45 protein-coding genes (1 of these 45 running past the window's edge) are annotated in these 57,671 nt (G+C 51.6%); 32 read left to right on the forward strand and 13 right to left on the reverse strand.

Features of this window, described 5'->3' with window-relative positions; all coding sequences use genetic code 11:
* Nucleotides 1-960 (forward strand): glycoside hydrolase family 38 C-terminal domain-containing protein (locus HW115_RS17160; RefSeq protein ID WP_178934274.1); only part of this gene is annotated, 960 nt, incomplete at its 5' end.
* Between the two features lie 148 nt (nucleotides 961-1,108).
* On the opposite strand, the gene HW115_RS17165 is transcribed toward HW115_RS17160, so the two are convergent.
* Nucleotides 1,109-1,690, reverse strand: coding sequence for an EF-hand domain-containing protein (locus tag HW115_RS17165; protein ID WP_178934279.1), 582 nt, complete (start codon nucleotides 1,688-1,690; stop codon nucleotides 1,109-1,111).
* 237 nt (nucleotides 1,691-1,927) lie between these two features.
* On the opposite strand from HW115_RS17165, the gene HW115_RS17170 reads away from it, so the two are divergent.
* The 21 genes from HW115_RS17170 to HW115_RS17275 all read left to right on the forward strand — a co-directional run bounded on the left by HW115_RS17170 (nucleotide 1,928) and on the right by HW115_RS17275 (nucleotide 23,996).
* Complete coding sequence (locus tag HW115_RS17170) at nucleotides 1,928-2,644, forward strand: TPM domain-containing protein (protein ID WP_178934284.1); 717 nt, start codon at nucleotides 1,928-1,930, stop codon at nucleotides 2,642-2,644.
* An 80-nt stretch (nucleotides 2,645-2,724) separates the two neighbouring features.
* A complete protein-coding gene (locus tag HW115_RS17175) occupies nucleotides 2,725-3,726 on the forward strand; it encodes a hypothetical protein (RefSeq protein ID WP_178934289.1) in 1,002 nt (333 codons plus the stop codon).
* A 457-nt stretch (nucleotides 3,727-4,183) separates the two neighbouring features.
* Entirely contained in the window at nucleotides 4,184-5,194 is a 1,011-nt protein-coding gene (locus tag HW115_RS17180) for a S1C family serine protease (protein ID WP_178934290.1), read from the forward strand.
* Nucleotides 5,195-5,265: 71 nt separating this feature from the next.
* Complete coding sequence (locus HW115_RS17185) at nucleotides 5,266-6,303, forward strand: S1C family serine protease (protein WP_227021623.1); 1,038 nt, start codon at nucleotides 5,266-5,268, stop codon at nucleotides 6,301-6,303.
* Between the two features lie 138 nt (nucleotides 6,304-6,441).
* Entirely contained in the window at nucleotides 6,442-7,212 is a 771-nt protein-coding gene (gene ccsA, locus HW115_RS17190; protein WP_178934300.1) for a cytochrome c biogenesis protein CcsA, read from the forward strand.
* Nucleotides 7,213-8,196 carry a glutamyl-tRNA reductase gene (gene hemA, locus HW115_RS17195; protein ID WP_178934306.1) on the forward strand — a complete coding sequence of 328 codons (984 nt, stop codon included), beginning with the start codon at nucleotides 7,213-7,215 and terminating at the stop codon, nucleotides 8,194-8,196.
* A gap of 1 nt (nucleotide 8,197) precedes the next feature.
* Complete coding sequence (hemC, locus tag HW115_RS17200; RefSeq protein WP_178934312.1) at nucleotides 8,198-9,133, forward strand: hydroxymethylbilane synthase; 936 nt, start codon at nucleotides 8,198-8,200, stop codon at nucleotides 9,131-9,133.
* A complete protein-coding gene (gene cobA / locus HW115_RS17205) occupies nucleotides 9,130-10,632 on the forward strand; it encodes a uroporphyrinogen-III C-methyltransferase (RefSeq protein WP_178934327.1) in 1,503 nt (500 codons plus the stop codon). The genes hemC and cobA overlap by 4 nt, the downstream gene beginning before the upstream one ends.
* Nucleotides 10,633-10,895: 263 nt before the next feature.
* Nucleotides 10,896-12,686, forward strand: a complete 1,791-nt coding sequence (locus tag HW115_RS17210) for an assimilatory sulfite reductase (NADPH) flavoprotein subunit (protein WP_178934339.1) — start codon at nucleotides 10,896-10,898, stop codon at nucleotides 12,684-12,686.
* 110 nt (nucleotides 12,687-12,796) lie between these two features.
* Nucleotides 12,797-14,503 (forward strand): NADPH-dependent assimilatory sulfite reductase hemoprotein subunit, encoded by a 1,707-nt coding sequence (locus HW115_RS17215; RefSeq protein WP_178934353.1) that lies wholly within the window; start codon nucleotides 12,797-12,799, stop codon nucleotides 14,501-14,503.
* Between the two features lie 70 nt (nucleotides 14,504-14,573).
* Nucleotides 14,574-15,311, forward strand: a complete 738-nt coding sequence (locus HW115_RS17220; RefSeq protein WP_178934355.1) for a phosphoadenylyl-sulfate reductase — start codon at nucleotides 14,574-14,576, stop codon at nucleotides 15,309-15,311.
* A gap of 65 nt (nucleotides 15,312-15,376) precedes the next feature.
* Entirely contained in the window at nucleotides 15,377-16,162 is a 786-nt protein-coding gene (locus HW115_RS17225; protein ID WP_178934357.1) for a CbiX/SirB N-terminal domain-containing protein, read from the forward strand.
* A 322-nt stretch (nucleotides 16,163-16,484) separates the two neighbouring features.
* Nucleotides 16,485-17,741 (forward strand): RHS repeat-associated core domain-containing protein, encoded by a 1,257-nt coding sequence (locus HW115_RS20120; protein WP_319609413.1) that lies wholly within the window; start codon nucleotides 16,485-16,487, stop codon nucleotides 17,739-17,741.
* On the forward strand, nucleotides 17,731-18,141 hold the full coding sequence (locus tag HW115_RS17235) for a hypothetical protein (protein ID WP_178934359.1): 411 nt from the start codon (nucleotides 17,731-17,733) through the stop codon (nucleotides 18,139-18,141). Before HW115_RS20120 ends, HW115_RS17235 begins: the two co-directional genes overlap by 11 nt.
* A gap of 12 nt (nucleotides 18,142-18,153) precedes the next feature.
* Nucleotides 18,154-18,879 (forward strand): RHS repeat domain-containing protein, encoded by a 726-nt coding sequence (locus HW115_RS17240; protein WP_178934361.1) that lies wholly within the window; start codon nucleotides 18,154-18,156, stop codon nucleotides 18,877-18,879.
* Nucleotides 18,876-19,328 carry a hypothetical protein gene (locus HW115_RS17245; protein WP_178934363.1) on the forward strand — a complete coding sequence of 151 codons (453 nt, stop codon included), beginning with the start codon at nucleotides 18,876-18,878 and terminating at the stop codon, nucleotides 19,326-19,328. Before HW115_RS17240 ends, HW115_RS17245 begins: the two co-directional genes overlap by 4 nt.
* A gap of 372 nt (nucleotides 19,329-19,700) precedes the next feature.
* Complete coding sequence (locus HW115_RS17255; RefSeq protein ID WP_178934375.1) at nucleotides 19,701-20,699, forward strand: transposase; 999 nt, start codon at nucleotides 19,701-19,703, stop codon at nucleotides 20,697-20,699.
* 202 nt (nucleotides 20,700-20,901) lie between these two features.
* Complete coding sequence (gene aat, locus HW115_RS17260) at nucleotides 20,902-21,474, forward strand: leucyl/phenylalanyl-tRNA--protein transferase (RefSeq protein ID WP_178934377.1); 573 nt, start codon at nucleotides 20,902-20,904, stop codon at nucleotides 21,472-21,474.
* A gap of 182 nt (nucleotides 21,475-21,656) precedes the next feature.
* Nucleotides 21,657-22,430 (forward strand): phosphoribosylformimino-5-aminoimidazole carboxamide ribotide isomerase, encoded by a 774-nt coding sequence (gene hisA, locus HW115_RS17265; RefSeq protein ID WP_178934378.1) that lies wholly within the window; start codon nucleotides 21,657-21,659, stop codon nucleotides 22,428-22,430.
* Nucleotides 22,427-23,260 carry a M90 family metallopeptidase gene (locus HW115_RS17270; RefSeq protein WP_178934380.1) on the forward strand — a complete coding sequence of 278 codons (834 nt, stop codon included), beginning with the start codon at nucleotides 22,427-22,429 and terminating at the stop codon, nucleotides 23,258-23,260. Before hisA ends, HW115_RS17270 begins: the two co-directional genes overlap by 4 nt.
* Nucleotides 23,261-23,264: 4 nt before the next feature.
* Nucleotides 23,265-23,996, forward strand: coding sequence for an NlpC/P60 family protein (locus HW115_RS17275; protein WP_178934382.1), 732 nt, complete (start codon nucleotides 23,265-23,267; stop codon nucleotides 23,994-23,996).
* A gap of 10 nt (nucleotides 23,997-24,006) precedes the next feature.
* On the opposite strand, the gene priA is transcribed toward HW115_RS17275, so the two are convergent.
* Nucleotides 24,007-26,214, reverse strand: a complete 2,208-nt coding sequence (gene priA, locus HW115_RS17280) for a replication restart helicase PriA (protein ID WP_178934384.1) — start codon at nucleotides 26,212-26,214, stop codon at nucleotides 24,007-24,009.
* Nucleotides 26,215-26,405: 191 nt separating this feature from the next.
* Nucleotides 26,406-27,416 (reverse strand): helix-turn-helix domain-containing protein, encoded by a 1,011-nt coding sequence (locus HW115_RS17285; protein WP_178934386.1) that lies wholly within the window; start codon nucleotides 27,414-27,416, stop codon nucleotides 26,406-26,408.
* Between the two features lie 176 nt (nucleotides 27,417-27,592).
* Here HW115_RS17285 and HW115_RS17290 point away from each other — a divergent pair, with 176 nt between their 5' ends.
* From HW115_RS17290 to HW115_RS17300, 3 genes are read left to right on the forward strand one after another with little or no spacing between them, the layout of a single operon-like run.
* Complete coding sequence (locus tag HW115_RS17290) at nucleotides 27,593-28,435, forward strand: sugar phosphate isomerase/epimerase family protein (RefSeq protein WP_178934390.1); 843 nt, start codon at nucleotides 27,593-27,595, stop codon at nucleotides 28,433-28,435.
* 20 nt (nucleotides 28,436-28,455) lie between these two features.
* Nucleotides 28,456-29,199, forward strand: coding sequence for a ThuA domain-containing protein (locus HW115_RS17295; RefSeq protein ID WP_178934392.1), 744 nt, complete (start codon nucleotides 28,456-28,458; stop codon nucleotides 29,197-29,199).
* A 48-nt stretch (nucleotides 29,200-29,247) separates the two neighbouring features.
* Complete coding sequence (locus tag HW115_RS17300) at nucleotides 29,248-30,624, forward strand: Gfo/Idh/MocA family protein (protein ID WP_227021624.1); 1,377 nt, start codon at nucleotides 29,248-29,250, stop codon at nucleotides 30,622-30,624.
* A gap of 435 nt (nucleotides 30,625-31,059) precedes the next feature.
* Here the strand turns inward: HW115_RS17300 and HW115_RS17305 are convergent, their stop codons facing one another.
* A complete protein-coding gene (locus HW115_RS17305) occupies nucleotides 31,060-32,529 on the reverse strand; it encodes a sulfatase (RefSeq protein WP_227021625.1) in 1,470 nt (489 codons plus the stop codon).
* A 311-nt stretch (nucleotides 32,530-32,840) separates the two neighbouring features.
* On the opposite strand from HW115_RS17305, the gene HW115_RS17310 reads away from it, so the two are divergent.
* Nucleotides 32,841-37,442, forward strand: a complete 4,602-nt coding sequence (locus tag HW115_RS17310) for a LamG-like jellyroll fold domain-containing protein (RefSeq protein WP_178934394.1) — start codon at nucleotides 32,841-32,843, stop codon at nucleotides 37,440-37,442.
* Nucleotides 37,443-37,495: 53 nt separating this feature from the next.
* Nucleotides 37,496-38,710 carry an outer membrane protein assembly factor BamB family protein gene (locus HW115_RS17315; RefSeq protein ID WP_178934396.1) on the forward strand — a complete coding sequence of 405 codons (1,215 nt, stop codon included), beginning with the start codon at nucleotides 37,496-37,498 and terminating at the stop codon, nucleotides 38,708-38,710.
* Between the two features lie 202 nt (nucleotides 38,711-38,912).
* On the opposite strand, the gene HW115_RS17320 is transcribed toward HW115_RS17315, so the two are convergent.
* From HW115_RS17320 to HW115_RS19840, 6 genes are all read right to left on the reverse strand, one after another.
* Nucleotides 38,913-40,172: an MFS transporter gene (locus HW115_RS17320; RefSeq protein ID WP_178934398.1), complete on the reverse strand. Its 1,260-nt coding sequence runs from the start codon at nucleotides 40,170-40,172 to the stop codon at nucleotides 38,913-38,915.
* A gap of 36 nt (nucleotides 40,173-40,208) precedes the next feature.
* Nucleotides 40,209-41,342, reverse strand: coding sequence for a 2-aminoethylphosphonate--pyruvate transaminase (gene phnW / locus HW115_RS17325; protein WP_178934400.1), 1,134 nt, complete (start codon nucleotides 41,340-41,342; stop codon nucleotides 40,209-40,211).
* Between the two features lie 55 nt (nucleotides 41,343-41,397).
* The gene (locus tag HW115_RS17330; protein ID WP_178934402.1) at nucleotides 41,398-42,822 is read right to left on the reverse strand and encodes an aldehyde dehydrogenase family protein; all 1,425 of its coding nucleotides are present in this window, start codon (nucleotides 42,820-42,822) and stop codon (nucleotides 41,398-41,400) included.
* 24 nt (nucleotides 42,823-42,846) lie between these two features.
* Nucleotides 42,847-44,097 (reverse strand): phosphonoacetate hydrolase, encoded by a 1,251-nt coding sequence (gene phnA, locus HW115_RS17335; RefSeq protein WP_178934404.1) that lies wholly within the window; start codon nucleotides 44,095-44,097, stop codon nucleotides 42,847-42,849.
* Between the two features lie 141 nt (nucleotides 44,098-44,238).
* A complete protein-coding gene (locus HW115_RS17340; RefSeq protein WP_178934406.1) occupies nucleotides 44,239-45,786 on the reverse strand; it encodes a tetratricopeptide repeat-containing sulfotransferase family protein in 1,548 nt (515 codons plus the stop codon).
* Nucleotides 45,787-45,858: 72 nt separating this feature from the next.
* Nucleotides 45,859-46,620 (reverse strand): PEP-CTERM sorting domain-containing protein, encoded by a 762-nt coding sequence (locus HW115_RS19840; RefSeq protein WP_227021626.1) that lies wholly within the window; start codon nucleotides 46,618-46,620, stop codon nucleotides 45,859-45,861.
* A gap of 207 nt (nucleotides 46,621-46,827) precedes the next feature.
* On the opposite strand from HW115_RS19840, the gene HW115_RS17350 reads away from it, so the two are divergent.
* The gene (locus HW115_RS17350; RefSeq protein ID WP_227021627.1) at nucleotides 46,828-48,492 is read left to right on the forward strand and encodes a DUF4091 domain-containing protein; all 1,665 of its coding nucleotides are present in this window, start codon (nucleotides 46,828-46,830) and stop codon (nucleotides 48,490-48,492) included.
* Nucleotides 48,493-48,556: 64 nt separating this feature from the next.
* Here the strand turns inward: HW115_RS17350 and HW115_RS17355 are convergent, their stop codons facing one another.
* A complete protein-coding gene (locus tag HW115_RS17355) occupies nucleotides 48,557-49,735 on the reverse strand; it encodes a XylR family transcriptional regulator (protein WP_178934410.1) in 1,179 nt (392 codons plus the stop codon).
* A 498-nt stretch (nucleotides 49,736-50,233) separates the two neighbouring features.
* Here HW115_RS17355 and HW115_RS17360 point away from each other — a divergent pair, with 498 nt between their 5' ends.
* The 4 genes from HW115_RS17360 (at nucleotide 50,234) to HW115_RS17375 (ending at nucleotide 56,040) form a co-directional block, all read left to right on the forward strand.
* Nucleotides 50,234-51,175, forward strand: a complete 942-nt coding sequence (locus HW115_RS17360) for a dihydrodipicolinate synthase family protein (protein ID WP_227021628.1) — start codon at nucleotides 50,234-50,236, stop codon at nucleotides 51,173-51,175.
* Between the two features lie 418 nt (nucleotides 51,176-51,593).
* Nucleotides 51,594-53,210 carry a Na+/H+ antiporter NhaC family protein gene (locus HW115_RS17365; protein ID WP_178934412.1) on the forward strand — a complete coding sequence of 539 codons (1,617 nt, stop codon included), beginning with the start codon at nucleotides 51,594-51,596 and terminating at the stop codon, nucleotides 53,208-53,210.
* A 52-nt stretch (nucleotides 53,211-53,262) separates the two neighbouring features.
* Nucleotides 53,263-55,341: a hypothetical protein gene (locus HW115_RS17370; protein ID WP_178934414.1), complete on the forward strand. Its 2,079-nt coding sequence runs from the start codon at nucleotides 53,263-53,265 to the stop codon at nucleotides 55,339-55,341.
* Nucleotides 55,342-55,365: 24 nt separating this feature from the next.
* On the forward strand, nucleotides 55,366-56,040 hold the full coding sequence (locus HW115_RS17375) for a DUF3109 family protein (protein ID WP_178934416.1): 675 nt from the start codon (nucleotides 55,366-55,368) through the stop codon (nucleotides 56,038-56,040).
* A gap of 100 nt (nucleotides 56,041-56,140) precedes the next feature.
* Here HW115_RS17375 and HW115_RS17380 read toward each other — a convergent pair whose 3' ends face one another.
* Both HW115_RS17380 and HW115_RS17385 read right to left on the reverse strand, forming a co-directional pair.
* Nucleotides 56,141-57,325 (reverse strand): Gfo/Idh/MocA family protein, encoded by a 1,185-nt coding sequence (locus HW115_RS17380; protein WP_178934418.1) that lies wholly within the window; start codon nucleotides 57,323-57,325, stop codon nucleotides 56,141-56,143.
* Nucleotides 57,326-57,467: 142 nt separating this feature from the next.
* Nucleotides 57,468-57,671 carry the 3' portion of a sugar phosphate isomerase/epimerase family protein gene (locus HW115_RS17385; protein ID WP_178934420.1) on the reverse strand. The gene runs 843 nt beyond the window's last position, so 204 of the gene's 1,047 nt are visible here — the last part of the coding sequence; its start codon lies beyond the right edge, outside the window — the gene reads right to left on this strand; it ends in the stop codon at nucleotides 57,468-57,470.

Here is a 57,671-nt window from a genome sequence, read left to right on the forward strand (position 1 = left end):
CGTCAGGTCATTGCCGATGGCGGGCAGGGGAACCTGCTGCAGATTCACAAGGATTACCCGAACCGTTGGAACGCCTGGGACGTGGATGTATTTTACAAAGATCAGGTGGAAAACCTGGATGGACCGGCGGAGGTGGAAGTGCTCGAAGACGGACCACTTCGTTCGGTGTTGCGCGTGACCCGTAAGTTCGGCCACTCCTGCATGGTGCAGCGCATCGTGCTGAATGCCGGCAGCCGCCGCCTCGACTTCCATTGCGAAGCCGACTGGCAGGAACACGACCGCCTGCTCAAGGTGGCCTTCCCGGTGGGTGTCAGCAGCCTGCGGGCGAGCTACGAAATCCAGTATGGCCACGTCGAACGCTCGACCCACGACAATACCAGTTGGGATGTTGCCAAGTTCGAGGTGCCGGTGCACAAGTGGGCGGACCTTTCCGAGGGAGATTACGGAGTGGCGATGATCAACGACTGCAAGTATGCGGCGGATATCAGCGGAAATGTGATGCGCCTGACTCTGCTCAAGGCCGCGAATGCGCCTGACCCGACAGCTGACCGCGGCAAGCACAGCTTCAGTTATGCCATCCTGCCTCACGCGGGAAGCTTGCAGGAAGGAGGCGTGATCGAAGAAGCTTATGCTTTCAACGTGCCGATGCTGGCGGTGGATGCCGCGGCATCAGCCGGGGAGCTTCCCACGGAGAAATCCTTCATCAGCGTGGATCGTCCGGGAGTGATTCTCGAGGCGGTGAAACCTGCCGAGAAATCGGATGCGGCCGTGGTTCGCTTCTACGAAGCCTACAACACCCGCGGACCGGTGACGTTGAGCACGGATGTGCTGGAGGGCAAGGTAGGCGAGGTTGATTTGTTGGAAAATGCTTACACGGGTGAAAGCCCGGTGGAGGTGTTCGACGGGGATGTGACCTTGCAGGTCAAGCCGTTTGAGATCCGCACGCTGGCGTGGAAATAATACCGGTCGGCCGAACGGCTGAAACCGGTAACGGATATTTGATAAGCTGCACCTGCTTCGGGAGGTGCAGCAAAAAAAATGCGGAAGAGGCTAGCTCTTCCGCATTTTGTATAATGTCTTGTTGGGTGTGGTTCACCCGGGCTTGGGATTAGACATCGGTGCTTGGTCCGTCACCTCCGCCACCGCGAGGTCCGCCTTTGCCACCCCCTTTACCTCCTTTACCACCTTTACGGGGGCCGCCTTTGCCTTTCTGGCCGCCGCGGTGAGGCATGTGGATAGCGTCAGGGTAGTTTTCCCGGACCCACTCCCGAACACCTTCGCGTTCGTCTTCATCGAGTTTGCCATTACCATTGGCATCAAATTGCTTGAGCACGGCTTCGTGGATTTCCTTGCGTTGGGCCTCCATGGCTTCACGGGCTGCTTTGCGTTCTTCTTCACTCAGCTTGCCGTCGCCATCGGTGTCGAAGCGCTCGAGCATTTTTGCTTTGGCTTCAGCGCGGCGTTTTTCCATGGCCTCTCGTGCAGCTTTGCGCTCTTCTTCATTGAGTTTGCCATCTCCGTCGGTGTCAAACTTTTTGATCATTTCAGCGTGGCCAGGGCCTTTGCGGCCTTCTCCTGGTTTGCCTCCTTTGCCTGGACCTCCCTTACCTTGGGGGCCTTGAGCGCTTGCTACCATTGAGCAGGCGATCAGGCTGGTGAGGGACGTGACGATTATTTTGGTCGTTTTCATCGGTTTGTTTTTGTCTTGGTTAGTGGGTCATCCCTTGGAGCGGTTTCTCCTTTGGGTTGTGCCAGTGAAACCCTCGAATCCGGAAGAGGTTGCAAAAAAAGCTGATTAAAAAATGAGAAGCTCGTCACAAGGCGTTATGAATAAGTGCGTTCCAACTACTTAACTTTCATTGATTTTTTCTAATTCTTGATTTATGCACTTGGATGCTGCTCGGCTTTCCCATATGATCTTCCGGGTATGAAGTGTCCACGTTGTGTGCAGAGAATCCACCGGGGAGCGGAGCAATGTCCGCACTGTGGATTTGCTTTGTCGGATTTGGATGCTGTTTTTGGTGCGGGTGAGGTGAGGATGAGGCGTTTGAGTGACGCAGCCGGGGTGTTGCGTTTATCGGAGAGGAAGCGGGCCGAGAAGTGGTTTGACCGATTTGAGCAGCAGTTTCCGCAGTTGTTTTTCAGTGTGTATTACGGAGCCTTGGATGAGGTTTCGAATATGAGACAGTTTGGGATATGGTTGTTGAACCGCGGGGCATTTGAGGATGTGGATTTGAGTCGGCCGAATGAGGGGGGGGTTCTGTTATTGGTGGATGTCAATTCGAAGACCGCGTTCATGGCACATGGCTACTTACTGGATTTTTATTTACGTGAAAAAGATAGCTTCAAGGTGCTTTCCAAGGCGCACCCTCATTTGTTGAAGGAAGATCATTGTAAGGCCTTGAAGGTGGTTATTTCAGAGTTGTCAGCGGTGTTGCGGCAGCGGTCTCGATCCGCACGCCGGAGGCCGCGAAAATATCAAAAGTTGGCGGGTTGCCTGCCGGCGGATCCAAGCCCGTTGTTGGAGCCTTTACGCGCGACTGGAGTTGATGAGCATGAGAGGAATGGGGGCGGGGCTGAAGTTCGTTTGGCGGATTCGCTTGCGTGTGAGCCGTCAGCGCATGGAGAGGAGCGGGGAGCATGAAGGGGGGGGTGAACGGGCTGAGAAGTTTCTGTTTTGGTTTCTGTTTTGTGTTCGGCACATCCTGTTTATGGGCTCAATCGTTGCCTCAGTGGTCTGAGGAGGATCGTCAGCTGCTGGAGAAGGGGGAGCTTGTAGTTGGTGGCGTGCTTTTGGTCGAAGATCCTGCTGCCGGGGCGTCGATCAGGCAGGAGACGGAAACTTCAGCAGAGCAGGGGGGCGCCCCGGTTGATTTAGTGGAATCCTCCGGAGTGTTGGAGGTAGATGTTCCCGAGGCCAGGGTGCGGTTGGAGCCTGTGCCCGATCAGTTTTTATCGTCTTATTTTTCTGCAGCTCCTGAAAGTTATTTGATCGATCCTCAACGATTGTTCAGCAATCAGGAAACACTGGATCGGGAAGGGTACCTGAAGTATTACGCTGATGAGTCAGAGATTGATGTTCGGGTCTATATGTTTGATGCGCATCAGGAGATTCCAGCCCCATACACCTTGGGGCGCCTGGTTGAGGGCACCTTTGTCGATGGGCCTTTGACGGCAGTGGTTTTTTATTATCTGGGGCAACCGGAGCGCAGTGAGTTGCTGTTTGGCGGAGAGGGGGCCGCTGAAGTCAGCAATGAAGAGTTATGCAAAATTCTTGAATCGGCAAAAATCAAAGCTCTGGAGAAATCCGATGCGTCGACGCAAATGGAGTCTTTTCTTATTCAATTGTCGATTTCAACCTATTGGATGGAGCAGGATATTCTCGAGCGAACAAAGCAAGTAGCTGAAGCCCGTGGAGCTCTCGATGAATCGAAGGGCGATACGGAAGAAGCGGGTGAAACCGAAGGGACCTTCGAGCTGATTCAACCCTATCTGTGGTATGGAATAATGGGGCTGGGGGGCGTTGCTTTAACCTTGGTTTCTTTGCTTCTGATTGTCAGGCTTTGGTTGCGGAGTCGGCGCTATCACTTCCCGGTGCTGGACATCCCCAAACGTCTTGGCGCGGATTACGCCGCAGGTGTCGGATCGGTGATTGGTTTTCACAATAAAACCGATTCCCCATCGTCTCAGAGGGACCAGATTCCAGATTATTTGACCAGATTATAGTGCTAGATGCGTAGTAATTTAAAAAGTAAACACTCGTTTTTCGAAATAGCGCATATTTTGCATAAAATTTCTTTACCTGACTCTGGATTTTGATATTCTACAGCCGTCCTCGCAAGGGGGCGAGACAGTCCGATTGGCACCGTTCATACAGGTTAGGGGGTTTCCTGGTGATCATCGCCGATCGGACTGTTTAATTTTGTACGGGGTGTGTGATTTTGTGGGGGTGATGCGAGTCTGATTGGGATTGTGTCAAGGTGGGGATTTCAGTTGAAAATCAGAGGTTTATGGTGCATCCTAATTGGTGAGTCAGAGGATGGCTTACCTATTTGGCCCTTTCCGGTTTTGTGCTGTTGAGTGATTTTAGCTCATCTTGACGATGTATCGGAAGGTGCTCGATAGCTAATTGATAGTGATTCTTGAACGAAATTTTAGCTGATTAGCGTTATATTCGATACATATGTTGCGACAATCTATTCAAAGAATGGGCCGAATGTTTGCCATGGGGGGGCTCTTGATGAGTTCTTCTCTGGTTTTTGGTCAAGTGTTGCCGTTTAATGAGAAAAAGGTGCCTGAGAGCAAGGATGATTTATTATCGATTCAGCAGGCGTTGATGGAGCATCAGGATCAGGCACGTATGGCCACGGTGAGTGTGAAGTTGGAGCAGGGTTTTGGCAGTGGCGTCATCGTTTCGCCTGAGGGCTTGGTTTTGACGGCGGCCCATGTTTCGGGAGGTGTGGGTAAGGAACTGACGATTGTGATGAACGACGGTTCGGAGTACAAGGCGGTTTCCATGGGCTTGGTATCGACAACGGATGCGGCGATGGTCCGGATCGTGGATAAGGGACCGGAAGGTGGTTCTTTTCCTCATGTGGAGATCAACAAGGAAAACGATTATATGTTGGGGCACTGGGTTTTTGCGCTAGGGCATTCAGGAGGTTTTGATCAGGACCGGGGGCCGGTGCTGAGACTGGGGAGAATTGTTCAGGTGAAAGAGTCCACCTTGCAGAGTGATTGTAAGGTGATTGGCGGTGATTCAGGTGGTCCTTTGTTTGATATGGCGGGCCGACTGATTGGTATTCACAGTCGGGTTGGTCGGGAAACTGTGGTTGAAAACATGCATGTGCCGATGCGTGAGTATCTCAAACACTGGGACGCAATGGAGAAAAATGAATTTCTTGGTGACGGTCCCTTTGCCCAGCGCCCGGTCAAGGGATCTGGTTTTCTAGGTATGGGAACCAAAGATAGTGACGATGGCCTGATGGTTAGTAAGGTGGGTAAGGGAATGGCTGCGGAAAAAGCCGGAGTCAAAGTGGGCGATATTATTTTGGAAATGGACGGGGAAGTCATTGAGAACAAGACGTCATTGAAGACCTTTCTTGCTGAGAAAGCCGCTGGGGATTCGATTCAGATCAAGCTGTCTCGTGGTGGAGAGGAGCAGCTTATTAAAGTGAAGCTTGAAAAGAGATAAGGAATTTTGCGTGAGCGGTGCTCAATGAAGCGCTTGATGTCGTGTTGAATATCAGAGGAAAAATACAGGAAATGAAAACAAGGGAGAGATATCGCAATGGATCGGGTCGCTGTCGACTGGCGGTTGCCGTCTTACTGCTGATGGGGTCGTTCTGGCTACATGCCCAGAATGTGCTTCCAGCGGATATCAGGATTAATGGCAAGGTGATGTGGGAGGCTTTTGAGTCCCAGCGACAGGTTTTGCAGCAGAGCAGTGCTGTGGTTTATACGGATGGAAAATCCCATGTGAAATCGGTTTACGGTGTGGTTGTCAGCGCTGATGGTTACGTGCTGACCAAGGCGAGCGAGATTGAAGGTAAAAAGAGTATTTCAATGCGCATTGGTCGTGACCTTTACACGAATGTTGAAGTGGTCAACGTGGATCCCAGGTGGGATGTGGCGATGTTGAAAGTGGCTGCAGACCATCCTTTGGTTCCCGTGGACTTAAGTGAAGATGATGATGTGGTGCAGGGGCACTGGGTGGTATCCAATGGATCGGCCTCGCGAAGCACACGCCGGGTGCGAGTCGGGGTGGTGAGTGCCATGACTCGTGAGATTAAGAGTTCGGCGAGTGATGTGATTCTCGGGGTTATGCTGAGTGCTGATGATGCGCTTAAGGTGGAGAAAGTGACGCCAAAGTCAGGAGCCGAAAAGGCCGGCCTCAAACCGGGGGACGTGCTTAAACGATCGGGGGATGTGGAATTGAAGGAGCGAGCCGATTTGCTGAAGTCGATGAAAGGAAAAAAGCCGGGTGATACGCTTGAAATCGAATTGTTACGGGAGAAAAAAACGATGCTTTTGGAAGTGGAGTTGATGGCTCGTCCGGGGAAGCAAATGATGTCGCGGAATGACCAGATGAGTGGTGGCGAGGATTCCCTGTCAAAGCGGAGGGATGGGTTTCCCCGGGTGATTCACCATGATACACCTCTGATTAAATCTTCAGTCGGGGGGCCATTGCTGGATCTCAACGGCCTCTGTATTGGTATGAATATCGCCCGGGCCAGCCGGGTGGCCACCTTTGCGATTCCGGCACGTGAACTTCGTGGCATCATTGAGAACATGATCCCCTGATTTTGGGGAACCGTTTTGGCGAACCGTTTTGGGGAATCGTTTTGGTTTTTATCAATGTCCGCGGATTTGAGAATCCACGGCATACCCTTCATATCGGCTTGAAATTTTCAGGATGCGTGTGCATGAGCTTTGGCCGCCATGGATAAAGCGATACTGATTGCCGCCTTGTTGCTGGCCGTGATAGCGGCTGTGCAGGGGGCGAACTGCGTTCACCGCGGGGTTCGTTCCCGCTGGACAGTGGTGTGGCTTTTATTGTCCTTTGTGGCCCAATTGGCGGTGTTGTCCATGCGCAGCCAGTTACGAGGTGCCTGTCCACTGGGTGATACCGGTGAGGTTTTGTTGTTTTCTGCATGGTCTTTGACGATGTGTTACCTCTTGGTGGGCTCGGTGTATCGTTTGTCATTACTCGGGGTGTTCACGGCTCCCTTGGTGAGTTTTTTGCTTGGGGTGGCACTTGTTCCGGGGATGATGGAACCCAATCCAGAGCATGCAGTCAGTTCGGATGTATGGAGGGGCTTACACGCGGCTTTTTCTGTCCTGGCCTACGGGGCCTTGGGTTTGTCTGCTGTGGCGGCGATGATGTTTCTGGTGTTGAACCAGCAACTCAAGGATGCGCATTTGACCACTGGTTTGTTTCAGAAGCTGCCGCCGGCCCGGGAGTTGATCTTTGTGGTTCGACGTCTGCTGATTCTAGGTTTTGCGGTATTAACCATGGGGGTGGGTTGTGGGGTTCTGATGAAAACGAGTTCAGAGGTCGTGAACAAGCATTTACTCGTCGCCTTCGGCGTGTGGGGCTGTTACGGATTGTTGTTACTTGTGACTTGGTTGCGGGGCGTGCCTCCCAAAACGTTGGCGATTTCGGTGATGGTTTTGTTTGCGCTCTCACTGATGGTTTTTGTTTTGCTGTAAATGGAGTTGATTTGCATAGGGTTGAATCATGAAACCGCACCCGTTGAGGTGAGGGAACATTTTGCCGTGCCTGCGGAGAGCCAGGGCGAGCGTGCCCGGCAGCTGATTGAATTGGATTCCATTGGTGAAAGCGTGGTCTTATCCACCTGCAACCGTATGGAGGTGTATGTGGTGGTTGAGGATGGCCGGCAAGGTGCTGAGTCACTGAAACATCATTTGGCTTGCGGTCGGGAGGAAGAAGCCCGGCAGCATTTGTATCTGAAAGAAGGTGATGATGCCCGGAGGCATTTGTTCCGCTTGGTTTGCGGCTTGGATTCCATGGTGCTTGGTGAGACGGAGATTTTTGGCCAAGTCAAACAGGCATACAAGCAGTCTCACGAGGCGGGCGCAACCAAAGGAACGCTCAACAAGCTGTTTCAAAAATCCTTTGCCGTAGGAAAAAAAGTCCGAACCCATACCCGGATTCAGGTTGGACCGACGTCGGTGGGCAGTGTGGCCGTGGATCTCGCTGAAAAAATCTTCGGGGCTCTGAAGGGCTGTCATGTGATGATTATTGGTGCGGGGGAGACCAGCCGGAAAGTGGCGATGAGTATGCTGTCCCGAGGGGCGAAGGATCTCACGGTGACCAACCGTTCCGAGCAACGGGCGATCGATCTGGCCGCCGAGTTGAATGGGAAATCGGTTCCTTTTACCGATTGGGAAAACACCCTGATCGATGCCGATGTCGTGGTTTCATCCACGGGTGCCACCGAACCTGTATTGCGTGCTTCCCAGATTGAAGCGGTAAGGAAGAAGCGGAAATACAAGCCCCTGTTTTTGATTGATATTGCTGTGCCTCGAGACATTGAGTCCGCGGCGGGAGAAATAGAAGAGGTATACCTTTACGATATGGATATGTTGCAAAAATTGGCTGGAGATGCCAGAGCGTCCCGTCAGCAGCAGGTTCAGGTATGTGAGCAAATGATTGAGCAGGAAATGCAATAAGATGATGAAACCATTGGTGATAGGAACTCGGGGTAGTGCGCTGGCGTTGGTTCAGGCGGAAATGACAGAGGCTGTATTGGCTCAGGTCTTCCCTGACCGCGAGGTGATCCGCAAGGTGATTCAAACAACCGGGGATCGGCGGACGGATGTTCCTTTATCCGAAGTTGCGAAGGTGGAGGGGGTTTTGGATAAAGGCGTGTTTACCAAGGAGTTGGAGGTGGCGCTTGAGGCTGGAGAGATTGATCTAGCCGTGCACAGCATGAAGGATGTGCCGACGGTGCTGGCGGATTGCTTTGAGATTGCCGGTGTGTTGGAGCGGGCACCGGTGCGGGATGTGTTGATTTCCTGTCATGATGGAGGTTTGCAAGGTCTGCCAGAAGGCGCGACCGTCGCAACAAGTAGTGTGCGTCGTCAGCGTCAGTTACTGTTTTTACGTCCCGATTTGAAGCTGGTGGATATCCGTGGCAATGTTCCTACTCGATTGCGTAAATTGGCAGAGCAGGATGAGCTCGATGCCATCATGTTGGCGGAGGCTGGTTTGATTCGTTTGAATTATGATTTGTCGCAACCACTGGATGGTGGGCTGTGGGCGACGCCGCTTGATGCCGGGCAATGTCTGCCGGCAGCGAGTCAGGGGATTGTCGGCTTTGAAATACGAAAATCCGACGTTGAGGTCCGGGAGGTTGTCGAGAGCATTACCCATGCCTCATCCATGGTTCAGTGTCGGGCGGAGAGGGAGTTTTTACGCCTCTTGGATGCCGGCTGTCACACTCCGGTGGGCGTGCGCTCATGGATCGTGGACGGGACGTTGCATATGGACGGGCGTGTGTTTTATGAGGAGGAAAAGGCTGACCTGCCGCCGCGCGAGGCGCAGGCTCAAGGGGATGCCGGGGCTCCGGAACAAGTGGCCTCCCAACTGTATGCTTCGTTGACATGAGTGGTATCTGTTATCTCGCTGGAGCCGGCCCGGGAGACCCAGGCTTGGTTACCCTGAAAACGCGCCAATGCATTGAGCAAGCGGATGTGTTGGTATATGATGCTTTGAGCAGTGCCGAACTCTTGAATTGGGCCTCACCCGACTGTGAAAAAATTGATGTCGGTAAAAGGGCCGCCAATCACAAGCTTCCGCAGGAGGAAATCAATGCCCTGTTGGTAGAGAAAGTCAGCCAGGGCAAGGTCGTTGTCCGACTGAAGGGCGGAGATCCGATGATTTTTGGTCGGGGTGGGGAAGAGGCGGCGGTGCTGGCTGATGCTGGTTTGCGTTTTGAAATTGTGCCCGGTATTTCGTCGGCTTTTGCCGGGCCTGTGTATGCCGGTATTCCTCTGACCCATCGTGAATACGGGCCCCAGCTGACCTTGTTTTCCGGTCATGAGTCGAGTAGTAAAACCGAAACTGAGCTCGATTATGCACAGCTGGCCAAGGCCCCGGGGACGAAAATTTTTCTGATGGGGGTGTCCCGGTTGCGTTCGATTACGGAGCGCCTGATCGAACACGGCGCTGCCCCTGACACGCCGATGGCGCTGACCCGCTGGGCGACCACCGGACGACAGAAAACAATCACTGGCACGATTGCCACCATGGCTGACATTGCCGAAGCTGAACAATTCAAAGCCCCAGCTGTGGGCGTTATAGGAGATATTATCAAAGAAATGGACAAGATTAACTGGTATGAAGATCGCCCGCTGAAGGGGAAACGTATTGTGGTGACCCGGAGCCGAGCCCAAGCGAGTGGATTGGTGCGGGAGCTGAGTGCCCTCGGCGCCGATGTGCTCGAGCTTCCCGTGTTGCGGATCGCTGATCCGGAAGACAAAGCCGCTTTTGCCGAGAGTGTGGCCAATGCCCATACCTATGATTGGTTGGTATTCAGTAGCACCAATGGGGTGCGGCGCTTTTTTGACGCCTTTTATGCCATTTACGATGATGCCCGTAGTCTGGGGGGCGTTCGGATTGCCGCAGTAGGTCCGGGCACCGAAAAGGAGATCAAGCAGTACCGTTTTTCGGTTGATCTTGTCCCGGACAATCACATTGCCGAAGGTATGCTTGAGGCATTCAAGCAGGATCATTGCATTGACAGTCAGACGATGCTCTGGATACGGCCGGAAAATGCCCGTCCTGTGCTTGCTGACGGGCTGAGTGCCATGCAGGCGATCGTCGATGAGTGCGTTGCTTATCGGATCGAAGCGGAAACCGAAGACCCCACGGGGGCTGCCGCTCGATTTGCCGAGGGCGGGGCGGATATGGTTACCTTTACCTCCTCGTCCACCGCCAAGTATTTCCATGAACTTGGCTTGCCGTGGCCCGAGGGGTGCAAGGCTGCGAGTATCGGACCGATTACCTCAGCCAAACTCCATGATCTCCATTGCGGACCTGTCGTGGAAGCAGAGGATCACAACCTCGAAGGGCTCGTGAAAGCGATAGTCTCGGAGTTGGCTTGAGGTCATAGAAATCGTGCATTGATCAGCGCCCTTTCCGATGGGGAGGGCGGTGAACTTGGTTACAGTGCTGGATTTTGATTATGGGATTGCACCTGTAAAATTCAGGTGAATAGTGTGGTCTTGTTCCCTTTTCAGCCTGGGCTTTGCCGTCCACCTGGAAATGTCACAAATGCAGATGAATTTAGCTTGCAAGTTTTGCACGGTTGGGCAAAGTTGCCGCGCGAAAAGAAGTAACTTTATCAACAAAGTAAGGATTAAAGAGAATGATTGAATTTCCGATACATGCGCCACTGGATGAGGTGCAGAAGCAGCAGTTGGGAGTGGCGTTAGCGACCTTGTCTCCCGAACAGGTGGCCTGGGTCAGTGGATACATGGCAGGTTTGCAGGCTTCGCCACAAGCAGCGACGGCACTGACGGCTCCTGTTGCTCCGGCAGCGGACAGGTTGTTGACCGTGCTTTATGGGACGGAGTCCGGCAATTCCGAAGAGTTGGCTGAGCAGTTGTTGAAAGCGGCGAAGCAAAAAGGCTTCAAGGCGAAGGTCACGAATATGGCCGATGCTTCGCCATCGGATCTGGAAGGGTTGGAGAACCTGCTGGTTGTGGTCAGCACCTGGGGTGATGGTGAACCTCCTGAGGCTGCTGAGGAGTTCTACAATGACCTAATGAACGGAAGTGTCGATCTTTCCGGCGTCAAATTCTCGGTGTGTGCCCTTGGAGACACCAGCTATGATCAATTTTGTCAGACCGGCAAGGAGGTAGATGCGCGGCTCGAAAAGTTGGGAGCTTCCCGACTGCTTGATCGTGTGGATTGTGATGTGGACTTTGAGGATCGCTTTGCATCCTGGGCCACAGAGGTATGGTCAACCTTGGGAGATGCAGTAAGTGCCCCGGCATCCGTTGGAGCCCCGGCGATTGCTGTAGCGGCGCCAGTGTATGATAAAAAGAACCCATTCCCTTCTGAGATTTTGGAGAACCAATTGCTCAGTGGTGATCGATCCCTCAAAGAGACGATTCATGTGGAACTCTCGCTTGAGGGCTCCGGTCTTTCATATCAGCCGGGAGATGTTTTGGCAGTCTTGCCCCGCAATGCTGACGATGTTGTTTCCGGTGTGCTCCGGGCCTCAGGCTTGAACCCTGACGCCAAAGTGGTAGTTAAGGACATCGGAGAGAAGTCGCTCGAACATGCACTGACGGTGGATTATGACATCACCGGACTGTCCCGTAAAATCGCCGCATCCTGGCAGGAGCTGGTGAAGCATGAGGAACTAGGCGCGTTGTTGGCTGAAGATGCCAAAGAGAACTTTAAAACCTGGGTGGACGGCCGTCAGATTGTGGATTTGCTTGAAGCTTATCCGGCAAATGATCTGGATCCACAGGCATTTGTTGATTTGCTGAGAAAGTTGCCGCCACGCTTGTATTCGATTGCTTCCAGCCCGAAAGCCCATCCTGGCGAGGTTCATTTGACGGTCGCCGCGGTGCGCTATGAGAGCTATGACAAGGAGCGTAAAGGGGTGGCATCAACGTTTCTTGCCGATGATGCACCCGTGGGAACGAAGGTGTCGGTTTATATGCACCACAATAAGAACTTTCGCTTGCCTGAGAATGGAGACACTCCGATCATCATGGTTGGCCCCGGCACGGGTGTCGCACCTTTCCGTGCCTTTGTTGAAGAGCGTTCGGAGGACGGCTCCAAGGGCGATTCCTGGCTGTTTTTCGGTGACCAGTGTTACAACGAGGATTTCCTCTATCAGCTTGAGTGGCAGGACCATCTGAAACAAGGTTCGTTGACCCGTTTGGATGTGGCGTTCTCCCGTGACCAGCCCGAGAAGGTGTATGTGCAGCATAAGATGCTGGAACGTGCTGCTGAACTATGGCTGTGGCTCGAGCGTGGTGCCCATTTCTACGTCTGTGGTGATGCTTCCCGCATGGCCAAAGATGTGCACGCTGCCTTGTTGCAGATTGTGCAAGAGGAAGGTGGAAAGTCCGAAGCTGAAGCCGAGGCCTATCTGGCAGCATTGAAAAAAGACAAACGTTACCAGCGCGACGTGTATTAAGCCAAGCGTATAGTGTATGGCGAATGGAGAATAAGGAGAAGGGCGACCTTCGTTTGGAGGTCGCAGCGTGGAGAGAAAAAATAAAATCATTGAGTTAGGAATCAAGAACGATGAGCGAAGAACAAAAACTTTCGGCCAATGAGCCGTTGAAACTGAACAGTAACTTTTTGCGGGGGACCTTGGCCGAGGATTTTGCCGATGTGAGTACCGGCAATATTTCTGCAGATAACCAGCAGCTGAGTAAGTTTCATGGAATGTACGTCCAGGACGATCGTGACGTGCGTGCAGGGCGACGTAAGAAAAAGTTGGAAAAAGCCTACAGCTTTTTGATCCGGGTGCGGATGCCCGGTGGAGTGGTCACGCCCGGGCAGTGGTTGAAAATGGACTGGCTGGCTGATGAATACGCCAACGGAACCTTGAAACTCACAACCCGGCAGGCGTTTCAGCTGCACGGCGTGATCAAGCGTAATCTGGTGCAGACAATTCGGGAAATGGATAGTGTGGTGCTCGATACGATTGCCGCATGTGGAGACGTGAACCGGAATGTCATGTGCAATCCGAATCCGCACCAGAGTGAAGCCCATGCGGAAGCTCTGAAGCTGGCCACGGAGATCAGCGAACATTTGCTTCCTCGAACCGGTGCCTATCGTGAGATTTTTCTCGATGGAGATAAGGTTGCCAGTAATGAAGAGGAAGAAGAACCGATTTACGGGAAAACCTACTTGCCTCGCAAATTTAAGATCACGGTGGCTGTTCCACCATCCAACGATGTGGATATTTACGCCCACTGCCTGTCGTTTATTGCGATTCTCGAAGGAGGCAAGGTGGTGGGATACAACGTATCCGTCGGTGGGGGGATGGGGATGACCCATGGTCAGGAAGACACGTTCCCACGGACAGCGGATGTCATTGGATTCTGCACCCCTGAGCAGGCGGTGGATGTCGCAGAGAAGGTGGTTCTGGTTCAACGTGATTTTGGTGACCGCTGCAACCGCAAGCATGCACGCTTAAAGTACACGGTCGAACGGATGGGTGCCGACGGGTTCAAGGACAAGCTTGAGGAATACCTTGGCTATGCTTTGCAAGAGACACGGCCTTTTGAATTTACGAGCAACGGAGATCGTTATGGTTGGACTGAGGATGCCAACGGCAACAGTCACCTGAATCTCTTCATTCCCGGTGGCCGGGTCGTGGACACTCCGGCATTTCCTACCAAGACTGGCTTGCGTGAGATTGCCAAAATCCACGACGGCGACTTCCGCTTGTCGGCAAACCAGAACCTGGTGATCGCCAATATTTCACCTGAAAAACGAGAGCAGATCGAAGCCTTGCTGGAGCAATACAAACTGAGCGATACGCATGTGAAGAGTGCCTTGCGCTTGAACTCCATCGCGTGCGTTGCTCTGCCTACCTGCGGACTTGCTTTAGCAGAGTCCGAGCGCTATCTGCCGGATTTGATCACAGAGCTAGAGGAAACCATTGAGTCGGCTGGGTTACGCCACGATGCCATCACGATCCGGATGACGGGTTGTCCGAACGGTTGTGGTCGCCCATTTCTTGGTGAGATTGCTTTTGTCGGTCGGGCCCCTGGAAAATACAACGTTTATCTCGGAGGTGGGTTCCACGGTGAGCGCTTGAATAAGCTCTATCGGGAATCGGTTCCCGGGGGTGAAATCAAGGCCTTGCTTTCTCCTCTTATCGAGGATTATGCAAAGCAGCGTCAGGATGGCGAACACTTCGGGGATTTTGTTGTACGTGCCGGCTATGTCGCGGAAACGACAGCAGGTAATAATTTTCACCTCAACGTAGCGCAGTAAACGACGATCATCTACCGGCTGTTCGTGGCGGTTCATGTCAATGAGCCTCCCCGATGCCGGGGTATTCACTATGAACTCTATCGCAAACGCAATGACTCCCCAATCTGATGTCGACTTGGTCAATGAGGCGTTTCCTTCCATGAAGGCAGCGGAACGCGTCGCATGGCTTCACGAAACCTTCGGCTCCCGTCTGGTGCTTAGCAGCAGCTTTGGTCTGCAGGCTGCGATCATGCTTCACCTGATCAGTAAACACGCACCACAAATCCCCGTTGTTTGGCTGGATACCGGATACCTGTTTCCCGAGACCTATCGCTATGCCGAGAAATTGATCGAATCGCTCGGCTTGGATGTGCACGTCTATCAGCCGAAGTTGTCAGCAGCTCGCCAAGAGGCACTCTATGGTAAACTCTGGGAAAAGGGTGAAGAAGGAAATACCAAGTATGGATTGATCAATAAAGTGGAACCGATGAACCGGGCCTTACTCGATTTGGGTGCCGATATATGGATCAGTGGTTTACGCCGGTCTCATTCCAGCACGCGTGCAGATCGTACCTTTGGTGAACAACAGAAAAAAACACTGAAGGTGTATCCTATTCTGGACTGGGCGGATGCGCAGGTTTCGGCCTACTTTTATGAGAATGCGATCCCCCCACACCCGCTGGAATCCCAGGGATACCAGACGATGGGTGACTGGCATTCGACGAGCCCTGTTGAAGAGGGAGGTACGGCCGAATCTTCACGCTTCGGTGGTGAAAAATACGAGTGTGGATTGCATTTGGATTCCGGCGCTGCCGATTTCCAGATTTAATCTGTAGCCAGCTTTGCCTGTTCCGGGTTGCGGAAGGAATGGAAAAAATAAACATTTAGTTAGATATGTTGGAGCCTCCGACACAGCCATCATTGCTGCTTCTTGGGCATGGGTCCTCGAAGCACCCCGAATCGTCTCAATCCGTCCGAATGCATGCGGACTTGCTTAGAGAACGAGGGAACTTTCAATCTGTCGATGTCGCTTTTCTGAAGGAAGAACCCCGTCTCGAAAATGTTGCAGCCCAACTGACATGTTTGCCGGATGAGGAAGTGGGAAACCTGACCATTGTTCCGGACTTTCTCGCCGAGGGGTATTTTACCTTGCAGGTCATTCCCAGCATGTTGCGAATGGATACCTTGCCTGATTCCGTTCGGTATATTTCCCCGGTCGGGACTCACGCCATGATGCAGGATTTGATCTATCAAGCCGCCAAAGACGTTTTGGGGGATTGGTGCGAAAGGGATGTTACTTTGTTATTGGTAGGGCACGGGTCCACCAAAAACCCACGCTCGAAGGAGACTCTGATGCAACACATTGAGGGGCTGAAAACATCCAGTGCCTACGGTCAGATTTGCGATCTATGGTTGGAGGAATCTCCGTTTGTCAACGAGTGGCGGGATGTGGCAAATCACGACAAGGTTTTGGTGGTTCCATTTTTGTTGAATGATGGCCAACACGGAGGATGGGATATCCCTGAAATGTTGGGCCTGCCGGAAGGTGATCCAGTGCATGGCCATACGCATGAGTTAGGTGGACGTCATGTCCGTGTGGCTCCCGCGCTCGGGACGAGCCATCGTTTTGCCGACGTGATTGAGGAAGTGGCTTTGCTTGACCGTGCACTTCGGTCTTGATCGATGGCTGGGACACCAGGAGCTGGGGAAAAAGACAAAAATGCCGGCACTTCGATCGTTACGCGATTCATTTTTTCGGACCTCAATATGGAGCAAACGAGGACTTCCCAGTCCTCGTCTTCCTGTCGGGCACCATGCTTGGTTTCTCTCTCTGTGAAGCTCAGGGTATGATGGGGCAGCCCCGACTGGATCATCTGCAGAGAATCTACCGTCACCACATCAGGTCCAAGAGACGCATCCGGTTTGAAACCTTCCGACTTTCACCAAAGAATCTTTCGAAAATAATCCTTTTTTCTCTCTGCTTGCTTGCTAGATTGGCTTCGTGTCAGGAGCACAAGCCAGCACATCCAATCAAAGCACAGCCCCAAGCCATGAGGCATCGGGTGAATCCTGTATTGCCGTAGCACAAATGGCTCAACGGCTTCCAGCGCAGGATTCTCACAGATCAGGCTTTTGTTTGTTGCGATCATTGTCAGTCATCTTTTTTGTGTTTATCCCGCTTGTCTTATTCTTCCAAAAATCTACGGATGCCGGAGCTATCTACAACTACGCTACCCCTGAAAAATCAGCCCCAGGAGAACAGATGACTTCGTTTCTCTGGTATCAAATCCATGCCTATGATGACCTGATTAGCCGACCGCTCAGGCTCTCATCAAAGCTGCACACTACCACTACGATGATGCGACCTGAAGCAGCATCGGGTATGGGTTCAAGTCGCCACCAACCCTTTACCTGCATAGCATTGATCGGCCTTACTGCATGTATCACCCGCACTAAAAATAGTGCTTCTATGCCTACGCATGAAGCTAAGAACCGATTCAACCAACGTGCAGCATTAGCAAACAAATACACCTGTCATTTTCACCCGCGAGAATCATTATCTCAAGCCATCAATACACCTCAAGCTACCTTTACGTCTGATTATGTAATAAACTATTACGGTTACAGATATCTGGATCCAGTGACAGGGGGATGGCTGAGTAGGGATCCGATTGAGGAAGAAGGAGGAATGAATCTTTATGGATTTGTTTATAATGAGCCTGTTGAATGGCTTGATATTCTTGGTGGGAAGCCACGCAAGGGAGGAGGCGGTGGAGTGAAGGGTAAAGGTTGGGGGAGAAACGGTAATGGTAAGAATTTACGCTATCCAGATCCCCAGCCTCGACGTAAAAGAGGTCGACAGTTGCAAAAAAGGCTGGATGAGATTGCAAAAGGGATTGAAACAGGAAAAGGTGCAGCTATTGCTGAATTTGTCGGAGAAATTTTAGAGCAGGCTGCTACCTCGGGTTCAAGAAGTTACGGCCTTGCTAAGGCTCTTGGAGAAGCCGAGTGTGAAGTTAAATACATAAAAGCTGTGAATGCAGGAAAACAGTCGAGAGTGTGCCGTGCCTGCTGTGTTGCCGGCGTTTGGGAATATGCTAACCCTCATACAGATTCTTATTATGTTAAGGGGGCTGTAGCTCTAATACTTAATACATCTTGTAAAAAGCATCAGGAATATTTAATGCAGACTGGTTCGACATGGGGCGACCATTTAGATCAGAGCAAACAATTACACGATTATTACTATGAATACTAAATTTCTGCTATTATTTTTTACTGTGTTTTGTTGTTTTGGAGTGCAGGCTGACCCTATTGTCAGTTTTAGGAATGGGGATGAACGGGTAGATGTTGTGATTCCTTCTGAAGTATCTTTGTCTCAGGGTTTAGTGCGAGGTGTTACGGGGGTGGATGACGTTAGTTATAGATCGTTTCTTGAGATAAAAGTTTTTGAAGAGGTTTTAGAATTGAAGAATTTCATTAGGCGGAATCAAGGCAAGCGAATAGATATATATCTGTATGGAGAGAAAGTGGTTAGCCCTGTTGTTAATGGAAAACTCGAAAGAGGTGCCATACTGATTCATTTGCCTAAAGATGATCAAATTGGTCGCATAGCTAAAATTCTCCGTAAAAATCTCTTGCTAAAAGATAAAAAGTAAATTGCAAGGAGAATGGTGAAAACTTCCCAACCTAGGCTCAACTACTACGGTTACAGATACTACGATCCGGTGACCGGGAGGTGGATAAAGAGGGATCCGATTGAAGAGGAAGGAGGATTGAACGTCTATGGGTTTATTGAGAATGGTGGGGTTAATTCTTATGATTTTCTGGGCTTAATTGAACGACCAAGTCCTCCTGTTGATCCTATGCCGATTTTTGGCCCGCCTGATGATTCGGGAAATGAACCAATTTTCCACCCTAGCCCTACAAGATTCGTCAAAAGCATTAGTGTTACAATTGAGTGGGTTTGTGAATCTGAGCCATGGTACTGTTGCGATACCAGCACGGAAAAAGAGCCTACAATCTATTCGGAGTTCACTATTACAAGCCATCGTGAACGGGTACTTTCCCGTGGGGAAAAACCACATATGTTTATCAACACAGGCTATGAAGGAATTTATGGAGGCCTATCACGTCACGAGAAAGATTTAGTTAAATTTGAAGCTCCAAACGTTCTTGCAGTCGCGCTTGGAAAGCATGATGTCGAGGTATCTAAATTTCTAGAACCTTACTATAAGCGTGGATGTATTGTGCGTAAACCGGCGGTGCAATGTGCTGGCTCTATTCATATTGTGATGATTTCAGGCTATCCCTTTAAACTAGAGTCACAGAAAATGAAAATCGACTCTGAGAATGACGTGTTTCCTCCTGATCCAGTCCCACCATTAACAATATGAATCAAAACACGATGAGAACTGGTATTTGCAAGGCTTTTGCTGTAGTAGCTTTTTCCATATTATCGCCTTTTTACAGCCAGGCTGCCAATGCCAATGCCCCCTTTAGGGAGCATTTAGTTTCCATGGATCCAGTCTTTGTAGGACTGTATACATATGATGGGAAAAAAATGGTCAAAAAAAAGGTTTGGGTTGGAGGAACCTCCGAATGGAGATACGCTGGGATGATCAACACAAAAGAATCCCTTCATTTGGCTTCTATGACCAAACAAGACGGTGTTTTGGTGTTCGTTTGTAAGTCTAGTGCTTGGTTTATACCAATCTACAAAAAGCAAGTTGGGCTTGTCGCTTCATTGGACTTGGAAGATAAATTTTCTAATAAGATCTTCAAATTAGATGACTTGATCAAATTATTCGATTCCGCATGGCCTGAGCAAAAGCGGCAAAAATGAGATAGGCCAGAGAGGAGTCCGGAAAGGGGTCAGTCCGTGGATTGTGGATTGACTGATAAGCAAAGCCCTGATTGATTGTTGTGCATGGCACGGCCAATACGGATTGAATTCAAAGGAGCGATGTATCATGTGATGTGTCGAGGCGACAACGGGCGGGATATTNGAAACCATTACCACATGCTACTCGAAACCCCCGAAGGTAATCTTGTCGATGGTATGAAGTGGTTTCAAGGAACCTACACACAGAGGATCAATGCATGGCAAGGAAGGAGAGGTCACCTGTTTCAAGGGCGATACAAAGCTCAAGCAGAAAGGGGTCAGTCCGTGGATTGTGGATTGACTGATAAGCAAAGCCCTGATTGATTGTTGTGCATGGCACGGCCAATACGGATTGAATTCAAAGGAGCGATGTATCATGTGATGTGTCGAGGCGACAACGGGCGGGATATTTTTTTTGGAGATAAGGGTTGCGAGAGGTTTCTCGATACACTTGACGAGGCTTGTATTCGTGCTGGCTGGTATGTTCATGCCTATGTGTTAATGGGAAACCATTACCACATGCTACTCGAAACCCCCGAAGGTAATCTTGTCGATGGTATGAAGTGGTTTCAAGGAACCTACACACAGAGGATCAATGCATGGCAAGGAAGGAGAGGTCACCTGTTTCAAGGGCGATACAAAGCTCAAGTAGTCAACGGTGAGCAACGGGATCACAACTATTTTCAGACTGTATCAGATTACATTCACCTTAACCCAGCCCGTGCGATAATGACAGGCAAGGGCAAGCGATGGGAGCGGTTGCGAGATTATCCATGGAGCAGTCTTCAGTCGTATTGCAGCTGGAGGCGCAAACGTCCGAGCTGGCTCATGGTCGATAAAGTTCTGGAAAGTTACACCTTCAAAGACAATACAGCAGGGCGCGAAGCATATGCCAAATACATGGATAAACGCGGAGAAGAAGTGCAGGGCGGTGAACCTGGCATCGGCTATGAAGAATTGCGACGCGGGTGGTGTCTAGGTGATGGCGAATTTCGTCAGCGTATGTTGGATAAGGCTGAAAAGGCACTGCAAAGCACAAAACGAGAAAGCTTGACGGGAGCGGCCGTCAAGGAGCATGGGGAGGCCCAAGCTGTCAAGCTACTGAACGAGGGGATGGAAAAACTTGACTTAGTCCCCAAACAATTGGAAGGCATGTTAAAGCTAGCACCCGAAAAACAGGTGTTGGCAGCGTGGCTTTCATCACAAACACTGGTAGGTACCAAATGGATAGCAGAAATGCTCCATATGGGGCATCGGAGCAATGTTAGTGCATCCAAAAAATGGGCGCGTGAAACGAAGGAAGGTAGCAAGTGGTTGTGTAAGTTGAAATAGCAGGTGAAACGACGAACACTCACTTTACCCGCAATCCACGGACTGACCCCGTGTTGCGAACACTCACTTCATCCACAATCCACGGACTGACCCCATGTTGATGGCGCCATGTTGACCCTGTCTTTATTCTTCGGTCATTCAGCGTAGCGAGTGCCGGGCTTCGACTCGACACCTGCTGGTGAGTTCGCTAGGCTCTCTGAGCATGATGGAGTCTATTTCGGCTGAGGTGTTGCTTGGTGCATACAGCAAGGGCGTTTTTCCCATGGCGGAGGACGGGGAGATTTGTTGGTATTCGCCAGAAAAGCGGGGAGTGATTCCTTTGGATGAACGCTTTCACGTCAGTAAAAATTTACAACGGACGCTCAAGAAGGGCGTCTTCCGCGTGAGCATGAACAAAGCCTTTCGCGAAGTGATGCTCGCCTGTGCAGATCGAGAAGAGACCTGGATTGACGAGGTGATCCTGGAGAGTTATTGCGAACTTCACGAATTGGGCTTTGGGGTGTCCGTCGAGTCTTGGGACCAGGATGGCTTGCAGGGGGGATTGTATGGAGTAGCTCTTGGACGTGCCTTTTTTGGTGAAAGCATGTTTTCGCGTAAAACCGATGCCAGCAAAGTAGCCTTGGTTTATCTTGTCGAATGGCTCAGGCAGAAAGATTTTATCCTGCTCGACACCCAGTGGATGACGGATCACCTCAGGCAGTTTGGAGGGTATGAGCTCGCGCGGGATGCGTATCACTGCCAACTGGCGGATGCGTTGGAGTGTCTTCGGGGGTAATCGACTGACTATTTGGTTTCGATATCGGTTCTGGCATTCGGGATGTTTTGTTGTTATATCGTTCTCGGCGGCTGATTGGACCAATCAGCCCAACCGATTTCCATCGTGTGGTCTGACATTTGTTGAACAGGTGACATGCCCCCTCGATATTAATTAGCATTTTCAAAAAACTGTTCTTCACGATGACTAAATTCAGACCCTGTATCGACCTGCACGACGGCAAAGTAAAACAAATCGTTGGAGGCACGCTGCGCGATGAGGGAGCGGGACCGAAAGAGAACTTTGTATCTGATCGGGATCCTGCCTGGTTTTCCGACCTTTACCGGCAGTCTGATCTTCGGGGTGGGCATATCATCCAACTGGGGGCGGGCAATCAGGAAGCTGCCCGCGATGCTTTGGGGGCCTGGCCCGGAGGAATGCAACTAGGTGGCGGAGTGAACTTGCGCAATGCCGTTGAGTGGATTGAGTCCGGAGCTTCCCAAGTGATTGTCACATCCTGGCTGTTTGATCAGGATGGCAGATTCCGGGAAGACCGACTGAAGGAATTGGCCCGCGAAATCGGGCGGGAACGCCTCGTGGTGGACCTGAGTTGCCGTAAGACGAAATCCGGGTGGACGGTAGCCATGAACCGCTGGCAGACTTTGACCAGTATCGATGTCACCCATGCGACTTTGGACGCCTTGGCTGAATGGTGTGCGGAATATCTCATTCACGCCGCCGATGTCGAGGGACTCTGTGGTGGAGTTGATGCCGAGCTGATTGATCTGCTTGGTGCCTGGGGAGGGGTGCCGATGACTTATGCCGGTGGGGTTGCCCATATGGATGACTTGAATGTGGTTGCAGAGCGAAGCGGAGGCAACATCGACGTCACGGTGGGAAGTGCCTTGGATCTTTTTGGTGGTTCGGGAGTGAGATACGAGGAATTATTAGCCTGGAATGAACGGAGTAAGGTATGACGGGAATTGAGATTACAGCCATCGTGCTCGGACCGGTGGTGGCCATTGCCGGGGTCGTTTCCGGCAGGGCTGCCTTGCGGCGTTCTCGAAGACGTGCGTGGATGGCCATGCGTCTGGACGAGGATGCTCGCCGACAGGTAGCTGAAGACTTTCCTTTGTTTGCCCGCTTGCCTGATATGGTTCGTGATGAACTGGAAGGTCTGATGCATGTGTTTATGGAGGAAAAGAACTTCGAGGCCTGTGGTGGGCTCGAAGAAGTGAGTGGGCATATGCAGCGGGTGATAGCAGCTCAGGCATGTTTGCTTCTGGTGAATCGGAAGCATGATTTTTACCGGAATTTGCGCAGCATTTTGCTCTACCCCTCCGCTTACAAAGCCAGAGGCGAGCATGGTGATGAAGATGTGCGCCTTGGGGAAAGCTGGCACTCTGGGAGTGTGGTTCTTGCTTGGGACAGTGTGGTTTCGGGTGGACGTAATGAAGAGGATGGGCATCACGTGACCCTCCATGAATTTGCCCATCAGCTCGATCAAGTGGACGGGGCCGCAGATGGAGTCCCGGAATTGTCAACGGTCGGTTGTTATCGAGAGTGGGCGAGTGTTTTTAGCTCGGCGTTTGAACGATTCCAGACAAAGTTGGAAAAAGGGAAACGTACTGTGATTGATCCCTACGGTGCGACCAATCCGGCGGAGTTTTTTGCTGTATTGACAGAGACGTTTTATGAAAAGCCAAGACAGCTGAAAGAGCACTACCCCAAGGTGTATGATCAATTGCGCCGCTATTATCGAGTGGATCCGTTGGAGTGGTTAGAGGATCGTGAACAGAAGATCTAGGATTATGAAGTTGTTGATACGGATACAATCTTCCAAGAGGCTGTTGTTCTTTATTTTGTTAGGGGTGTGCTGTGGCTTGGGTTTGTTGTATTGGAATCCGGTCAATGCAACATCTTACCGATTAGGGTTCTTGTTGTCTCTCGGGGTTCTTTGGCTGACCCTGTTGGCATTGATGTGGAAAAAGCACCTCATTCGCTATCTGCTTATTTCGGTTCCCTTCTTGTGCGCTATTCCATTTCTCCTGCCAGCGAAACGTCTGAAACAAGAAGCCATACGGGTGTCTTATTTACAGAGAATGAGAGCCCTGGAGGGGGTGACCTACCATTGGGGTGGCGAAAGTGCACGTGGAATCGACTGTTCCGGCTTGCCTCGCAAGGCTCTGCGGGACGCTTTGTTGGCATATGGACTGCAGCATGGCAATGGTCGGGCGTGTCGGATGTTTCTCGAGCAATGGTGGTATGATACCAGTGCCAAGGCTTTGTCTGAGGATTATCGCGGGTTTACCCGAGCCCTTTCAATTCGTGGGAAAATTAACAGCATGTCGTATGATGGACTGTTGCCCGGAGATCTTGCCGTGACGCAAAGCAAGGTGCATACCTTGGTCTATCTGGGTGATGGATACTGGATTCAAGCGGACCCCGGAATTGGAGCGGTTGCCATCTTGCATGGCCGCAAGGATCAGAACCCTTGGTTCTCTCAAGAAGTGACGATGCACCGATGGCAGGTGTTGGAGTAGTAACTTCCGGTTAGAATCCCATCGCATCCATATCAAAGACGAGGGTGACATCGTCCGGCGGAGGTGTTTGGTTGAGGATGTTGCTGATATGGCGGGATAGCTGTCGGGCCGAAGATCCCAGGAGCATCAGCTGGTAGCGGAATTGACCATGGGCCCGGACAAGCGGCGAGGGCAGAGGCTCCCCGAGCACCATTCCCTGAGGGAGATCTTTTTTCAGCCGCTGATGGATGTTTTGTAGGGTGAATTCAGCGCGGCGTTGGTGGGTGGAGCGCGTGCCAATCACGGCACAGTGCGTGTAAGGGGGGTAGCCAAATTGACGGCGGAACTCGAGCTCCTGATCGGCGTAACCGCCAAAGTCATGATGACGGGCAAATTGAATGGAGGGAGAATGTGGCGTGTAAGTTTGCACGATCACTTCACCTTCGAGTTCTCCTCGACCGGCTCGTCCTGCGACCTGGGTGAGCAGTTGGAAGGTGCGTTCTCCGGCCCGGAAGTCGGGAACGTGCAGACCGAGGTCGGCATTGAGCACTCCGACCAAGGTGACATTGGGGAAATGCAGACCTTTGGCGATCATCTGGGTGCCGATGATGATGTCAATCTTGCGCTGACGGAATGCCTTCAGCGTGTCCCGCAAGGCATGCTTGCGTCGCATGGTATCGGTATCGATGCGGGCGAGTTTGGCGGTGGGGAAAACTTTTTGTAACACCCCCTCCACTTGCTCGGTGCCGTAGCCTTGGAACCGGATTCCCGGGTCGTGGCATTCCGGGCATTTCCGTGGGGTGATCGCCTGATGGCCACAGATGTGACAGATCAGCCGTTCTTCGGATTTATGATAGGTTAGCGGAATGGAGCAATGCCGGCATTCGATGACCAGTCCGCAGGCCGGACATTGCAGGGATCGGGCAAACCCGCGCCTGTTCAGAAAAAGGATGACCTGCTCACCTTCGGCGAGTTTTTTTTCCATGTTGGCCCGTAGGGGATCGGATAGAATGGCCGGGCCGGCGCCCTTGTACTTGCGGCCTTCAATCTTCATGTCGACAATCCGGATAATCGGCATGGATTGTCCATCGGCACGTTGTTCGAGTTTGAGCAGTTGATACTTGCCAGTTTCCGTATTGTGAAAGGATTCGAGTGAAGGGGTTGCCGACCCTAACAGAATAGCTGAATTTTCGATATGGGCTCGGAGAACGGCGAGGTCCCTGCCGTGATAGCGGGGGGAGGTATCTTGTTTGTAGGAGTTTTCATGTTCTTCATCGACAATGATGATGCCAAGGTTCGTTAGTGGGGCAAACACAGCGCTGCGGGCTCCAATAACGATTTTTGCTTCGCCGTTGCGGATGCGGTGCCATTCGTCGAAGCGTTCACCTTGTGAAAGGTTGGAGTGCATCACGGCGACCTGATCCTGGATGGATGCAAAGCGGGATTTGAAGCGTTGCACGGTTTGTGGCGCCAGAGCAATTTCCGGCAGTAGGACGAGGACCGATTTGCCGGCATCGAGGCAGCGTTGGGCCGCTTGGAGGTAGATTTCGGTTTTTCCCGACCCGGTCACACCGTGAAGCAGCATGGGCTTATCCGGGGTTTCGATTTCCTTGAACACCTGTTCGATGGCGCCTTGTTGTTCGCTGTTGAGCGATAGAGGAGAGTCCTCGAGGAAGGCTTCTCCTGCATCGGGATCACGTCGGACGGGTTCATCTTTGATTTCTACCCAGCCGTGTTTGGCTACGGCTTTGATGGATGCCGAGGCTCCGGCCCCGAGGTCGGATAGAGGCATTTTACCTCCCGCCGCTTGGAGTAAAGTGAGAATCAGGTGTTGTCGGCTGGCTCGTTTGGAGAGCTTGGTCATGGCCTCCTCATCGGGAGTTTCGAGCAGGTGGACCATTTTTCGCGTTTTCTCGGAATGGTTTTCCTGCCGAACGGCTTCCGGTAGTAAAGCTCGCATCACCAACTCCATGGGGGCGCCATAGTAGTCGGCCATCCAATGCCCCATTTGCATGAGCTTTGGCGTGATCAGGGGGTCGGGATCGATGAGTTCCAGGACTTCCCTGAGTTCAAATTCGGACGCCTGTTCTTTGGCGAGAGCGAGGATGGTACCTGTGGATGCTCGATTGCGGAGGGGTATTTTTACCCGACAGCCGGGCCGGGCGTCCATTCCTTCAGGAATGGCGTAGTCAAAGACCAATTCATTGGGTCCGTCGATGAGCACTCGGGCGGCTGGCATGCAGAGCTTTTACCTTTATTTGTCAGGTCTCGGAATAGCAAAATGCAAAATATCGAGACTGCGAGGTGCTGTCATCAGGCGATGACTTGTTTAAGGACGATATCATGCGGTGACCCGGTGGACAGTCACGTACGTTTCGAATGGGTGGGGGGGCTATCCGATGGGGCGGGGGAGAATTTTTTTTGGGGGGCTCAATCCTCTGAAGTGCCGTGGCGGTAGTTTTTGGGTGAACAGCCGCGAAGCTTTTGGAATCGGGCAGAGAAATAGGCGAGGGACTTGAATCCACAGGCGTTTGCAATTTCGCCGATGTTCATTTCCGGTTGTTCGACGAGCATCTTGGTGGCGGTTTGAAACCGACAATGGTTGAGGTATTGGACGGGCGTCATGTTTGTGATGACTTTGCAGTAAGATGCGAACTGGCTGCGGGATAATCCACATTGTTTAGCCATGTTCTCAAGCGTCCAATCTTCATCAATATGATCTTTGAGTGCATCTAAAAACATTTCTACCACTCGCTCTGAGGTTGACAGGTGGCTGTCGATGCTGGGTTTTTTACTGATGAGTAAATGGAGCAAGGCCAAGAGCAGTTCGTTGCTGTAGAGTTTTAGTTTTGTTTGGTTATTTTCCGGTTGCTCATTTTCGATGAGGTCGGTGAATTTTTTTAGGATGCCGAATACTTCGGAATTGGTATCCCAGATCGCTTGTTCGTTATGTCTCAGAAGGCTTGTCAATTGATTGAGCTCTTGCGGGCTAAGGAGGACCCAGTCAGGCCATTGCCATGCTTGGTTTGGTCGGCGAACTTTGACATCGAGGATTAGCCAGAATAGTTTTGAGGGCGATAAATCAGGATTGCCAATTTGATGAAATTGCCAGGGGCGGGTGATTGCGACTTGTCCGCTTTTTAATTCTTGGATGTGTTGGCTGACTCCAAATTCGACTTTCCCCCCCAGTAGAAAGGAAAATTCGATACCTTCATTGCAATGAGAGCCAAGTCCCCAGGTTTGTGATTTGGTGATGTCCCAAAAGCCAAGTGACCTTATCTCAGGAAGGTAATCTGGGTCTACTTGTTCTCCAGGATAGGGCGGGTGAGACCATGCATGGACGTTGACATGCTCATTTTCAGACGCTTTTTTGAGTTCTTCACAAGAGTCGGCAATACGGATTTGGTCGATATCCTGAAAGATGGCGCTGGTGTGTTTCATCGGTGGTGGCTTGGCGATGTGGGGTTTTTGTGAAACTTTATATATTTACCAGTGAAGAAAAATGAAAGCTTTTTGTGTCGCCTCTGAGTGATTGTAATTCATGATGTCCTTAAGTTTGCGCGTTGAAGTGGAAGCGATTTTTATAGAATAGTAATCCCAGCATTAGAGTCGAAATTATGATCATAGGATGTTTTGCATTGGTTGAGCCGTTTACGTCTTTCGAGAGACAGCTAGAAGCAATTAAAGCCATGGGGATTGATTATGTGGATCTCACGGATTCCCATGAAGGTGGATCTTTGGGGGTGGAGTATGGGTTTTCGGCATCCATGAGCTTGGATTCTCATCCGGCAAACATACGAGAAATGCTTGCCAGCCATGGATTAACCGCGACGAGTGTTTGCGCGCATGCGAACCTGCTTGACCCAGAGAGCCCTGATCGTTTCGGGACATGTCAGATTATTAAAGCCATTCGCTTGGCTCACTTGCTTGGGATTAAGCAGGTGATCACTACGGAAGGGGACCCCAAAACGGATTTTGGCAAAGGTCTCGATGAGGAGCAAATGTTGCTGATGTGTGCTTCCAAATTGTATGAACCGATTCGTTGGGCTCGTGAATTGGGCGTCGAACTCTTGCTGGAGCCACATGGGATATTGACCGATAGGCTTGAAACCATGGTTCGTTTGCTGGATGTGCTTGGGAACGAAGATGTGGTGGGAGTGAATCTGGACACTGGTAATTCCTGGCTTGGAGGTGGGGATCCTTTATGCTTTGTCAAAACCTTGGGAGATCGGATCAAGCATGTGCATTGGAAAGACATGGGGTCGGAGTGGTTAGCCCAGCGTGGGGCTGTGTATGGATGTGGTATGGGGAATATCCCACTGGGGGATGGCATTGTCGGTATTCCGTCAATCGTCGAGGAATTAGATCGGATTGGCTTTGATGGACCTACCACCTTGGAGGTTGCCGGGACTGAGAACATCCTTGAATCTGTTCAAAGGCTTCAATCCTGGAGTTCATAACAATTTCGCTGCAAAGAATCATGGGATCGATCAAAAACATTCTGCAGTGGATGCTCGCGATTGGATTGTGTCTTGGCGGAGCCCAAGCTGAGCCGATCCGGGTCATGTTGCTTTCAGGGCAAAACAATCATGATTGGAAAAAGACAAGCCCCTTGCTGAAAAACATCTTTGAGAAAGCTGGAAACGTAGAGCTCAGTGTAACGGAGCGCCCTGATTTGCTTGTTGCTGAAGATTTTCAGAATATTGACGTGATTGTTTCGAATTGGAATACCGTTCCCAAAAATTCGAAAGTCAAGGAATGGCCGGCTCCCCTGAAAAAAGCATATGTCGAATTCGTAAAGAATGGAGGGGGCCATCTATGTGTTCATGCCGGATCCTCATCATTCTACGATTGGAAAGAATATCATGAAATCAGCCTGATGACCTGGAAGCATAAAAGAACCACACACGGGAGACAACATGTGTTTCCGATTCGTGTGGATGATGAAGCTCACCCGGTATGCAAAGGTTGGAACCCAGGCCAGATCAGAGGGGAGCTATGGAGAAATATTGAAGTTCATCCGAAAGCCAAGGTGTTGGCTTCATCTTTTTCCGCCGAACACGATGGAGGTTCGGAGACTTGGGAACCCTGTGTTTTTGTGGGACAATTTGGCAAGGGCCGTTGCTTTGCAACATCTCTCGGTCATGACGTAAGGTCTCTGAGCCAGCCCAAAGTTGAAGAGATTTTTATCCGCGCTTTGCAGTGGGTCAGTCACAAACGATAGAACAAGAAACAATCATAGAATTTTAATCAAAACCAAACGATGAGTGAAATGGATAATCAAATCAAATCGAAAGCTGGCATGAAGCGGCGTCAATTTCTCAAAACCTCACTCGGTACTGCTGGCTTATTGGGGTTCCCCACCATTATTCCGGCTACGGCACTGGGAAAAGGAGGGAAGTCAGCTCCAAGCGAGCGAGTTAGAATAGGCATGATTGCCTGTGGGAACCGGGGGAGAGTGGCATATGAATATGCGCAGATGCCGGACGTAGAGGTGGTGGCTCTAGCTGACGCCAATCTGGCAAAAATAAGCCAGCTGAAGAAGCACAGAACATTGTCCGGCAAAACCTTCCAGGAAACGGATGACTTTCGAACGATGCTTCAGGATGATATTGATGCTGTTCATATCTCCACGGCGGATCATTGGCATGTTCCCTCGATGCTGTTGGCTGCTCGCGCAGGCAAACATGTGTACGTGGAAAAGCCGTTGGGCGTGAGTATTGAGCAGTGCCTTGCATGTAATGAGGTGGTGAAGGAGCATCCCGAACTGCAGGTTCAGTACGGGACTCAGAATAGGTCAACTGCTTATGTGCGTCCGATCATGGAATTGGTTTTGAATGGACACATCGGAGAGGTGAAACAAGTTTATGTTTGGGCTCCAAGAGGTAAAGCTGGCGGTGTGCATGTTCCGAAGCCTGTTCCTGCAGGATTCAATCTGGACATGTGGTATGGTCCGGCTCCGGTCAAACCATTCTCAGACGACCGGTGTCTGAAGAAGACGGGTATTTATTACATTTATGATTATGCCATTGGCTTCATCGCTGGTTGGGGGGCTCATCCCATGGATCAACTGCAGTGGTGGTTGGATGAAACGGGCATGGATATCCCTGAAAAGGTAAAAGCATCAGGTGTGATACCGACGACGGGATTACATGACACTGTGACCGAATGGGATGCTGAATTGAGTTATTCCAATGGAATGCAAATTCGATTCTCAGACGACAAGGCCATTCAAAAATATCTGCCGAAACTTGACGGCTTCAGGCCACAGAGTCACGGAACCTTGTTTGTGGGCAGTGAGGGGTGGGTCTGTTGTTCACGTAACCGTTTCCAAGCATCCTCACGCGAATTGTTGGATAAACGTAAAGATCCGGGTGAAAAGTGTTTGGTTCACTCCAAGGGGGGGCATGCAAGGAATTTTATTGATGCCATTCAAGGGCGTAACCAAACAGTTACGAATTTGTCATCCGCTATTCGCTCTGACATCGCCTGTCACCTCGTGGATCTGGCGATACGGAATGGAGGCCAAGTCGAATGGGATGGAAAGAAACAGACCGTCGTTGGGAATGAAACGGCGATCGCGGGGATGCACAGGTCGATGCGTAAACCATGGAATGTGCTGGATCCCAAATACGCCCCAGGAAAATGATTTTCAGTCGTGGCGCTGTGGTACCATTCAGCCAATTTAACTGATCAAATGGTATGACTTCTATAGCATAGTTGACTTTGACTGTGTGTGCCCAAGCTCTGTCGTGGTTTGTGAATCACGACGGAGCTTTTTCATGTGAGGCCGAGCTGCGGTGTCCGGGGCTGGGCATTCATGTTGAGGCAACATGCCAATCAAGCAGGACAAGACCTCTCAGGGCTCTTACATTAGGGAGAGTCTGTCGGTGATGCCTGCGGCGCTGACAGGATGGTCAGGATTTTTTCAAGATTTTTAATCTTCAAAGATCAAGGTTTGGCCACAACCTATCGCTTACTTCTAAAAAGAATCCTGTCAATTCTCTTCAATCAGGTGAATCTTGTTAGCTCCGCAGCTTGTTAGCCCTTAGGGGGATGCGCTCTGCCAGGCCTCTCATTTGATTTACTTGATTAATATTGGGGCGTCTGCGTCCAGTAGTTTGAGCAAACGTTCAGCGACCTCTGGTTTTTTTGAGATGAGGTTATGGGTTTCTTCGGGATCTTGGCTGTGGTCGTAGAGTTCCCGTTTGGTCCATCCATTTTTCCCCTGTCTTGTGGCAATCAGACGGTATTGGCCGCTGCGCACGGACCTGCTTTTCCCCCAGTAACTGATGGCTGCATTTTTTCCAGCGTGCTCCGGTTTGTCGAGCACTGGAGTCAGGCTTGATCCTCCGAGAGGAAAGGCGGTTTGAGTATCCGAGAGTTGGCAGAGGTCCAGGAGGGTGGGGTAAACGTCCAGAGTTTCAACGACGGCCGAAGTCATGCCCCCCGCTTTACCTGGGACGCGGATCATCAAGGGGCTTTGCACACTACGCTCCAGCGGGGAGTGCTTGCCCCAGATCGCGTGCTCACCGAGGAACCACCCGTGGTCGCTCCAAAGTACGACAATGGTGTTCTTTTCCAAATCGAGCTCTTTCAGCTTGTCGAGTAGGCGACCGACGAGGGCGTCGGTGTAACTGACGCAGGCGTAATAGGCTTTTTTTGTTTGGATCCGGTCTTCTGCGGTAAGTGGTTTGTTAGGCATGTGGTAACCATAAAATTCTCCACTGCGATGGGCATAGGCTGTGTTGCCCCGTTTCACAACGGCACTGTCTTTGACATCGACATCGTTGTAGATGTCCCGGTATTTCTTAGGAGCAACAAAGGGGAGGTGAGGTTTATAGAATCCAACTGCTAGGAAGAATGGTTTTTTCTGTTTTTTGAGCTGCTCGAGTTTTTTTAATGCGTGTTCGCAGTTTTGGCCGTCGGGCAGTTCGTTGTCCTTGACGTCGGGGAATTCCATGACCGGGCGGTAGCCGCTTTTATCTTCGCGGTGTTTACCTTTGTCGTAGGCGAAAAAACATCCCCATCCGTATTTCCAAGGGCCATAGGGCATATCCATCTCGGTCCAGGCATTGGGGATCTCCGGGGTGCCGGGGCCACTGCCGTTGTAACGATAGTTTTTGGAGTCCGGTGTATGGGAAACTTTGCCGATGGTGACCGTGGTGTAATCGCTGCGTTTGAAATTTTCCGGTAAGCTCAGAGAGAGGTCCTTGCTTTTTCCTTTTCCCAGGTTGTGGAACGCGTTGTTACTCATTCCTTTAGAACTCGATGGACGACGTCCAGTGAGCAAGGCGTAGCGTGAAGCTCCGCAGGTGGGCACCTGGACGTAGTGGTTGCTGAACGTGATACTGGAATCGGCCAAGCGATCGATGTTCGGACTACTCACCTCCTCCACACCGTAGCACCCGAGCTCGTTGCGCAGGTCATCGATACAAATCATCAGAACATTGTAGCGGTTTTGTTCGGCTAGCGGGGATTCCTCAGCAGCAGCGGTGTGGAATGGGACGGTGCAGACAAGTGCCAATCCTAGGATGGAAAGCATGGTTTTCATGGTGTGGGAAATCATCGGGTGCAATGTGGAGGTGAAGCCGGGAGGCGGTTCTTAGACGATGGAATACTCGTGACGACTGAGAACTTTTCAGTAGGGGGCAGGTAAATCAAACAAGACTGTCTCTTTTTTGTTGAAATATCCAAGTGTGGATATTCAGCGAAGCGAGAATTGAAGTGATAGTCACCACACACTCTGCGGGATGGTATCACTCAAAGGGTGTCAAAAATGCCATGATTATTATCACTAATGTTATGGGGCTGAATTTGAAATGTGTCTCATTTCTCACATAATGCGCTTCCTGCATGATGGCGATGAACGAAAATAAACACACACGGGGTCAGATTAAAAAAGCCCTTGGGTCGGCTGCCGTTTCTGGGATGATCGGCGTATTAGGTTTTGGTCTCACAAATGCTTCGGCTGAGGTGTCCCGTAATCAATTACTTGGTTATTACCCGATGAATGGCGATTCTCAGGATCATTCAAATGCAGTTGGAGGATCTTCGTCAGCCAACGATGCGGTTTGGTCCGATGCCTCGGTTTACCAAAATGGTATGTTTGGTCAGGCGGCCACGGTCGGAGACGGGGCGGGCGGTCACTATTTGTCGGCCAGTGGTGCTGAGTATGTTTTTGGTTCAGGTAGTTTTTCGGTGGTCTATTGGGTGAATGTCAGCGGGGCGGTGAGTTCCGATCCGGTGTTGATCGCCGGCGGCGGCAAAAACTGGTCAAGTTCGGGGGGGACATTGGGATGGGTGTCGACGATTTCCGATGATAATATCAAGGCGAATGTTTCGGACGGTTCGACCCGGAAGGATACATCATGGGTTGATCTGGACCCGGGAGCCGGGAGCTGGTCGCTGGTCGCGCTGGTGGTGGACCGTGATGCCGGAGTGTTATCCAATTATGTTTTGGATGATAATGTGACGACGATTGGTGACGATGCTTCCGCGCCCTCGTCTCAGTCGATTGCAGGTTTGGGAAGTTTTACAGGAAGCAACAATCAGATTGTGATGGGGCAGGATGGTGATGGGGCTGGGTATGGTTCATCCTATCCAGGTTTGCCTGCTACGGGGATTGATGATGTCTCGATTTGGGGGCGGGCATTGAGTCAGGATGAGATTCAGGCGATTTATACCTCCGGTCGGGCGGGGCAGCCATTGGGGAATATCCTTTCCGCTTTGCAGGTGTCATTGGATGATCAATCCGGAGAGGTCCAATTGGATTGGGACGCTTATGATTTGGCCGGTTTGACATCGCCTGAGATCAGGGTGAGTCGGGATGGAAGCGTGATTGCGACCTTGGCGGCGGATCGTGCTACCTTCACGGACAGCCCGTCTCCGCCACGGTATGCCGATGTGGTTTATCAATACTCTGTGGCGTTGTATGACGGGGGGGATGTGGTTGCAGACTCATTGGTTTCGGCTGAGCTACAATGGGACCTTGAGGGACTGCCCCAAAATTTGTCGGCTACGGCAGACAGCTTGACTGGGCAGGTGACTCTGATGTGGGCTGCTGTTGGTTCGGGTTTTCAAGCGGACGGGGTTCAGGTGTTTCGGGATGATGCTCTTATTGCTACGTTGGCTTTGGGTGCCAGCAGTTATGTGGATACTCCTCCATTACCTGTCAATCAGCCTGTCACGTATACTTATAAGCTCAGGGCTTATGGTGGCTGGCAGGGCGGCGGGCATACAGACATCTCGGCTCAAGCGACCTTATCGCCCGGAGGTTTGGCGAATGGTCTGATTGCCAATTACCGCTTTGAGGATGGATTCAAGGACACGGCAAGTGCCGCAGTGGTTCATCCTGGAGCTCCGGTGAATCGTCCTGCGATTTCGGGCAACGGTGTGTATGGTCATGCGGTGACTTTTTCTGACCAGCTTCAACAGGGTATATGGGTTGCTGATCATGACGCCTTGGACTTTGGGGATACTGGCGATTTTACGGTTTCGTTTTGGATGAAGCGATGGGGGGTGATGAATTCGAGCCTGCCCAATGGTGAAGCTGGAGATGGTGTGCTGATCTGTAAGCAGAACTGGAGTAACGGAGCGTCACCCGGTTGGGGGGTGTATGCCACCAGTGACGGTGGAGTGAAATGGAACATCGCTGGAAGTAGCCGTAAGAGTGGCGATATCGCCAGCGGTGCCAGTGGACTAGCCGATGGTCGGTGGCATCATATTTTGGTTTCTTGCTCGAGATCCGCTTCAGCGAGGTGCTTTGTGGATGGTCAGTTTGTCAAGGCCATCAATATCTCGGGGGCTGGATCTGTGGATAATGCCCTGCCCTTGGCAATGGGGCTTGACGGTAACGGAAATTATTCTTGGAAGGGGGAAATGGATGAGGTCGCTGTATGGAATCGAGCTCTGGGAGACAATGAAGCCATTGATGTATTCAGAGCCAGTACCAAAGGTTTGGCACTGAGTGGGAAATCCATCGTTGATTCGGATGCTGATGGTATGGATGACGCTTGGGAGAAAAGTCATTTCGGAGATCTCAGCCAGCATGCTGACGGTGACGCTGACCGGGATGGTTTGTCGAACTATCGTGAGTTTGCTGAGGGATCCAATCCCAGCTCGCCTCAATTCTCAGCTGTTAGCCGGGTGAGTGAAGTTGAAATCGACGGGCAGAGTTATCCAGTGCTGCACTACATGCGACCTGAGTTGGATGGCGATATCAGTTATGTGCCGGAAGCCAGTGCGGACTTGGCCAATTGGATGAGTGGCGAAGGGCGGTTTATTCCTCATGGCAACCCGATTGACCTGGGTAACGGTCAGCGCGAGTATCAGCTTCGCTATTATCAATCTGTGGATGCTGTAGCGACTGGAAGGGTGATGATGCGTGTGCGCATGGAGTCCCGCTATCAGGCAGCCATTGCCGAGACTATCGAACCAACCGTTGAGTTAAGAAATGGTCAGGCGATTGTGAGCTGGACGACGGCTCAGCCTACGGTCACTGTCATCAATTATGGGGCGGACGGGCAGACAACAAGTCGCTACGAAGACTACACGTTGAAGACGCATCATGAGGTGGTGATCAACATGGATGCGGGTAAAGAATTTACTTACACCGTGATTCAAGTGGGAGTAGATGGGATTGAGTCTCGCTCCAAGACCTACACGGTATCTGGTCTCTGGGATTACAGTCCTCCCCCCGTGCCTGAACAGTTTGGATACGATTCAGGCGGGAACTGGTCGGCGAGGGCGGATGAAATCTTGTCTCAGCCTGGGATCTTGGATCGTGGTTATTGTCTCGATTACCTGTGTGGTGATGGTCGACTGGCCTACGAATTGGCGCGTAAAAGCCAGATGGTGGTCATCGGTGTGGAGGACACGCAGGCTGAAGTCGATGCGGCAAGGGCCTTTTTGGTAGCTCGTGGAGTGTATGGTTCGAGAGTATCCATTGTCCTCGCCAGTGACTTGTCGCAACTTCCTTTTGCGCCTGACTTTTTCAATTTGATCGTATCCCAATCGCACATGGCCCAGGCTGGTGATTTTGAGATGTTGAAATCGGCGGTCGAATTTCATTCCATTCCAGGGCGTGGATGGGTGGCCGGCCTGAAGGAAGGTGAGGTGTATGCCGAGCAAAAAGCAGAGCGTGCGGGAACCGGTGTGTGGTCGATGTCCTACGGCAACCCATCGAATACGGCCTCATCGACTGAGGAGTTTAGCGGCAAGACCACGATGGGCGGGTTTGAGTTGCGCTGGCTTGGATCTCCCGGTCCCGAGTTGGCCTGGGACAGGCAGACTGCAGAGCAGCCACCGCTTGCGATGAATGGTCGTTTCTACTGTCAGGGCCGAGGTCGGATTCTAGCTTTGGACTCACACAATGGCTGTGTGTTGTGGAGTAAGGAACTGGATGATGCCCAGCGGTTCAACATGCTGCGTGACGCTGGCAACTTGAGCGCTGACGCCGATGCGGTGTGGCTTTCCCTGAGAAAGGAATGTTGGAGAATGGATGGGGATACCGGGCAACTGACAAGCTTTCCTTTAGTGGAAGGTCCTCGCTCAGACCTCGATTATTGCTGGAACTATGTTTGTAGTACCGATGGGCATTTGCTCGGTTCGGCTTCTGTGGATGAGGCTTTTTACAAAGGCCACTGGGGAAGTCAGTTTTGGTATTCCCATGTGGGGGGCTCTCTGGCCAACCAAGTGATGTCGGATAATCTTTTTTCGATCAATCCCTCGGATGCTTCGGTGAATTGGGCGTATCAGGAGGGCTTGATTTTGAGTGTCACCATTACCGTGGGGGATGGGAAAATTTATTTTCTCGAAACCAGGAATGAGTCAGCTGTTGCTGGAGTTTCGCGTCGATTGGCTACAGGAACTTGGAAGCAAGACCTCTATCTGGTTTGCCTCGATTTGGCCAGCGGGGCGAAGCTGTGGGAAAAAGAATCAAGTTTTAGTGGTGGCACCCAGACGGTTTTCCTGATGTATGATGGGGAGAGCAAGCGCGTGATTCTCAGTGCGGGCGACGGTGGGACAAACTATCTTTATGGCTACGACCCAGCAGATGGCTCACCTGTTTGGAATCAATCGGCCGCTTGTTATAAAACCGACCACGGCGGTAAGAATCAGCACCCTGTGATCGTGAATGGTGAGGTGCTTTTGACCCCGAATGTCTTTGATGCGTTGACCGGTGTATTAAAACGTAGTGATATTCCTAAGAACAACGGGCAAGGATGTAATACCTATTGGGGGTCGAAAAACTTACTTTTTTACCGGACCGGGTATAGCGGGCAGGGCTTGTCGATGTGGCCTATCCGGGGGGGGAGTCGGTCGGGAATCGAGCAGGTCAAAGGCGCATGTTGGCTCAACTGGGCACCTGCAGATGGTATTTTTCTCATCCAGGAAAAGAGTGCAGGTTGTTCATGCGGTCAGTGGGTTCATATTTCCCAAGGCTGGGGGCCGAAGCAGAATTAGCCATGGCCTTTTGTTCGTTTAAAACGGTTCAGAGTGTTCTATCATCATAGATTATGACAAAAATATCGATACCATACCTTGTTGTTGCCACCCTTGTCGGGGGGCTTGTTCAGGCGGCTGATTGGCCGAGCTACCAGCATGACAACCGGCGGTCGGGAATGACGTCGGAGCAACTTGATGCCGCGGCGCTTTCGCTTTCATGGGTTTTTTCGGCTAAGGCCCGGCCCCAGCCAGCATGGCGCGGTAAGATGGAGCGTGATTCCTACGCAAAAAAGAGTTTCCTTGCTGATACCTATGATTATGACAAGGCCTTTAACCTGATCGCTGCGGATGGCCGTGTGTATTTTGGCTCATCATCGGGCAATGCTTGCGTGGCATTGGATGCGGCAAGTGGAGCCGAGCTATGGAGAGTTCCGGTGGGAGGGGCTGTTCGGGTGGCTCCAGCTTACGACAACGGGCGAGTGTATTTCGGTTCGGATGATGGTGTGGCTTATTGTGTGAATGCTGTGGATGGAGCGTTGCAATGGAAATACCGTGGGGGGGCGTCGGATATTCTGATAGCCAGTGATCATAAATTTTTATCACGACAGCCGTGCCGCACTGGAGTACTTGTGCAGGATGGTTCGGTGTATTGCGGTTTTGGTTTGTTGAGTTGGCATGGAAACATCATGTCGAAGTTGGATGCTGCTACGGGTGATGAGCAGAATAAAACGCAACTCAGTGGTAGCGGTTATAGTTTTGAGGGGCTGTTGTTAGCTGATAGTTCCCAGCTATACGTCACCCAAGGGAGATACGCCCCAGCTGTTTTTTCACTGTCAAATGTATCGTTGCAGGGAAAACTGCCGGGTTGTGGTGGGACCTATGCAACCTTGAGCACGTCAGGGGCGGTGTTTCATGGACCGGGGCACCGGGGTGTGAGAGCGGATCATCTTCAGGAAAGCACGGCGAGTAGCCGGGCGGGAGTGACGACCCATCGCTTTATGAATCGCATTCTCGTGAACGGCTCTGATCGCTTTGCCTTGGTTCGGGATGCTATTCAGGCGACTGGCGCTCAGACCTGGGTTCAAGGGCTGGAAAAACCCGTGACCCTTATCATGGGCGGCGGGACCCTTTATGTTGGTGCACGTAAGCAGGTGGTCGCAATCGATTCCTCTACGGGAACGGTGCTCAACATATTCCCAGTAGAAGGGGATGCCTATAGTTTAGCGGTTGCCGATGGTAAGCTCTTTGCCTCTACGACGGTGGGGAAGATTTATTGCTTTAAGTAAGAAGTTAGGGAAGGCCATCGCGTGGGAGTGGAAAGAGCCTCCATGACCTTTGTTATTTGTCCGCCTTTCCCGCTCCTTTGGCAAGACGGGCCATCAAGGTGTCAAAGCAAGGTGGTTTTTTACCTTGGTCTTCTGCGGCTTCCTTGCGTCGGATGTCCTTCGGCTTTCAGTGCCTGGTCATACCAATAGGGGTTGAACGCATTCATGATTTTCTGATTTCTTTGCGTTTGGCGGCAGGTGTTAAAATGAGGATGGCGCTTATGCTAAGGAGAATGAAAAGAATAAAAACGGCGTCCCAGCCGTAGCGTTGTTGAATCCAGATCGGAAGAATGCCGGAGAGAATACCTCCAAGGGAGCCGATGCCATTGACGATCCCCGTTGCAGAGCCGGAATTTTCTGCCCCTCCGACATCCTGGGCCGCCGTGCCGGAAACGAGGGAATCCGCGATGTAGAGGAAAAAGCCGACAAGCGCGAGACCGAGCACGACCATCCAGAGACCACCTTGAGCCAGACCACGGAACGCAAAAAGCCCCACGGTCATGCCGATGAGTGCCAGCCATGCCAGCCTGCCCCGGTTTTTGACAAATAATTTGTCTGCAATGACTCCTCCTAGGAGCAACCCGAGAAAGCCGCCGGCTTCGAAGCCGTTGGATGCATAAGCGGAGATATCTTTGGCGAAGCCCTTGGTTTCAACCAGGTAAAGTGGTAGCCAGGTAAAAAAAGTGTATCGAACAAATTTAAGGGAGAAATAGGCCGCTCCATACATTAGGATAACCGGATGGGTAAGCATTCGAACGAAGCTGGACTGCTTCTTTGTGCTGGAGGATTCGTGACGGGAGCGGCGTTCGATCTGATGGTTTTTATCTTCCGGGGTATTGATTAAAAAGAGACCTTGGACGATCCCCACCAGGATGAGAATCGCGCCATGAATAAAAACCGCATGTTTCCAGCTATAGTTTTCTCCCACGAGGTAGCCCGCAAGGGTATTGGCTCCAAGGCTGCCACCGATGTAACACGTCATCCAGAATCCCATCACCCGACCTCGCTTGGAGTGGGGGATCCAGGCGCTGATCAGTTTGCAGTTATTGGACCACCCGGTGGATTGGGCCAATCCATTTAATGAATACACGATGAAAATGACGCCAAAAACCGGGAACAAGCCGATGGCGATGGCGGCCAAGCCGGAACAGAGCATGCCACAGAAGATCAGTTTTTTCGGACCGTGTTTGTCTCCCAGTGCTCCACTGACAAACTGTCCGATGGCATACACGGAGAGGTAGCCCGTTTGGATGAGTCCAATTTGATTTTTCGTCAGGATCCCTTCCTCGACTAGTGTCGGAGTAATGATGCCAAAGTATTTTCTGCCGAAATAGTAGAAGAAATAGGCAATGTAAGTGAGCAGCACCATGCGTAATTGGAGATTGCGCAGGTTGTGGGAGGCATGGGGAAGGGGGCTTGGCATTGGCGAAGTTGAGTGGATCGTGGGGGTGAGTTTGTGTTATGATCCTAGCAACTCGTATTCATATGCCCAGTACATTGATTCTTCTACCGCTCGTAGGAGCCGGGTAATGTCTTCCGGGAAGACATGTCCGATGGTGCCGATGCGGAAGCTGTCGATGCCTGTGACTTTGCCGGGGTAGATGACAAAGCCTTTCTCCTTGAGGGAGTTGTAAAACTTCATAAAGTTGTAGTCTACATGTTCCGGGTTGTAAAATCCAGTGATAATCGGGCTGTGATATTTTTCCGGCAACACGCACCGGAAACCGAGTTTTTCCATGCCCGAGACCAGTCGTCGTTGGTTTTCTGAGTAGCGCTTGTAGCGTGCAAAGACGCCTCCTTCGGCTTCCAGTTCGAGCATGGCCTGGTAAAAAGCACGGGTCACATGAGTGGGACTGGTAAAGCGCCATTTGCCTTTGCCTGTCTCGTGTCCGCGCCATTGCTTGTAGAGGTCGAGTGAGAGGGAGCGGGCGATACCTTCGGTTTTTCTGAGTTCACAGGTTTTGGCGATGATAAAACCAAACCCAGGGACCCCTTGAATGCACTTGTTGGCCGAGGAGACAAGGAAGTCGATTCCAAGCTCGGCAACATCAAGAGGGACACCTCCGAAAGCGGACATTGAGTCGACCATGAAGATTTTGTCATGTGTTTTAACCACCTTGGCAATGTCCTCGAGCGGGTTCATCATACCGGTCGTTGTTTCGTTGTGAACGGCAATGACATGGGTGATTTGCTTGTCTTCAAGCAGGGCTTGCTCCAAGCGCTTGAGGTCGGGGGGAGCAAGTTCTCCGCTATCGTGTACTAGATGCTTGATCTTAAGGTAGGATGCAATTTCGGCGAGTCGATCGCCATACGCACCATTGGTGAGAACGAGTAATTTTCCGTCATCTGGAACCACGGAGCCGATCATGGATTCCACTGAGAAGGTTCCGCTTCCTTGCATGAGCACGCAGGTGTAGTCCTCTGGTCGGGTGGCGGTGGCTAATTGGATCAGACCTTGGCGAATCGGGGTGATGATGCCGAGGTTGTAGTCATCATCCCAGGTACACCAATCTCGCAGCATGGCTTCACGGACCGTGGGAGACGTGGACAGAGGACCGGGAGTGAGGAGTATATACGGGTTGTCAGTGTTCATGCTTGCGAGAGGTGGTGGGGGGGTGTCCGGTTGGGTTGGAGATTGGTAGGGGGGCTCATTCCCAGGGGATGGAAAAGGTCTTGGTGTTTTGCATGAATTTGACAGCTTCGGTGACGCCTTCCTTAATGCCGAGTCCTGAGTCCTTGATACCTCCAAATGGGCTGCTTTCGATTCGGAAACCTGGGATTTCATTGATGTTGGTGGTTCCGGTTCGGAGGTGTTTGGCTGCTTTGAGCGCTTCTGTCATGTTGTTGGTGACGATGCCTGAGCTCAGACCAAAATTGCCGGAATTGTAGTATTGGATGGCGTCGTCGAGGTCTATGATGGCGATGATGGGGGCGAGTGGGCCAAACGATTCTTCTGCCACCATCGGAGTGTCACGCGGGACATGGCTGATAACGGTGGGTTCCATCAGCGCTCCATTCCGATTGCCCCCCAGCAAGACCCGGGCACCATCCGTTTCAGCCCGGCGCAGGACCTGTTCCAGATAGATGGCGGCAGGTTCATCGATGACGGTGCCAACTCTCGTTTCGGGATGTTCCGGGTCGCCAGCGATGTATTCTTTGGCTTGTTCGACAAAGCGGGAGGTGAATGTTTCGAGGATCGATTCTTGTACGAGCAGACGTTTGACGGCGGTGCAGCGTTGTCCGGAATTACGGAAGCAGCCTTCGGCAGCCAGCTTGACGGCGAGATCGATATCGGCGTCTTCGAGGATGATCAGCGGGGAGTTTCCTCCGAGTTCGAGGCAGGTTTTTTTGTAGCCTGCTATCTTGGCGATGTGTTTGCCAACCTTCACTGAACCTGTGAAGGAAATCATTTCCACCCGATCATCGGTGATCATGGGGGTGACGATTGTGTCGATGTCACCGGAAACAACCGAGAGCATCCAGCCGGGTAGTCCGGCTTCGTAGAGCAGTTCGGCAAAGCGGATGGCCGTCAGGGGTGATTTGTCCGAGGGTTTGAGAATCATTGGAGCTCCGGCAGCAATGGCAGGAGCTACTTTGTGCACTACCTGATTCAGTGGGTGGTTAAAAGGGGTTATGGCGCAGATCAATTGGAGAGGCTGCTTGAAGGTGATGATCTTTCGGTTTTTTCCCTGTGGAGAAATATCACAGGAGAAGACCTCCCCATCATCCTTGAGGGCCTCGATTGCGGCAAATTCAAGGACCTCCGAACTGCGTCCGGTTTCATACATGCTCTCTCGTATGCAGAGTCCGGTTTCCCTGCAAATCAGCTGTGCCAGTTCTTCACGGTGTTCTGCTAACAGATTTGCAGCTTTTCTCAGAATGGTATGGCGTTCGTAGCGACTCAGTGGGGTGTGCTGACCTCTGAGCGCTGCATCTATCGCCTGATCGAGTTGTTCAGGGGTGATGTTACTGACCGTTCCGGTCAGGGTGTTGTTCCAAGGGTAGAAAACGTCAAGTTTATCGGAGCTGTGGACGGCTTCTCCGGCAATGTAGGATGGCAGGTCGAGTGACATGGCAAATTTGTAAGTTGGGGGAGCTTAGGCTCCGGCATTGCAGGCAAAGGCAAAGACGTCGAAATTTCTAGGGTCTGCGGATGCTATTTTCCGATATTCTTCATTCAAGGGTTCGGACAGCAACAGGGGAACCATTTCTTCATATCGTCCTCCGTGAGAACGTAGCCCCCCCTGGAGCACGCTGAGGTCGTGATCGGCTTCCGTTTTGCCGACAACCACATCCCTTCCGGACAGCACGCAGATGTCTCCGACCCTGTCCGGGGCAAGTTCGAGTTTGAGCGCTGCGAGGTTCCGGCCATAGACTTCAGTGATACCCTCTTGTTGATAGAGGAAATCGATCATTTCTTCTTTCCGGGATGGCTCATCGAGATGAACCATCACTAACGAACCGAGTGCGCCATGGTGGACAACGTAAGGGTCGGTGATTGGGCAAATGACCCGGATGCCCTCAGGTCCGAATTGCTGCTTCAATAGAGATTCTACGTAGATGACTTTAGGTTTTCCTTGGGCATCGTTTTTGGCGTTCATGCCATGGTCTGCCGTGGCTGCAACAATACAACCGGCATCGAGCAGTCGTCCAATCTGGGCGTCGAGTTGCTGATGGAAGTTGAGCGACTCCAGTTCGTGGGGCGCAAACTTATGCTGCATGTAATCGGTGAGCGAAAGGTAGAGGAAGTCGGCTTTGCCTTGCTCGGCCAATGCTGCTCCAGCCTCGAGCACGTAGATCGAGGCGTCCCCCGAGTAGATCTCGGGTTGAGGTTTGCCAATGATTTCCTCAGCCTTGTCCACTCCGTGGGTATCTTTTGTTGCTTCGTTGACTTTTTCAGAGGAAAAAACGATGCCTCCACGCTCGACGATTCCATCGCCGAGCACGGTGCGCAGTTTTTCCTTGGCGGTGATGAATGCCACGTTGCGGCCGGCATCGGCGGCGGCATTGAGCAGGGTGTCACAGCGGCGAAATTCCGGCGAGTTCATCATGACTTCCTCGCCGGTGTCCGGATTGAGGAAAAAGTTGCCGCAGATCCCGGTGACAGAAGGGGGGACTCCGGTGACAATAGCGGAGTTGTTGACGTTGGTGAAGCTGGGAAGGGCTCCTCGCACCATACCGCGGTAGCCTTTTTTGACCATGGCCTCGAGCCTGGGCATGTACCCTTGGGCGATGGATTCGGTGATGTATTCATCCGCACAGCCGTCAATACAGATGACAGCAATAGGACGTGCCGGTGGACTGTAGGTGCGACAGTTGACGGTGAATGCTTGATCGGAAATATTCATATGACCCCTGCCAATATAACAGCCTTCCGGCTTGCGTGAATGGCTGAATTGTCATTTAGAATATCATTTTTAACACTCGTAGGTGTCATTATTGAGCGATTAGAGAGGCGCAAGGGAGCCATGTGGCAGCTTCACGTTTACCTAGTCATCGCCAAGCTGTTCCATGAGTTGGGGGTGACGATCAAATGCGGCTTCGAAGGCAAAGGCATAGTGTTTCCAGCGCCCGACAGAGCGGGTGTGTATGGGCTGGGTGATTTCCAGGTAGGTTGGGGAATTGACGGGGTGTTGGGTGCGTGTTGATAAATAGTTGGAAATTTGCGCGTCCCATGGAAGGTCGAGTAATTTGAGCGTGGCCATCACCGTTTGCTTGAGATTGCGCACGGTATCTTCATATTGAACTTCATGCCATTGGTCTTCGGGGATGGACTGTTTGATCCCTTGCCAGTAGGAAAGTTCCTTGCTGATCCAGTCGAGAGTGGTGTTGGGGTCGAGAAAATGGGCACTGATTGAGTTCAATGGAAGGAATCGAAGAAAGCAGCTTACTGCGATGTCGCGTGGGTCTCTTAATGCATAGAGGATCTTGGCGTGTGGAAACATACGCAAAAAAACAGGAAGTTGTCCTGTGGCGGAGGGGTTTTTGTCGAGTAAAACCCGGTGGTTTTCGTTAGGGGGGGAATGCTGGGCAAATAGTTTCCAATACTTGAGGCCTGCACTTCGGGCGCTTGCTTTTGTGATACGTTGGAATGCGGACGCTCCGTCCTCGCCAGCCTTCGCATGGCCAAACATCGAGCCATGGAGATAGCGGGGAAAGATGTTCAGTTCGTCAAATGATTGAATCATGGGGTGGGATCCGATGACTCGCTCAAACAAGGTGGTTCCAGAACGTGGGCAGCCGGTCAGCATACATGGTGTTAACTTGCTCGCTCGCGTAGAATTTTTCCAAGACTCCAGAGTTTCCGAGGAGAACACTTCGGCGATTTCCTTTTGTCGATTTCTCCAGAGGTGATCCGTTTCCATCATGTCTTTTGCCGCGGGGCGAAGTAAGTCCTTTGCCTTGGATGCTGATCGGTAGGCTGAATGATAATCCCCCTGAGCGTCTTCAATGTTAGCGAGTTCATACCAGGCTTCTGAGCGATGATAAAAATGAGCGGACTCCTCATTCGCGACATTAAGAAATTGATTGATTGCCTTCGTGTGTTCGCCTTCACGTCTTAATAGTCGGCCATGTAGAAGCACCAGAGCCGGGAGTGTTGGGTTTTTTGATAGAGCTGGCTCCAGCCATTGACGTGCACGTTCCGTTTGGTGGCGGCGCTCATAGTAAATAACCAATTCGATGACGGCTTCGAGGCAGTCTGGAGATGCTGCTGCGAGCTGTAGGTATTCGAGGGCTTCATCTGGCATGTGGGCCATACGGTAGCTTTGCCCAATGAGTTCTGCCGCCTGGGGTGTTTGTTTGGCATGATGGTCCAGTTTTGTTAGCAATGCTTTGGCCTCCCTGATGTGATGGGCATCTCCAAGGGCGCGTGCGGCATCGATTAAGGCTGTTTGGTTGCAGGGGTGTTTCCTTGCTGCCATTTGGAAAAAGGTCAAAGCCTTGAGCGGTTGGTGTTCCCAAAGTTCTCTGGCTTTGTGTAGCTCAGGAAGGTCTTCACTTGTCCAAGCCTGGTGATGAGCTGTTTGTTTCCGCATGATAAAATATAAAAAAAAGCCAGTTTCTGGTGAAACTGACTTTTAAATGATTTGCTGTAAAATGGCGACCGTTTATTTACGTCGACGTAGAATCAACGCAAGGCCTCCGAGGCCGACTAGAGCAGCAGATGAGGGTTCGGGAACCGTGGTGATATCAACAATGACATCATCAGCATACCAGTCGTTGGCTCCTCCTGCGGCATGTCCGGTTCCTGCAACGAAGGTGACGGTAAGGGACTGAGCCGATGCCGGGACAGTGTTGGAAAGCTCATATTGGGCCCACCAGTCGGGGTCGGTTTCCGAGGTAGCGTTGTTGCCACCACCTGGATTTACGATTTTATCCGCGGTATTGATCTGGTTGGTTGTTACTCCCCGGTCGAGGGTGAATGTGGAGAGCGCGGCTCCCGATCCGTCTGTGGATGAGAAAAACTGAAGCTGGGTTGCAACGATGTTACCGTCGCCACTGTAGCCCGCCATCCAGGAACCAAAGGTAAAAGTTCCGTTGCCGTTGGCGATATTGGCCAAGTCAGCACCGCTGAGAGAGGTGCTGAGGTCGACAGTTTGTGATGGAGCTCTGAGACCTTTGTAAGTATCGGCTGCAGTGTCAGAGGTTGCTTCATAAAGCAGGGGACCTTGTGTTCCTGAGTAAGTTTGACTGTAAAGGTGCATGCTTCCCCAGCCTGTGATGGTTCTATCACCGCCTCCTCCTGCACCGATGGGGGTTCCTGAGTCGTTGTCGAATCCTGGGTTTACGATGACGTTTGCGCCGTGGACGCTGCCGACAAAAGCTGTAGCCCCAAGAAGAGCGCTTAGTCCGATGTGTTTGTGTTTCATATTTGAATACATTTGTGATGTTTGTTGTGGCTCTTTGATTTGGTAGCCGCAATCAAGAGGATATTATCATGGAGCAGCTCTCATGGAATAGCATAATTATCAGGAGGCCTGTCAATTTCGACATGATTGTTTGTTGTTGGTCAGACAGGATAGGCCTCGGGAACTCATTGAAATATGAGAGCCTTGGTTGACGTTATGGATGGTTGAATGAGTATGAAATCCATGATGTTTTCGAGGGGCCGCTTTCTTCTTTCTGTGTTCTGTTATTTGGTGGCGACGGGGCAGTTTGTGTGTGGGCAGCAGGCCGGCATGTTTGATGAATTGGAACCCTTGTTTCCCGACAGTGGGGCTCACAATGGAAAGGCTGAATTTTCATCGACTGTGCCTCGCGGAGGTGTGGCAGGCGTTCACCTTTTGCTGGATCGCTTAGCCTCGGACTCGGAAGTAACGGTGGAGAGTGCTGGTGCCGTGGTGATTCAACAACTTCTGCCGGTGGATGTGCAACAGAACACCGGGGTAGAATCGCGGACGGAGTTGCGTGACGGTAAGTTGAACCCGCATGTGATTCGTCGGGCTCCTTTTCAGGTGTTTGACGCGATTCGGCCGCTGCCTTCCGGGAAAGCCCTGGCCGATGGTTCAGGAAGGTTGTCTTTGCGGCTTGAGTATGCCGTTCAGCGAGATGCAGAGCCTGGGATAAAAAAAATCCATGTGACCCTGAGGTCCGGTTCATGGAAACAACGTGTCACCTGGAATGTGGACGTGCACCCGGCTGTTGTGCCTGATGATCAGCCAGGGTACACGAATTGGTTTTCGGTCGCTAATTTGGCAAGCTATCACGGGCATGAGATGTGGAGTGAAGGCCACTGGAAAACGATCGCACAAGCTGCAGCGTTGATGCGGGAGCAGCGTCAGACGATGTTTTGGATCCCGTGGGGGGATTTTATCGCGCTTGATTCGGACGGGAAGCTGGCTGTTGATCAAAAGCGGCTGGATCGTTTTGCTGGTTTATTTTTGAAGTTGGGGTTTGAGCAGGTTGAACTTGGTCATTTGGCACATCGTGAGAATGGTGCCTGGGGTGCCAAGCATTTGGTGACTTCGCTTGGGAAATTGAGAGTGGATTCGGACGAGGGAAAGAAACTGCTTTTGGATCAGTTGGCGATCATTCGCCGTTTTGTCCTGCGTCACAAGTTACATGATCGAGTGTTTCAGCATATCAGTGACGAACCGCTTTCTGCGCATGCCGCCGATTATGTGATGGTCGCCAAGATGGTGCATGAGCACTTGCCTGAAGCTCCAGTATTTGATGCCATTCATTGCACGGATGAACTGGTGGGTGCGGTGGATGTTTGGTGCCCGCAACTGGATATTTATTATCGTCATCGTGCCTTTTTCCAGGAGCGAATGAAGGCGGGTGAGCAGGTTTGGATTTATACTTGTTTGTCACCTGGAGGCGCTGCCCTGAATCGGTTATTGGATCAGGAACGAACCCGCTGTGTGTTGCTTTCCTGGTTGTTGATGAAGGACGGCTTGTCCGGATATTTGCACTGGGGACTGAACCATTACCGCAAGGGGAATGACCCATTCAAGGAGACCTCACCTCAGTTTGATGATAAGCCGGGGCCTTCACGTAATTTCCTACCTCCCGGTGACAGTCATGTGGCGTATCCGGATGGTAGCCATCTTCTATCGTCTGTTCGCCTATGCGCGCATCGAATCGGTATGGAGGATGCGGCATTGATCGGGGGAATGCTCAGCCAAAAGGATCAAAGCGAAATGGTATCGAAATTGATACTTGAGCCACGGAAGCACGAGCTCGATGTGCAAGCTTACCGAAATGCTCGCAAAGAATTGTTGGATAGGACCTCGCCTTGATCCCGGCATGTTTGCTCACCTCCTGAAACATCATGTGTTGTTTTCAGACCGCAGCGGATGCGTATTATTTCAATAGTGCTCGATAGGCTGTTGGAGACATCCCTTGATGGCGCTGAAAAAAGCGTGATAGGTCTTCTGGGGTTTGGAAATTCATTTGATATCCGATTTCCTGAATATGGAGTTCGCTATTGGCCAGCATGCTGCGGATCTGATTCATGCGAACATTGTCGATTTCTTCTTTAGCCGTGTGGCCCATGATTTTTTTGAAGCGTTGTCGAAAACCCGTGTAAGACATCCCGAATTGGGCGCTTAAATCGGCAATGTTCACTGGGCCTTTGGCCGCATGCTTGTGGATGTAACTGACGGCTTTGGCGATGGAGTCATCCTTGAATGAGAGCATGTTGCTCGATTCCCGTTCTGTGATGCCTCCAACAGGGAGCATGATGTCCTGGCCGGGTGCCTGAGCTGTTATCATTTGGTGCATCAATTTGGCCGCTTGATAGCCAATACGTTCGTTCGGGTAATGGATGCTGGTGATGGGCGGTCTGGCTGACTGGCAGAATGGGGAGCTGTCACCCACGCCGACGACGGCCCAATCCTGGGGGACCTGGATATTCATCTGTTCCGCGACTTTCAGGAGGTTCATGGCAGCCATGTCATCCCGGGTGAGAATTCCGATGGGTTTTGTCGTGTTGACAAGTTGATCCTTCATTCGTTGTTGGATTTCTTTCCAACGTTGTTTTCCCTTGGTTTGGCTAATCGGAACATCGACGGTGAAGCAACTGCGCCCTCTGCGTTCGAGTTCTTTTTGAAATCCATTTTGGCGGAGGTTGGAATAATGGCGGGTGGAATCGCCAACGTAGCAAAAATGATTCAACCCTCGAGAGATCAAGTAGTCAGCTGCGACTTTTCCAATTTCTTCGTTATCAGGAAGAACGTTGGGTAGAGAGGGGATCCTCGTTTCAGCGCTCAGGTTGATGATTTGAATGCCTCGTTTTTTCCATGCTGCATGTTCGTCTTCAGAGCAACGGAAAACAATCAGTCCATCGCCTTGCCATGAGTCGTCGATGTTGACGGGTTCGAGTTCGTGATCAGAATACACTGGGATATCCATGTGCCAGGTGAGATTGTATTCTCTGACAAACTGTAGAATCCCCCGGATGATGGCGTCGCCGTATTTACTCCATTCCGGAACTCGTAAGCCAATGCGCAGAACATCATGGTGGTGGGGCTGAGTTTTCACAGGGGCGTTCATAATGGGAGAGTGGGTGGAGGTCAACGGGCTTTGTCCCAAGGCTCGGCTTATGCGCTAGTCTGATTGGTGCTGATATTAAATGGGAGGAATAGTTTCGTCGAGCACAGTGATGCCGCTTTATACTGGGCTAAACCGAATGCACCCGTTTAAGAGCGGGATGCGTCGAATCGCAACGCCCAAACGCATGCAACTTTCTCGTGTTTGTTAGTGCAGAAAACCCGATCGTGGGCGAAGCTTGGTTGTAAAAAAACAACACCCTTCCCGACCGGGTACTCCGTGCTGCTTTGTGGCCGGCCGAAGACCTAAATGCACTCGCTGGTTACAGAAGCCGAGGCAAGCGTATTATTGAGTATTTCCGTAGCGATAACCCACCCTGCAAAACCCTCGACCTATGTGCTTAAACGGGTGCCATTCGGGCTAGGCCATTGTCAAAACACAAGGGAGTGCCGTTGAATCCGTCAAGACGCGGGTGCTATGATGTCTCGCATGAGCAACATATTCTCTGGAACCATTCCCGCACTGATGACCCCCTGCGATGCCGAGGGGACTCCTGATTTTAACGCCTTGGTTGAGACCGCAAAGTGGTTGATTGAGTCCGGTATGGACTCGGTCGTCTATTGCGGATCGATGGGCGACTGGCCATTGCTTTCTGAACAACAACGCCAAGATGGAGTGAAGGCTCTGGTGGATGCCGGAATCAAAACCATTGTGGGGACAGGAGCTCAGAACACCCGTTTTGCTGCCGCGCATGCTGCCCACGCCCGCGAGGTGGGGGCTCATGGTTTAATGGTGATTCCACGTGTGTTATCGCGTGGATTGTCACCGGCGGCACAATACAATCATTTTACAGCCATTCTGGAAGCCGGGGGCCCTGACCTGCCAGCTGTGATTTACAATTCGCCATACTATGGTTTCGAAACCAAGGCCGATTTGTTTTTCAAATTACGCGAGCGTTATACTCAATTGATTGGCTTCAAGGAGTTTGGTGGTTCTGACTCACTGACCTATGCTGCTGAACATATCACCAGTGGAAATGATGCACTGACTTTGATGGTTGGAGTCGATACCCAGGCCTATCATGGATTTGTCAATTGTGGGGCTGGAGGTGCGATCACCGGTGTTGGGAATGCCCTGCCACGTGAGGTTTTGCATATGGTTGACCTTTGTCAACGCGCTGCAGGCGGGGATGCTGCTGCCCGTGTGTATGCACAGCAGTTGAGTGAGGCCATGAATGTGCTTTCCACCTTCGATGAAGGTCCTGATCTGGTGCTTTATTATAAGCATTTGATGGTGCTTGAAGGGCATGCTGCGTATGTCCATCACATCAACCCGGATGATTGTTTAAGTCCGTCACAGAAGGCCCATCTGGAATCCCAGCATGCTCTGTTCCGCCAGTGGTGGAGTTCATGGGAAGGCCGTAAGGCCTGAAGCGCTTGAGCTTTTTTATTAAGCTGCTCAAGCGATTTTCGGTTTCAGCCCTCCTTGTATGGGGAGGGCTTTTATTTTGTTCGTTTCCGGAGCTGAGCATAACCGGTATTCGAAAATCCGGCGGGAGCTGCCTTTGATCCCATGGCCTGAAGGGGGGAAATAGATCCTTCTCAGCAGATGACGTTCGATCCCGAATTGCGCTTGCTGTTTTGTCCTTGAGTGAATATGAATAAGATATGAGTTGTTCGGGGATAACTTATCTAAATTGATCATAACTCACTTAAAATAAGTTTTTAAAGGTCATTTTAATTATCCGAATAAAGTCTGAGTATCTTGTGAATAAGTTTGGCGTCCAGCTGGGTTAGCTAAGATATTTTCTATCATTGCCTCGTTAGCGGATTGTCTCTTAGACTGAGTCGTGTGCAAAAATGCTGAAAATAGCCGCCGGCTGTGGCTTGTTCTCTGTATGCTCGGGATGGGCATCATGATGGGGGCTGGCTTGTTGGATCATGGGGGAGCCGCCAGAGTGTTGGCTCCTGTGGGGGTGGCTTTGCTGACGCTCGTGTTGATGAAGCACGCGGTGTGGGGATTGATGGCTGGGAGCCTGGCAGCTTGTTTGCTTTTACAGGACGGACATTTGGGCTTGGCGGTGAAGCAAGTAATGGAAACGCATTTTTTCCCCTCGTTTCAAGGTTCGTGGCGAGTCGGTGCGATTTTATTCACCTTGGTGTTGGGTTCGTTTACCGTGTTGATTGAGCGGGGTGGAGGCTTCGATACCCTGGCGAGGAAATACCTTTTATCGAATGAGAAGCACTCTGGGCGGCGTTTGCAGATAGCGACCGGAGTGTTGGGTCTGTTTTGTTTTTTTGATGGTCTGGCAAACAGCCTGCTCATTGGTCGGGTGACCCGGCCTTTGGCTGATCGAGTGGGGGTTGCTCGGGCGAAGATGGCTTATCTTGTGGATAGCACGAGTAGCTCGATTGCCTGCATTGCCTTTATTTCTACTTGGATTGCAACCCAGCTGAGTTTGATTCAGCAATCGATTGAACCCTTTGCGATCGACTCTTCTGCGTATGCTTTGTTTTTTGCTTCGGTTCCAAGGAATTATTATTGTTGGTTCACCTTGGTCTTACTTGCAGCCGTTGTCTGGCGTGGTTGGGATATCGGGCCGATGAAGCAAAGTCAGGCTAAGGCTCAGCCAGCCCAATCTTTACAAGATCCGGGAGGATGTGAAGATTCGCGCGATGCGGCCCCGGTTTGGACGGCATTAGTTCCGATCGGCGTTCTGGCTATGGCCATTCCGGTGCTGTTTTATCTCTGGGAAACGCAGCCTCTGTTTCCGGTGACGGGTGAGAAGCTTGCGAATGCCTTTAGTGGTGGTGCTGGACCTTATGCCATGACGCTGGGCAGTGTGGTTGGCTTGCTGGCGGCGGCCCTTTGTTTTCCGAAACGTGGGCAAGGTGAGCTTGTGTCTGCAGTGAGTCATGGGGCTGCGAGTATGCTCGGGCCTTTGTTGATTCTTGTTATGGCCTGGACGTTTGGTAGCACGCTGAGCGAACTGGGAACTGCAGCTTGGATTGCCTCGGCGATGGGGGATTCGGTAGATCTACGGATGTATCCTGCGGCTGTCTTTTTAACCGGAGCTTTGGTGAGTTTTGCCACCGGGAGTTCATGGGGCACGATGGCATTGATGATGCCGATTGCCTTGCCTGCGTATTTGGGAGTGGCGGGGGATAATCCAGAATTGTTGTCGGCGGTGATTGGGGCGGTCTTTAGTGGAGCGGTCTTTGGCGACCACTGTAGCCCTTTTAGTGACACCACCATCGTCAGTGCTTTTTCCTGTGGGGTTTCGGCCAAGGAGCATGTGTTGACTCAATTACCATATGCTGGCTTGGCAGCCTTGGTGGCTTTGCTGATCGGATATGGGGGCTTGGCTCTCAACATGGCTGCGTGGGTGAATCTTCTGATCGGAGCGGCGGTCTTGGTTAGCTTGGTTGTCTGGAGCAGCTCACGGAATAAAAGTGATGCTGGGTGAGCTGTATAAGCTTTGCCCTTGAGCTACTGGACCCAGACGATATATCCACTGCATGAAAGAAGCTCAGGAACGCTTGATTGATGCTGTGACCGACGGCTGGACGGACGAAGAGCACCGGCTGATGGCCCGAGAGTGGTTCGTGGGAAAAACGGACACAATGGATGTGTCCGGATTGGATGCCGTGGCTGAGAGGCTCGAGCAACGTCGGTCCCGGTCAAGCAGGTTGTTGGTGGGTGTAGCAGGTCTAGTGGTGGTAGTGTGTATGTGGCTTATTGTATCCGAGGGCTATCGAACGGTGAAGATGGTGCAAAAGCAAAGATTCCTCTTGGGGGGTGTTTGGAGTGACCACAGTGCGGCTCGGTCGGCCGATTTTGGCGAAGGCTTGTCAGCTGAAGACCAATTACTGCTCTTTGGTGATCCTTTGGGGGTGAAGGCGTCGGACCGTTGGGTGGCCTTGTGGGAATCGGACCCGAAGAATCCAGCCTATTATGTGGAGTATGCCATGGCCTATGGCACAGATTATGACCGCTTACCCAAGGATTTTCTCAGCGTCACTAACAAAATTGACCCAGGCAATGGCTGGTATGAAGTGGTGGCTGCCGGGTATTTATCGGATGGTGCGGTCAAGTCGCGGCCGAAGCCCAGCGGCAGAGGGGCAAGTGGACATCGGTCGAAGAAAGAGCGAACGGAAGAACGGATACGAAAAAAGAATTTAAAAACCGAGTGGGATGTCTTGGATCAATCCAAGGTGGACCAGGTGCTCGCGCTGTTGAAATCGGCATCGGATAAGGAGCGTTTTACCTCGCATCAAGAAGAGCTGTTGTTGGCCCGAATCCGCCTGCTTCCGAAGGCGGTGGATATGGTTTCAAATTTACACCGAGTTGCCTATATGGCCGACACTCCGATTCATGGATTCAAAATCATGAGAGTGGCGGAAGTGATTGCAGCCGAGGCTTACCGTTGTGAGTTGGAAAAGGATCGAGAGGCGTTGAAAGCGTTGGTGCCATTGTGGGATGACTGGGTGAGTCACATGAATGCGTCCTCGTTATTTCTCGTTGACTCCTTGATAGCGAAAGCATGTTTGAGTGTTCCATTGGTGAACATGCGGGTGGCTGCAGAGGCTTGTGATTTGCCGGACGTCGCTGACCGGATGCATCAAATCCAAGAAGCCATGAATGATTGGTTTAGGATTCGTGAATCGGAGGAAAACGATGAGAGTCGGGATTTTATTTTGAGAAAGGCGGGGACGCTCCAATCTTACAGTTTGGGCGCAGTTTCTAAACAGGCAAAAAAGCCGCGGGTATTGACGAATGAGGATTTGAAGCCTGGTCGGATGACAGATCACAGTTTTGCAGGACGATTGATGTCGGTGGTCGCATGCTTGCTCTGCTTGTTGTTGGGCTTGGGGGTTTGGGCATATCGGTTCCGATATGGGGCGTTTGTGCGGGAAATATCCAGGAGGATGGCAGGAGTCTTGAATACGCATGATTGGTGCTGGATTCTAGGAGGAGGTGTGATGCTACCTTGGTTCTATTACGGTTGGGTCTTGTTTTATTCTCCATGCAGTGCCTGGAACGAAGGCGCGGGGATGACGTTTTATCTGCAGCCTGCCGGGCAGTTTGTGGCCATGCTCCTTATGATGACTTTTAGCAGCATGGTGTTGATCCGCTGGCGGCTAAGCAAGTCCCTTGCGTTTATGCATTTTACTCCGAAGTGGGTTGCATGGATTCCTGCCATATTGTGTGTCTTGCTGGTTCCAATGATCGGGATGATCTTATGGCAGTGGGGTGGGCATTCTTGGTTGATGTTAGGAATCAATTGGGGTGGAGGAACGGTTGTTCTATGGCTCCTCGTTGTCTTATGTCGCGCCATTTTTGGGAAAAAGAAAAAAGCGATTGAACGGGTGATGGTTTCCCGGGTGTTTGTTTCTGTTTTTCTCTGGATGTCGTTGATCATGCTTGTGAATATGTGGATCAATCACCGTCAGGAACGTTATTGGTTTGGGCAGGATTGGACGATGCAAATGACGGATGAGTCGAATGGTTTCGGTGGCTATGAACATCAAGTGCACCAGCAAATGAAAAAAGAAATCCAAGAGGTTCTGGATTCGACAAAGACGGTTGAGGAATAAACCAAAAGAAGAATGGATAACAATTTGAGTGCATACCAGGAGACGGCTGAGGTTTTGGCTGCCCAGATACGTGAGGCCCAGCTTGATCATGAGGCTTTTGAACAGTGGATTCGACCTTGCTTGTTAGAGTCTTGTCGTGCGACCTGTTGTCATGACGGTGTGTATCTTTCCAAACAAGAGGCGGACGGAATTGGCCGTTTGCTCGATGAGCATGTTGCTTTTTTTGAACAATGTGGGCTGAGTTTACCGGATGAACCGATTCTTAGTGTGCGGGGTGGTGGGGCATTCAAAACTGCTACACGGCAGGCTGAACCCGGAGAGTTGGCCGAGGATTATCCCGCACACTTTCCCCAAACCCGCTGTGTGTTTCTCGACCGGCAAGGTCGTTGTGGACTCCAGCGCCTTTCGATGGAACAAGGACGTGCGGCTTGGCATGATAAACCTTTGACCTGCTGGATTCATCCCATTTTGATTCTTCCTGTAACGCGCGAACGCTCGCGCCCATTGGTGACCTTAGTCAGTCCGGAGAATGACCCACAAAAAACGAGTGCGTATCCGGGGTTTGCATCGTGTACTCATTGTGGTCGGCCCGACAGCTCGGGGGTTCCTGCCCGCGAGGCCTTGGCCCCTGAATTGGAGATGCTCGGGAACTTGTCTGGGAGGGATTTGCTTGCAGAGTTGAATGCGGAGTGCATATGAGCCAAGCAGAACCGATCTCACGGCATAAAAAACGAGCCCCGGATCGATCTCCGAGGCTCGTGTAAAAGCTTGTGGGGGCTTTTGATGAATGTTTGCCCTTTTAGGATTTGCTCACAGGCTGCCAGGCACCGTCGTCGTCGTCAGATTTGATGCAGGCGTCGATGAAGGCGAGGCCCATGCGGCCATCGTCAATATTGGCGTAGGTACTGCCATCGCAGCTCCATGGCTCTCCGGCTTGATAAGCACGGACATCTTTTTCAAACTCGCGGTGCAGGCGTGCGTAGGCGTCGTGGAAGGCTTCTCCGTGCCCGCTGGGGATGGTTGGTTCGTCGAGCAGCCATTGTGGGACGTCGCCGAGGAATCCGTCATTCGCACAGACTTGGCCGCGCCAGTAGGTGCGGTCGGGCTGGTCCTGAAGGAGGATGGTGACTTTTTCCGGGTCCTCCTGACTCCACTTGAGTGCGCCTTTGGTTCCGGCGATCATAATACCCAGGTCGTTTTTATGGCCAATGCAGATTTGCGACGCACGGACCAGGCATTTTCCTCCATTGGAGAGTTTTCCGTAGGTGGTGAAGTGGTCGTCGATCGGGCGGCCCGGGACAAACTTGTCGAGTCGGGCGGAAACTTCTTCGACGTCGAGTCCGGTGACAAAGCGAAGCTGCATCAGGGCGTGGGTTCCGATGTCTCCACCGCAGCCACTGCCTCCGGCTTTTTTCGGGTCGGTTCTCCATTCGGCCTGCATTTGGCCGGAGTCTTCAAGTTTGTCGGCCAGCCAGCCTTGCAGGTAGTAGGAATCGACCCAACGGACGTCCCCGAGCAAGCCGCTTTGCACGATATGACGGCTGAACCAGCTCGACCAGTGGCCGAGGTAGGTATGGGCGACAGCGAAAGGAACCTTTTTTTCTCGGGCCTTGGCGACCAGCAGGTCGGCTTCTTCGAGGTTGACGGTGAGAGGTTTCTCACACATCACCGGGATGCCGAGCTCGAGAGCTTTCATCGCGGGGTCGAAGTGGACAAAGTTCGGAGTGACGATGACGACGTAATCGATGCGTTCGTTCTCGGGCAGTTTTGCCTGGTCTTCGAAAAGTTCATCGTAGGACGCGTATCCTTTGACTGGATAGGGCCAGTTGTTTGCTTCGTTCATCGCGACTTCCGGGTCCGGGTGCAGAGCGACGGCGTGCACTTTGCGGGTTCCATCGAAGTGGATGGCTTTCTGATGCGGGTTGGCAATGAAGGCTCCGGCACCTCCGCCGATCATGGCAACTTTAAGTGGTTGTGGGGACATAGGAATGTTGAGTTTTGAATGTTAAGTGAGAAGTGTTTTCGTTGGTGAGCTCTTAAGATCGTCTCAGGATAAAAGTGATGGTGCTGGGGTGGCTTGGCCTCAATCCTCCGGCGATGTCACGTTGCAGCGGCTTCGGTGCTCCTTATTGATTTTCTTTATCAAAGGCGGCATCGAAGGCGATGTCGTTTCGTGGGAAGTCGAGCTCTTTGACGTAAGCGCAACTTTCAGCGGCTCCGTGGATGCGGTCCATACGCCCGTCTTCCCATTCGACGGAGAGTGGGCCGTTGTAGCGAATGTCGTTGAGTGCTACGATGATTTCCTCGAAGTTGATATCGCCGCGGCCGAC

It is taken from the genome of Oceaniferula marina, assembly GCF_013391475.1.
GTDB classification, from domain to species: domain Bacteria; phylum Verrucomicrobiota; class Verrucomicrobiia; order Verrucomicrobiales; family Akkermansiaceae; genus Oceaniferula; species Oceaniferula marina.

Coding starts and splice junctions, on each gene's coding strand:
- HW115_RS17330 (WP_178934402.1), bottom strand. CDS start 42,822: ATGTCACTCGACCTGCCATCCTACATTGCCGGAGAAGCCGTCCACAGC.
- HW115_RS17340 (WP_178934406.1), bottom strand. CDS start 45,786: ATGCGGAAACAAACAGCTCATCACCAGGCTTGGACAAGTGAAGACCTT.
- HW115_RS17225 (WP_178934357.1), top strand. CDS start 15,377: ATGTTGGAGCCTCCGACACAGCCATCATTGCTGCTTCTTGGGCATGGG.
- HW115_RS17295 (WP_178934392.1), top strand. CDS start 28,456: ATGGGATCGATCAAAAACATTCTGCAGTGGATGCTCGCGATTGGATTG.
- HW115_RS17170 (WP_178934284.1), top strand. CDS start 1,928: ATGAAGTGTCCACGTTGTGTGCAGAGAATCCACCGGGGAGCGGAGCAA.
- HW115_RS17235 (WP_178934359.1), top strand. CDS start 17,731: ATGAATACTAAATTTCTGCTATTATTTTTTACTGTGTTTTGTTGTTTT.
- HW115_RS19840 (WP_227021626.1), bottom strand. CDS start 46,620: ATGAAACACAAACACATCGGACTAAGCGCTCTTCTTGGGGCTACAGCT.
- HW115_RS17180 (WP_178934290.1), top strand. CDS start 4,184: ATGTTGCGACAATCTATTCAAAGAATGGGCCGAATGTTTGCCATGGGG.
- HW115_RS17360 (WP_227021628.1), top strand. CDS start 50,234: ATGAGCAACATATTCTCTGGAACCATTCCCGCACTGATGACCCCCTGC.
- HW115_RS17185 (WP_227021623.1), top strand. CDS start 5,266: ATGAAAACAAGGGAGAGATATCGCAATGGATCGGGTCGCTGTCGACTG.
- ccsA (WP_178934300.1), top strand. CDS start 6,442: ATGGATAAAGCGATACTGATTGCCGCCTTGTTGCTGGCCGTGATAGCG.
- HW115_RS17380 (WP_178934418.1), bottom strand. CDS start 57,325: ATGTCCCCACAACCACTTAAAGTTGCCATGATCGGCGGAGGTGCCGGA.
- HW115_RS17255 (WP_178934375.1), top strand. CDS start 19,701: ATGGCACGGCCAATACGGATTGAATTCAAAGGAGCGATGTATCATGTG.
- HW115_RS17240 (WP_178934361.1), top strand. CDS start 18,154: ATGGTGAAAACTTCCCAACCTAGGCTCAACTACTACGGTTACAGATAC.
- HW115_RS17270 (WP_178934380.1), top strand. CDS start 22,427: ATGACGGGAATTGAGATTACAGCCATCGTGCTCGGACCGGTGGTGGCC.
- HW115_RS17220 (WP_178934355.1), top strand. CDS start 14,574: ATGAACTCTATCGCAAACGCAATGACTCCCCAATCTGATGTCGACTTG.
- HW115_RS17165 (WP_178934279.1), bottom strand. CDS start 1,690: ATGAAAACGACCAAAATAATCGTCACGTCCCTCACCAGCCTGATCGCC.
- aat (WP_178934377.1), top strand. CDS start 20,902: ATGATGGAGTCTATTTCGGCTGAGGTGTTGCTTGGTGCATACAGCAAG.
- HW115_RS17315 (WP_178934396.1), top strand. CDS start 37,496: ATGACAAAAATATCGATACCATACCTTGTTGTTGCCACCCTTGTCGGG.
- HW115_RS17310 (WP_178934394.1), top strand. CDS start 32,841: ATGAACGAAAATAAACACACACGGGGTCAGATTAAAAAAGCCCTTGGG.
- HW115_RS17210 (WP_178934339.1), top strand. CDS start 10,896: ATGATTGAATTTCCGATACATGCGCCACTGGATGAGGTGCAGAAGCAG.
- HW115_RS17305 (WP_227021625.1), bottom strand. CDS start 32,529: ATGAAAACCATGCTTTCCATCCTAGGATTGGCACTTGTCTGCACCGTC.
- HW115_RS17275 (WP_178934382.1), top strand. CDS start 23,265: ATGAAGTTGTTGATACGGATACAATCTTCCAAGAGGCTGTTGTTCTTT.
- HW115_RS17285 (WP_178934386.1), bottom strand. CDS start 27,416: ATGAAACACACCAGCGCCATCTTTCAGGATATCGACCAAATCCGTATT.
- HW115_RS17300 (WP_227021624.1), top strand. CDS start 29,248: ATGGATAATCAAATCAAATCGAAAGCTGGCATGAAGCGGCGTCAATTT.
- HW115_RS17290 (WP_178934390.1), top strand. CDS start 27,593: ATGATCATAGGATGTTTTGCATTGGTTGAGCCGTTTACGTCTTTCGAG.
- HW115_RS17245 (WP_178934363.1), top strand. CDS start 18,876: ATGAATCAAAACACGATGAGAACTGGTATTTGCAAGGCTTTTGCTGTA.
- HW115_RS17215 (WP_178934353.1), top strand. CDS start 12,797: ATGAGCGAAGAACAAAAACTTTCGGCCAATGAGCCGTTGAAACTGAAC.
- hemC (WP_178934312.1), top strand. CDS start 8,198: ATGATGAAACCATTGGTGATAGGAACTCGGGGTAGTGCGCTGGCGTTG.
- HW115_RS17350 (WP_227021627.1), top strand. CDS start 46,828: ATGAGTATGAAATCCATGATGTTTTCGAGGGGCCGCTTTCTTCTTTCT.
- phnA (WP_178934404.1), bottom strand. CDS start 44,097: ATGAATATTTCCGATCAAGCATTCACCGTCAACTGTCGCACCTACAGT.
- hisA (WP_178934378.1), top strand. CDS start 21,657: ATGACTAAATTCAGACCCTGTATCGACCTGCACGACGGCAAAGTAAAA.
- priA (WP_178934384.1), bottom strand. CDS start 26,214: ATGCCAGCCGCCCGAGTGCTCATCGACGGACCCAATGAATTGGTCTTT.
- hemA (WP_178934306.1), top strand. CDS start 7,213: ATGGAGTTGATTTGCATAGGGTTGAATCATGAAACCGCACCCGTTGAG.
- phnW (WP_178934400.1), bottom strand. CDS start 41,342: ATGAACACTGACAACCCGTATATACTCCTCACTCCCGGTCCTCTGTCC.
- cobA (WP_178934327.1), top strand. CDS start 9,130: ATGAGTGGTATCTGTTATCTCGCTGGAGCCGGCCCGGGAGACCCAGGC.
- HW115_RS17320 (WP_178934398.1), bottom strand. CDS start 40,172: ATGCCAAGCCCCCTTCCCCATGCCTCCCACAACCTGCGCAATCTCCAA.
- HW115_RS17370 (WP_178934414.1), top strand. CDS start 53,263: ATGAAAGAAGCTCAGGAACGCTTGATTGATGCTGTGACCGACGGCTGG.